This window comes from Clostridioides sp. LIBA-2809 (genome assembly GCF_056688965.1).
The window spans coordinates 4,174,502-4,232,172 of sequence record NZ_CP197004.1; the positions used below are offsets into that span (position 1 = coordinate 4,174,502).

A 57,671-nucleotide genomic window follows, 5' to 3' on the forward strand; every position below is an offset into this window, starting at 1 on the left:
TTTGTATACCTAAATACATCTTCTATATTGTTTACATCTACATCATAGCTTTCAGGCTCTCTAGTGTCCTTATGTTGGTCTACATGTACTAACTTACATCCTCTTGTAAATTCATCATTCATCATAGATTTTAACCAAAAATAAAATGCATGATTATGATTATCAAACACGTATATTGTTTTATTTCCCAGGACATATTCGACCATATTCTCCAATCCTATTGCTTTTATTTCCTCATTTTCGTCTATTTCATTAAAAACTACCTCATTACCCAGCTTTACATTATTCAATGTACCACTTATAAGTTTTGGTACATATATACTTTTATTTTCTCTCTTATCATATGAGAATACATTGTTCCCCACTGGTTTTTCTATATAAAATCCATTATATTCATAACTTTCCATAAGACTTAATTTCCTCCATTTTTATAATCTATAAAATCTAAAATGCACTTATTGCAAATCATATTATCTACTATAGAAGACATATTATATAGCTAAATATAACATCTTCTCTTAATATGTATTATACAATAAGTGCAAAATATATTACATTCCTATAACAAAGCCATCAGCTTCAATTGGAAGATAACTAACTCTTGTATTCAATTCCACTTTTCCAAAAAATACTACCCAATATGGTCTAAAAATACTTTCAATTTTAACTATTTCAATTTCTGGAATTCCTCCCATAAACCTATGAGTTAACCTCATAGCCATCTTGTTTGCTTTTGCTTTTACTCTTCTTTCATCTTTATCACTATACTGTACAATATTACAATCTACATTTTTTACTATTTCATGTACTGGCAACTCTTGCACTATACTACCAGCACCTGTAGAACCATTCACCAAGATTTTTAATTCATTTGTATCATTAGAATGTTTTTTTTTCATAAAAATAGATTTATTTTTATGAATTTTAAGTGTGACAACTTTAAACTCTATATAGTGAAGTCTAACTTCATGAGTATCTTTGTTCTTTAATATAAATTTGCTAATCAAAGAGTTTTTTCCATTTTTGGCTATATCTATAGCTTCATCTTTTGTAATTTTTATAGGTAAGGCTCTTATATCCATAAAATCATTCTCTTTCTTATTTTTTTCTTGTCATTTTTACAACTCTATATAGATAGTCAAAAAATATTATAACTACAACTGTCATAACTCCATATGGAATTATCTTTCCAACTATAATATCATTTCTAGTCACTATACCATAAAATATAAATCCTGTTATTAAAAAGTACAATAGTACTAGAAAACCATCTATTCCAAGCCATTTTATTTCTAAATCTTTTTTTACCTTAGACACTAATTTAGACATAGCAGTTTCTCCTTTTATAGATTATTTTGTGTATTTAAATTTTCACCTATTCTGTTTCCAATTATCCATGCAATAAATGAAAGAGGTATAGCCATTACAAGAGGTTCTAGCTCAAAACTTTGGACTGGGAATATTTTAAAATAACCAAAAGTAACTCCCCCTACAATCATTCCTAAAACTCCACCCATAGATGTCCTCCTTCCATTTCCAAGAAGTCCACCTACTATAGGTACAAATGCTGAACCCATCCAGATACTTCCTACAAATATACATGCATCATATACATTTTCAAATCTAAATGCTACACTAAGTCCCATAACTGCTGCTAAACATACACCTATTCTAGTAAACTTTACTAATTGTTTCTGAGATAACTCCTTTTTCGTAATTCTTCCATATATATCATTTGCCAAGGTAGCTCCTGCCGCTAAATAATAACTATCTAATGTTGATACTATAGAACCTAAGATTCCTATTATAAATATTACTCTTATTCCTTGTGGTAATGTCTCCAAAACTAAAGTTATGTACCCAGCAGCTGGTGCCATTTCTGGATAAGTGGCTCTTACTATAAGACCTGTCATAGTTAAAACCATATCAAAACATATCCATAAAGAAAAACAAGTTAATAAGGCCCTTCTACCAACTTTAGGGGAGTCTGCTGCTGAAAATCTTTGATAAAAAGTTGGGTCTGAATAAGCTCCAAAAGAATATACAATTAACATCAGTGCTTTCATCGCTGACATACCTTTGGTAGGATGCATAAGCTGAGGTGCATCTTTAAGTGCTTCTGTAAGACCTTGAAAACCTCCTATTTGTTCAAATTGACCTGGCATAACCATAGTTAGACCAAATACCATGCAAAAAAATAATACCATATCTGTAATGGCAACTCCCATAAGCCCACCAAGTACTGTAAGTACAACGACTACAACTACCATTATTAAACCAATCAATTCTTTATCTATTCCCCAAGCTACATTACCTATAGTTCCCATAGCTGTTATTTCTCCAAGCTGTGCACAATATATAAACATCAAGATTGCTCCAATTATAGCAACCTGTTTACCATAAAAACTTTCCAATAGGTCAGGAACTGTTATATTGGTTCTTATATGAATTCTCGGCCCAACCCATAATGCTAAAGGCATCCTTCCAATATGTGCAGCTATTGACCAAACTGCCCATGCAGATATTCCATATATAGCCGCATATTCTACACTACCTACCGTACCAACGCCCCCATACCATGAAGCAACCAAAGTACCTACTATCAATGACCATGGTAAGCTTCGATTTCCTAGGTAATAGCTCTCCATATCTTTTACATTTCTAGAAAAATAATAACCTATCCCTAATAATATAAATGCAAATATAACTATAATTCCATTTTCCCACAATGCTAACATATCTAATCTCCACGTTCTTATATTTTAAATTTTTACTTTAATATGTAAATATGAACAACTCTACCCATTTCCATAAAAATAGGTAGAGTTATATAATAATTATAAGTATTTAATCAATCTCGTTATTAAGCAATCTTGTTATTCAAATTGTTATTTTCTCTTTTATTTATCTTATTTAGAGCATAAGTGGCAAATATACCTATAACTGCACATACTACAGATAAAATGAATATATATGTATATCCTGTTTGTCCATATTTATCTAACCAATTACCTGCTATAGTGTAATAAAATGCGTCTGGAGAAAATCCTATAAATGAGGCAAATCCAACTACTGCTCCTGTAGTTTCTAAAGATATATTAGATTCTGAAACAGATGCAAAGTATATTCCTCTAAATCCAAACAAGATTACACTTAGTATTATCATATTTATTACAGCTATCCATATAAACCCTGCACCTTTAGGAATTACCAAGTAGGCAGCTGTACTTACTGTCATTAGTATAAATCCTACAAACATTACTCTTATAGATGAGCCAACTTTATCTGTTATGACACCAGCAACAGGAGATGCTCCCATTTTTATAACATAAGTTCTAATTATTGATAGAGCTGAAACTAAAGTCATTGGCATTACATAAACTTCTGATAAATATGGGCTTAAGTAAGTTAAACTTGAGAATACTAGGTAAGTTGAAAATATTATAAGACCAATTAACCAAGCCTTTGGCATTGTAACTACTTTTAATAGTGATTTAATGCTTAAGCCTTCATCTGATGCTCCAGTATCTTTTTTCTCTTCTACTAAGAAGAATAAAAGTATACCACATATTATAGATGCTGCAGAATATAACCATACTACATATTTGAATCCTATTGTTATTTCAGCAAATTTACCAAAGAAATAAAGACCTATAAAAGAAATTAATGTACCTGATACACCTGATAATCCTTCATAAAAACCAAATATTCTTCCTTGCTCTGATTCACTACCTTGCATTCTAACAACTTTAACAGATGCTGAGAAGAAAGTTAATATTGTTGTAAATCCCCACAATACAAATATTAAAAGAATCATATTATATGATGGGAATGTTGAGAAGTAAAACCCAAGTAACCCTGAAGCAATTAAAGAAAAAGTTATCAGCTTTCTAACTGAGAATCTATCTGCAAACCATCCTCCTATAAAATAAGATACCATTCCTACTAATCCATATAAACTCAATAAGTTCCCTATTTGTGTATGACTTAATGCTAAAGCTTGTTGCATTGGGTCATAAAATGATGATTTCATATATGGTAAACTATACATAGCTGTTGTTCCAAATGCCAATATGAATATTATCAAAAATCTTTTAACATTACTTTTGTTTTCCATTGATTTTCTCTCCTTAAAATTTTGTTATTTGTAATTTTATTCATATAATTTTATTTTAATTTTTCTATCGCTTGTTTAAAATCGTTTATTATATCATTTGAAGATTCTAATCCTACAGCTATTCTTATTAGATTTTCTCCATTCATTTGAACTAATGTATGCTCTTCTCCTAAACTTGTTGCTATTGTTGCAAGTTCTAAAGAGTTCATTAATCTTCTACTAGCTTGGTCTCTTGTCAAACCATTGATACCATCTTTTAGTTTAAATGAAACTACACCTCCACCTAAACCATTCATTTGAGTTTTACAAAGCTCATATTGAGGATGAGATTTTAGTGCTGGATATTTTACTAATTCCACGCTTTCTTCTTGTTCCAAGAACTCTGCTACTGCTAATCCATTCTCACAATGCTTTTTCATTCTCATATCTAACGTTTTCATACCTCTTAAAATCATCCATGCACTCATTGGTGGTAAAGATGCTCCTGTAAAACAACATAAACTTGGCCATCTAACTAAGTCTATTAATTCCTTCGAACCTGCTACTGATCCCCCTAAAGTATCCCCATGTCCATTTATAAATTTAGTAAGACTATGTATTACTAAATCTGCACCTAAATCTATCGGTCTTTGTATAATTGGTGTACCAAAAGTACTGTCAACTATTGCTAAGCTTTTATTTTCATGAGCAATTTCAGCTATTGTTTTTATATCTACCAAATCCAATGAAGGGTTTAAAGGACTTTCTATATAAACAATCTTAGTATTTGGCTTCATTGCATCTTTTATATTTTGCGGATTTACTGCATCTACAAATGTAACTTCAACTCCAAATTTAGATAATAATTCAGACATAAATAATTTAGTGTGCGAGAATATCCCATCTGAACTAACTATATGGTCTCCACTTTTTACTAATGCTAATATAGTAGATGTTATTGCCCCCATGCCTGATGTACTAGATATTGCACTTTCTGCATTTTCAAGCATAGCTAATTTATCCTCTAATTCTGTAAGTGTAGGATTACACTCTCTTGTATATACATATCCCCATGTCATACATAACTCTTCAAAATGTTCTACTGTCTTTGCTGCAAATGTTGCTGTTTGGCATATTGGTGTAGCTAATGCACCTGTCGTTGGGTCTGCACTATGTCCCCAATGTATTATTTTTGTCTCTAAATCTTGATTAATATTATTACTCATTTTAATTCCCTCCTGGTTTGACTTATTTATACAACGTTTTCCCTGCCAAATTTCACCAATTTAGCTTAATCTTAATACAAATTTTTTAAGTATACTTTTATATTTGTTATAATTCCTAAAAATCTTACACTTATTTTGTCTTTTTACAGTTCTAATTATAAACTCTATAGTAACTATAGAGTCAATATATTTTTGATATTTTTTTTACAATGTTTAAAATATTTAGCACAAAAATAGGTATACCTTAGAATAACTAATGTCACTCTAAGATATACCTATTTTTATGTTGTTCCTTAAATAATTACATAAATCATTAATTTTTTATGTAACACATAAATTTTTAAAGATTTATTATCTCTTTATAGATATACTATAGTTAAATATTTTAATATTACTTAATATCTTTAATCAGACATACTCTAAAAGTAAAATTATATAATATAAAAAATATTTTACAAAACCTTTAAGAATTTTTTATGCATTATAATTTAAAATAAGATTAGTTAGAGATATAAATATCTTTAGTTTATTTATACCTCTAATTTTTCATAAATTATCTCTCTATTATATTGATTTTTTTGCACGAATAAGTGTGCTTTTAGAGATTCCAGTCATCTTCACAACCTCTCTATATGGTTTAGAGTTTAATAATCCTAATGCATATTGTATCTGTTGATTACTGTATTTCTTTGGTCTACCATCTTTAAAATCCTTTTTCTTTCTAGCAAATTCCTTGCCTAATTGAGTACGCTCTATTATCATATTTCTTTCAAGCTCTGCAACTGCAAGCAATGTAGTTAGAAAAAATTTACCCATTGAAGTATTTTCTAAGAGTCCTATATTTAAAATATGAACACTTACTTCTTTAGCAAATAATCCTTCTATTAATTGTATTCCTTCTGATGTACTTCTAGCTAGCCTATCTAATTTAGTTGCAACAAGTAAGTCGCCCTTTTTCAGAGATGATATAACTTTTTCAAATTTAGGTCTATTTGTAGTAGTACCTGTATAAGTTTCTTTTATTATCTTAGCATCGTTATATTTGCTCAATATTTCCTGTTGTTGCTGATACAGACTATTGTTATCTGTTTGATTTTTTGTACTTACACGACAATATCCATATATAATAATAATCACTTCCTAACATAAAGATTTAGTACAGAAGTTGCCTAGAGGCTTGTATCTAATCATCTTTATCCATTTTACTAAAATGGTTTTTTAGTGTCAATACTGTTAACTTTTGACACCATAATAATTCCTTTATAATTTGTTTGACTATGTCAAAAATTACCAATATAATGAAATTAATGAGTTTACACAAATTGGAGGAAATAATATGAATAGTCTGTTAAAAGAAGCAATAGATGAATTAAAAAACATCAATTGTGGCGAAGTTTTTTTATTAAAAGAATTGTTCAAAGGCTATGAATGGAACAGGTTGGAGATGAATATCAGATTAAAATTAGGAAAACTCTTTTTATATGAAGTGGTAAGTAATCCCAATTTGAATGTAGAGGTTATTAATAAAAACTCTGCTTATCAGCAAATGTATAAAAAAAAATAGTGACTTAAATGTATATGATAATATAATCCTCTTGTTGATTCAAAAGTTAAAACTTTTAATACAAAACAATCGTGCTATTTTAAATATTTATCAATATGTCTAAATTTATATAATTAACACATATAAATAGTACTATTTAAATCACATTATTTAAGATAGATAAATCTTAACCCTACTCCAGTATAAATACTAAAATAGGGCTTAGAATTATCTATATTTTTATCCTATAAAATGCTTCGATTTTCCTCTTGATTGAACATATATATCTGGAGAGATACAATAGAAACGTGAATTTATGAAATTTCCAAAATCAGAAAACTTAAGCTTGAACTTAGGTATTCCAAAACTTTCAGGTGCTATCTCATCAACACCAAAATAAACAACAATTCCATCATCTGTAAGATAAAAAGCTTGGTCCTCAGGTATGACTAGTTCCACATTAGAATAATACATATCTCTATTTTCATTTATTTGAGATTTTATATAATCAGTTATTATATTTATATAATCAACCCCATCTCTAAAAACGTCATCAAGCAAAAGTTCTTTTCCAGTTGTCAAATCTATATTGTAATTATTCAATGTATTATATTTAGGTCCAGAGTTACTAGTAAACGCCATAAGACTTAATATCATACTTAGCACATAATTTTTATTAAAAGTAACTGCATAATTTGTAGATACCCAGTAGCTTTGCTTTGGAAGTGAATTTTGAGAAGCTGCATTATTATATTCTTGTTCTTCTTCCTGTAAACCATTTTTAAAATTGTTTACAGTCATTTTTACAGCATTGTTTATGTTATTTAAAATCGCTGGATTTACATAAGTAGATTGATTTCTAATATTGTATATTATAGGATATTTTACATCGTATGAAAAATACTTACTTCTTTCAAAGTCTTCATTAAATTGCACATATAATATGTTATATGTACAAGTATTTGTAGATTGATAATTTTCCATTAAAATCCTCCCCCTTTTATTAAAAAAATCAGATACAATATAATATGCTTAAAACAGTAATAATGTTAATAGTAAATGCAAAGAATAGAAAGTATCTAAAACAGCAAAAAATGACTGATTTTGTGGTATAATACATAGGATTGAGAGTTATTTTATAGGAGGAAAGATATGTTATTATTAGCAGATAAATGGAAAGAATATGAACTTATAGATATGGGAAATGGAGAAAAATTAGAACGTTGGGGTAATTATGTACTTAGAAGACCAGACCCACAAGTTGTATGGCCAATGGAATCTGAATGGGCTCTATGGAAAAATCCTCATGGACATTATCATAGAAGTAATAAAGGTGGAGGTCAATGGGAACATAAAAAAAGATACCCTGAACAATGGACTATAAATTATAAAAACTTAAAGTTTCACATTAAACCAACTGGATTCAAACATACTGGATTGTTCCCAGAGCAAGCAGCCAATTGGGATTGGATGATAGACAAAATAAAGAAAGCTAACAGACCTATAAAAGTGTTAAATCTGTTTGCATATACAGGAGGAGCTACAGTAGCTTGTGCATCTGCTGGTGCAGAAGTATGCCATGTTGATGCAGCAAAAGGTATGGTTAATTGGGCAAAAGAAAACATAGAGTTATCAGGTCTTAAAAATCAAACAGTAAGATTTATAGTAGATGATGTTGTAAAGTTTGTTGAGAGAGAAATAAGAAGGGGTAAAAAATATGATGCAATAATAATGGACCCACCTTCTTACGGAAGGGGACCTAAGGGAGAAGTATGGCAAATAGAAGAAAAACTATATAGTTTTGTAGACTTATGTATGGGAGTTTTATCAGATGACCCATTATTTTTCTTGATTAATTCTTATACAACAGGCTTTTCTCCAATAGTTCTTGAAAATGTACTTTCTACAACAATAGGCAAAAAAACAAATGCAGGAGATATATATGGAGGAGAGTTAGGAATACCAGCTTCTAGAGATGGTAAGATTCTTCCTTGTGGTATATTTGGAAGATGGGAGAAAAAATAATGATAAAAGTCATATATGAAGATAACCATTTATTAGTTGTAGAAAAACCAGTTAATATATTGTCTCAAGGAGATGATACTAATGATAAAGATATGGTAAATCTTTTAAAAGACTATATAAAAAAAAAGTATAACAAACCTGGAAATGTATATATCGGTTTAATACATAGATTGGATAGACCAGTAGGTGGAGTTATGGTTTTTGCAAAAACATCAAAAGCAGCATCAAGACTGTCTGAACAAGTAAGAAATAAGACTTTCAACAAAACTTACCTAGCTATTGTACATGGAAAAATGAAATCTTATGAAGATACATTAAAAGATTTTTTATATAAGAATAAAAAGACCAATATGGTAACTGTAGTGAAAAAAAATCATAAAGATGCTAAAGAAGCCGAGCTTGACTATAAGATATTAGACTTTAAAGAAAATCTAAGTTTAGTTCAAGTTAACCTGAAAACTGGTCGTTCTCATCAAATAAGGGTTCAGTTTGCAAGCAGAAAACATCCATTATATGGAGACCAAAGATATGGTAAAGAAGTAAATAAAGTTGGACAACAAATATCTCTTTGGTCTAATAAAATAGAAATCTATCATCCTACTACAAAAGAAAAAATGGAATTTACATGTCATCCACCTGATAAATATCCATGGAATATATTTTAAATCTCAAATGAGGTGATTGTATGAGTAAAAAGTTTTCAATAGGAGAAATGTCAAAACTTCATAAAATAAGTATACAGACACTAAGATACTATGACCAAATAGATTTATTTAAACCCGTTCATGTTGATCAAGAAAGCAATTACAGATATTACTCAATTGACCAATTTTCACAATTAGATATTATAAAATACTTAAAATATCTAGGTATGCCTCTAAAGGAAATTAAATCTAAACTTGATGAAAACAATGAAGAAATTCTAAAACTACTAACTAATAAAATTAACATAGTTGACGAAAAAATTAAAGAATTAGAACTTATAAAAAAGGTACTAAGTACTAAGAAAGAAACAATGGAAAAGGGTATGAAAGTAGATGATGTTAATAAAATAGTAAGAAAGCATATTCCACGAAGAAGTATCTTATCTATAGAATATGAAGAAGGATTAAGTAGTGAAGAAACTATGGAACTTTCGAGAAGACAAATAGCAAATATATTAGAAGATAATATATCTGTGTTTTATGGTGGTGTGAGTGGACTTGTATCTATAGATAGATTTTTAAAGGAAGATAAAGTCATTTATGACAATAGTTTTGTTACAGTTGAAAGAGATTTATTTGACACAAAATCACAAAAATATATAACAGAAATTTCAGCTGGCGACTTTATCTGTATGACATATAAGGGACCTTACAAAGAAAATTATACTGCTTTTAAGAAGCTGGTCGATTATGTTGAGTATAAAAGAATACCTATTGAAAATTATATATATGAAATACCTATAATAGACCCTTTGTCTACAAACAATGAAGAAGAGCTTCTAACTGAAATTCAGATACAAGTTAAAAAGAGAGAAATTGATTTAAGATGTTTAGTGTAATTGCCTTCTCTCAGTAAAATTTTTAAGAAAACAGGTGGGAAAATAGCTAATGCCAATTCCCACCTGTTTTTAGTATAAATTAATATTCTTTTCTTGCACCATCTTTCAAGAAGAGTTTTTCATAAAATTAATATATGTCTTAAATTAAGCCATCTCATCTCTAAGTGCATCAATAATATTTTCTTTTTTTATCTTATTAATAGTATACAGCATTGTAATGAATACGATAAAGAGAACGCCAAACACGCTGATTCCGATACTTACCCATGGAAACGTAAAGTTAATATCATCTGTGACCATTCCTTTATGAATTAGCCAAGAAGAAATTACTGCTATAGGGAGCCCGAAAAGTAGAGCCCTCATACCATAAAAAACACACTCAAAATTCATCATTTTTTGAAAATCACGCTCAGACATTCCAACAGAGCGAAGCATGGCAAGCTCTCTACGGCGTAACTTGATATTCGTAGAAATTGTATTGAACACATTAGCAACAGAAATAAGAGAAATCATAATGATGAAAGTATAGGCGAATACGTTAACAATGAAGATGTAATTGCGGTTCTCATCCATCATTCCATACATATTGTACAGATTATGCTCAACTGTAATCCCCTCGCTCTCGATAATCTTTTCCATTTCTTCAACTGACTTAGTTGGATTCTTTGATTGAAATCCCATGCTTTTAATTCCTGTAGAAGCATCGAGAGTCTCAAACTTATCTTTGGCTGAATAAGGAGCCAATACTCTAAAGCTTGCTTGTTTATGATTGGAGTTTCTTACACCTGGAGGAGAATCAGGTGGTACTATTTTTACAAATGTAATGTTTACATTTTGCTTTTCAACTTTCTTCAACTCACCATTGGTTTCAGGAATAAGATTAACATCCATGGAAGAATTTTTGAAAATATCAATAGTATGGTCATCCTCAACAACCATAGAAACAGCAATCATTTTTGCATTTTTCCCAGTATATTCTTTTGTGTTTAATCCAAGACCTTTGATAATATTCAGATAAGTACTATCATCAAGAAACTGCATATCTACTGGTAGATTAACTGTTTTATTCTTTGAATGTAAACCCTCATGGTGCAAATAGTTATCTGTAAGCTTATTTTCTTTAACAACACATGAATAGGTCATAATTTCTTGATACAAGCCTTCGTAAACACCATTGGCACTCTTCATCTTATCATAAAGCTTTAGCATTTCACTGTCTCTCATACCTTGTGTAGAAAAAATAATGTCATGGTCAGTAACCTCTGACTTCTGACTTGACATCTGTTTCAAATCCTCTACCAAAGCACTAGTTGATATGAATAGCACTATACTTAGAGCTAATGATAGAACTATACTGCGATAGCGTTTCTTATTTCTTTTAAAATTTTTCAGTGCAAGGGTTCCCTCCAAACCATAAATGCGTTGCGCAAGATTTGATGTCTTCACAGCTTTAGATTCGACTTTTACTTCGTTTGTCTGGCGTATACACTCCATTACTGGTGTACTTGCTGCTTTTCTAGCTGGAATATAGGCTGAGATTAAGATGGTAACCATGCTGACTACTACTGCAACGATGATTGCAGGGATAGACAACGTCAAGGTCAGAGGGACGTTAGTGTATAGAACATTTGCAAAGTTTTTGGCAATAACAGAAATTACAAGCTCAATACTGACTATACCAACTGCAACACCAATTGGTATCCCAATAGCACCAATACAAAGCCCCTCAAACAACACTGAATTCCGTAACTGCTTTGCTGTAGCTCCAACAGATGAAAGGATTCCAAACTGCTGTGTGCGTTCATTCAGTGACATATTAAACGAATTATAGATTAGAAAAATTGATCCAATCATTATGATAGCAAGTACAATTCCGCCAACTGAATATAAAAACACATTGAACAGATTGTTGTCAGAAGCTCCCATGAAACGCAACACATTATCATTTAAAATGTAAGCATTCTCTCCAGTGCTACTTGCATAGGAATGAACTTGGCGCGGATTTTTCAATGTTGCAAACAAACTAAAGCTATCCACTTTGAATTGCGCATCTGCTTTGGTTATCAAAGTATATCCTGGTGCAGAAGATTCCTCAAACACGGGTTTTCGACATATACCAACAACTTTATATGTTCTCTTGTCTTGTGATACAAAGGTTTCACTTCCAGCAGTGTATGGGTTCCCTTGACCAAGTCTATTATTTCCATTTATACGTTTACCTACATTCAAGGAAATAGTATCACCTACTGAGAATTTGACACCACCATCTGTTGCAACCTTACTCGAAACAATAATTTCCCCACTGTTTTTAGGTAATCTGCCAGATATCAAATCTATAGGCACAGTATCAAAAGTTTCTTCGTTAAATCCAGCTATAAAAAGATACGGTTTATCTGGGTTTCTATTGCCACTAAGCGTTGCATATCCAACATTTTCAAATACTGTAGTATTTGAAACTTTATCATTACCTTTCTGTTTCTGGACGAAAGATGAATCAACATCTAAAAAATCAATGTGCCAATCACCATATTTCGAAATAGCACCCTTTGTCATATAGTCTATCAAAGAAACTCCAAAAGTCGTGACTGCTGTAATCATGGCAGCAGATAGCACAACTCCTATAATCGTTACAAGAGTTCGTGTACGATTTTTTTTCAGTCCTTGCAGGGCAACTTTGTTGAAAATATTCATGGACGATTCACCTGTCTTTCATCACGCACTACTTTTCCATCTGCAATACATATAATTCTATCTGCCTGCAGAGCAATATTTTCATCATGTGTGACAATTATAAGTGTCTGGTGATATTTATTATGGCTTTCTTTCAGTAACTGTATAATGTCCTGTCCATTTTTACTGTCTAGACTTCCAGTAGGTTCATCAGCAAGCATAACTGCTGGTGCATTCATCAAAGCACGACCGATAGCTACACGTTGTTGCTGACCTCCAGAAAGCTGGTTTGGTAAATGCGTTTTTCGTTCTTTTAGTCCAAGTAACTCTAAAAGGTCATTTAGTCGTTCTTGGTTAACCCTTCGCTTGTCCATAAGTATAGGTAGGGTAATATTTTCCACTACATTTAGTGTTGGTATCAGATTGTGAAACTGATAAATCAATCCAACCTGTCGTCTGCGGAAAATAGCGAGTTTTTCATTACTCTGACCATATACATCCTGCCCCTCCAAATATATCTTTCCACTTGTTGGCACGTCTACACCTGCAATGGCGTGTAACAGCGTAGATTTACCAGACCCAGATGAGCCGATAATTGCTGTAAATTCTCCCTTTTGGATAGTAAGTGAAACATGGTCGAGTGCAGTGACCTGATTTTCACCCTTTCCGTAAATCTTGCATAGATTTTGAATTTTTAAAAACTCCATTATGTGAGTCTCCTTTCTTATGGTTTACCCATATAATAGAACTTTCAACTTACATCTCTGTGACTTTCAGGTGAGAGATTAGTCACTTTGGGAAACGAATAGCAAATATAGCACCACCCTGCGGATGATTTTTTGCAGTAATTGTCCCTCCTTGACGCATTATAATCATCTTACAGAGAGATAATCCAATCCCATATCCTACCATATTTGTATTTTTTCCACGATAGAACCTGTCAAACAAAAATGGTAAATCTTCTTTCTCAAAACCCATTCCGCTATCATGAATAGTAATCTCAGTAAACAATATGTTATCCTCACAAACAATCTCAATCTTACCATTATCACCTGCCTTTTCCATACAATTTTTAAGGATATTTTGAATTGCTTCTGAAAGCCAACTTGAATCTCCCTGAATACTCATCCCTTTAGGTACGTCTACTTGTAAAGCAATATTGTGCAGTTCCATTGGAATCATAAACGGTCTAAATGCAGTGTATATCAAGTCATTTACATCTATCTGTTCGCTTTTGAACTCTACAATACCCGCATCCAATCGGGATAATTTTAATAGAGAGGTAATCAACCAATCCACCTGTACAAGCAATTCTTCTGTCTCCCGTATCAAATCTTTTCTCTCATCTTCATCAGGATTAGTCTCTAATAACGACAGGATAATAGTTACCGATGTAAGAGGAGTGCGTAGCTGATGAGCTATATCAGCTAAAGAATCAGCTAGATGTTTTTTTTCTTTTTTTAGTGCGTCATTTTGCTCCCTAATACGCAATGTCATTTTGGTTATCTCACTTTGCAGAATAGAAAGTTCTCCTTCGTCTACCTCGGCAATATACAGATGGTCAGCATTATGAAGCACAATATCAATTTGTTCTGAAATATGTGCAATACTTTTGTATCGGGATTTAGTAAATATTAGAAATACTATTCCAAAAACGGCATCAGAAGCAATAACAAGTATTCCAGCTGCCGTATTGATTGAAAATCCCAGAGTTACAGTAACAACAGTTATTAATAAGAACAAAATAGTAAATTTACGAAACTCCCTATTCCGAAGCATACCCTCCCCCCAATCTATACCCTGTTCCACGAACAGTCAGAATTATTTGCGGACTTGAGGGGTCATTCTCTATCTTCTCTCTCAAGCGTTTGATATACACAGTCAATGTATTGTCATTGACAAATTCACCCGCTGCATCCCATAATTCGTCAAGCAGCCTACCCCTCGTAATAACACTTTTGGGATTGCTAATAAATACCAGCAATAAGCGGTATTCTAAAGCTGAAAGAAAGACTTCGTTGCCATTTTTTTTCACAATGCCACTTGCTGTATCAACAGAAAGCCCACAGATTTCAAAAGTTGACCCAAAACGCTCACTTTTTCTTAGTGCTGTTTTGATTCGTGCAATCAATTCACGTGGACGAAAAGGTTTTGTGATATAGTCGTCTGCACCCATGTTCAGCCCAGTAACAACACTTGATTCATCTCCAGAAGCTGTCAGAAAGATAACAGGAATATCTTTTGTTTCTTTAATTTCTGTGCAAATCGTAAATCCATTTCCGTCAGGCAAGGAAATATCAATTAGTGCCAAGTCAAATTTATTGCCAACAATCTCGCCAAGTGCTTCACTTCTTGTGGGAGCGTGGGTTACCATAAATCCTTCTGCATTTAGCAAAAGAATAAGGTTCTTGGCAATTGCCTTATCATCCTCAACCAAAAATATCCGTTTCATTTATTTCATCCCCCTTTATTTTACTGGTTTTATACTTTCTATCTGTTAGTTTTGCGAGTAAGCTAAAATAAACCATGTATTTCCTATTTTTTAGCCCCTTTAATCCGCTTAAAAGAATAATCATGCACTGCCATTCTATCTTTAGTTTTCCAAAGTTTAGCAGTATATTTTGTTGTTATATAATCATAAATAACCCTTCATTGCTTTATTATATTTCTTTTGACACAAAGATACAAGTTGAGTCATAAAACACGATATAGGTAAAAACATTTTCACATAATTAGTTTATAATCATACTCCATAATCTTCACTACATCCACAGTAGTATAGCTATTAATCTTAATATTTACTAATTTTTTCTATTAGTTCTAACGTAAGTGTACATTTTATAATTTATACTTGAAAAATTAATCTAGAAGTCTTATTATATAGTTATATATACCTCATATTATAAGGTATATGATAAAACAAAGTAGGTGAATTTATGGACTTGAATAAAGAAGTACTTAAGGGGCATATTGATACTTTAATATTATCAATACTAGACAAAGGAGATTCATATGGCTACGAAATAGCAAAAGTAGTTAGAGATGAAACAAGTTTTGAATTAAAGGAAAGTACTCTCTATGTATCTCTTAAAAGATTAGAATCCAAATGTCTAATAAAATCATATTGGGGAAATGACCAAGGTCTTGGAAGTAGAAGAAAGTATTACAATATAACTGATGAAGGAAAAGAAAATTTAGAAGTAAAAATTCAAGAGTGGAACTTTATACAAAGCGTTATGAACAAATTTCTAAAGAGGGGTGAATAGATTTATGAAAATAATAGAAGAGTATTTAGGAACACTATATAAAAATGATACTAGCAAAGAAATTCAAGACTTAAAAGAAGAATTGAGAGAGCATCTAATGAATTCTACAAACGAGTTTATTGAGAATGGATATGATATAGATGAAGCACAAAATAAAGCAATAGAAAGATTTGATGGTAATAATGAAGTGTCAGTAGAACTACGTTCAATATTCAAACAAAAAATAGAACCTAAAAAAGTTTTATTACGAAAATTATCAAATTTAAGGATTGTATTTTTAAATTTATTTGGATGGCTTTTTGCTGCTACTGCATTCACAATAAATAGAAGTTTTGGTCATATAACTCCACCATGGCTGATTATAGTTTTAATAATATCAATTATTGTATTAATAATTTTAAGTATCTTAATTAAGAAATTAAAAAAAGAAATAGAAAATGATTACAATACGTAACCTTATAACTATATTTTAATTTCTTATTTATTCCTAATAAATAAAGATTATGAAGGGAGCTTTTATATGGATAAAAAAATGTTATTAGAAAAATTTCTTGATACACCAGGAGTTTCCTATATCAATGAAAAAATGAATTTATTTAAAGACACTAAATGGATTTCATTTGGCACTTATATAATGACTGTCGATAGTTTTTGTTATAAAGAAGATTCAAAACACTATAATCCAATAATGGGTACATTTGATTATGAATCAGAAATTTTTATAGTTAATGCCTTATACAAAGATGTTGTCTATTCTATCAAGAACAAAAAACTTTATAGCAATGTATCTAAGGGAGATAAGATAGTTGTTACAATTAAATATTCTTATGATAAATATGAAAATCTTATACATGAAGAAATTCATGATTATCATCTTTATCCTTTATCTATTGATTAAAATAAAAGGCGAAAGCCTCTAGAGCTAACGCCTTTAAAATAGTTTAAAATAAATATAAACTATACAATTAACATATATGACTGTAAATAAACTTGTATAAAATATATAACTTATCTACAGTCTTTTTATTATACAAAATTTATAGCCTCTTATATAAGAATTTTATTCTACTCTGCTATATTATAAACTTTTAACTTGTCTTTATTTAAATGTTTCTTCTTAACCTCTACTAAGGCTTTTAATGTATCTAAAGATGTCATTATTTCAGTAGAAAATTCAATAGCTGTTCTTCTCATCTTAAATCCATCTCTTGTAGAGTCATTACCTTTAGTTGGTGTATTTATTACTATATCAACTTGCTTATTTCTTATAGCGTCTAATATGTTTGGTCTAGGCTCTTCAATTCTGTTTACTATATCGGCTTCTATTCCATTTTCTCTTAAGCTTTTAGCTGTTCCTTCTGTAGCAACAAAAGTATATCCTAACTCTTTCATATCTTTTGCTATCTCTATAAACTCATCTTTATCAAGATTATTAACAGTAGCAAGGACTACTCCTCTTTCATCAGACATATGTCTACCTGCTGCTAAGAATCCTTTGTATAAAGCTTCTTCTAAGTTTTCTCCTACACCTAGAACCTCTCCTGTAGACTTCATCTCAGGTCCTAGACTTACCTCAACCTTAGCTAATTTAGACATTGAGAATACTGGCACTTTTACTGATACTAGTTTTGGCTCTTTGTAAACTCCTGTACCATATCCTAAATCCTTTAATTTAGCCCCTAACATACATTTAGTCGCTAAGTCAACTATTGGTACTCCACTAACTTTACTTATATATGGAACTGTTCTACTAGCTCTAGGATTAACCTCAATTATATATAGTTCATTTTGGAATTCTATGAATTGTATATTAACCATACCAAGTACATTAAGCTCTAAAGCCATTTTTTTAGTGTATTCTACTATCTTTTCTTTTATATCATCAGATATATTTTGACTTGGATACATTGTTGTACTATCTCCTGAGTGAACTCCAGCTCTTTCTAAATGCTCCATTATACCAGGTATTAATATATCTTCTTTATCACATATAGCATCTACTTCTATTTCTCTACCAGTTAGATATTTATCTATAAGTACTGGATTCTTATGGTCTCTATCAAACGCATCATCCAAATACTGAATTAATTTTTCTTCGTTATAAGTTATTTCCATACCTTGACCACCAAGTACATAAGATGGTCTAACCAATACTGGGTAACCTAACTGCTTAGCAATTTCAACACCCTCATTAGTTGTCCATACACCTTTTCCTTTTGGTCTATTTATGTCTAGCTTTTCTAGTAAATCATCAAACTTTTCTCTATCTTCTGCTGCATCTATATCTCTAAAGTCTGTTCCCAATATAGTTATATTTTTTTCATGTAAAAACTTAGCCAATTTTATAGCTGTTTGTCCACCAAACTGTAGTATTACACCTTCTGGTTTTTCTTTCTCTATTATATTTAAAACTTCTTCTTCTGTTAATGGTTCAAAATATAACTTATCTGACGTATCAAAATCTGTACTTACTGTCTCAGGGTTATTGTTTACAATTATAGTCTCAATGCCCATTTTTCTTAAAGATTTTACACAGTGAACTGAGCAATAGTCAAATTCTATACCTTGACCTATTCTTATCGGTCCAGAACCCAATACAATTACCTTTCTCTTATCACTAACAACTACCTCATCATATTGCTCATAAGTTGAATAATAGTAAGGTGATAGAGCTTCGAATTCTCCCCCACATGTATCAACCATTTTATAAACTGGCTGTATATTATATAAACTTCTCAATTCGTATAATTTTTCTGGGCTTATTTTCATTAAGTCAGATATACCTTTATCAGAGAATCCCTTTTTCTTCAATTCATGTAAATACTCTTTGTCTAAGTTTTCTATTTTTAGAACTTTTAATTTTTCTTCTTGTTCTACTATCCATTTAAATTTATTTATAAACCACTTATCAACACCAGTTATTTCTGAAATCATTTCTACTTTATAGCCTCTTCTTATCATTTCAGCTAAATCAAACAGTCTCTCATCATCAGGTACTACTACTCTAGCCTTTAATTCTTCTAATGTTCTACCTTCTGATGGAGCATGAACCAATGAATATTTTCCTGTTTCAAGTGATCTTATCCCTTTAAGAATTGCAGCTTCAAAGTTACTTCCTATACTCATTATTTCACCAGTTGCCATCATCTTAGTTCCCAATTTTCTATTGGCATGTCTAAATTTATCAAATGGCCATTTTGGTATTTTTACTACTACATAATCTAATGTTGGCTCAAAACAAGCATAAGTTTTTTTAGTTACTGCATTTTCTATCTCATCTAAAGTGTATCCTAGAGCTATCTTAGCCGCTACTTTTGCTATTGGATAGCCTGTAGCTTTTGATGCTAGAGCTGATGATCTACTAACTCTTGGATTTATTTCTATTATCGCATATTCTAAACTATGCGGATTTAAAGCTATTTGAACATTACAACCACCTTGAACTTCTATTGCATTTATTATATCTATTGATGCTTTTCTAAGCAATTGATACTCTTCATCACTTAAAGTTTGACTTGGGGCAACAACTATACTATCTCCTGTATGAACTCCAACTGGGTCTACATTTTCCATATTACATACAGTTATACAGTTACCATTTCCATCTCTCATTACTTCATATTCTATTTCTTTCCAGCCTTTTATACTCTTTTCAAGAAGAACTTGACCTACTGGACTTAATTGTAAACCATGTGTAAGAGTTTCTCTTAATTCTTCCTCAGTATCGGCTATACCTCCACCAGTTCCACCTAATGTATATGCTGGTCTTACAACTACTGGATATCCTATTTTATTGGCAAACTCAAGACCTGCTTCTAAGTTTGTAACTATATCACTAACTATTACAGGTTGATTTATTTCTTTCATTACCTCTCTAAATAAATCTCTGTCCTCGCCCTTTTTTATAGAATTTATAGATGTTCCTATAACTTTTACATTGTATTTATCTAATATACCAGCATCATGTAATTCTACAGCCAAGTTTAGTCCTGTCTGACCACCCATACCTGCAAGCAAACTATCTGGTCTTTCTTTTTCTATTATTTTTTCTATAAATTCTATTGTTAGTGGTTCTATATATATTTTATCCGCAATCTCTTTATCAGTCATTATAGTAGCTGGATTACTATTAACTAATACAACTTCTATTCCCTCTTCTTTTAGTGCTTGGCAGGCCTGTGTTCCTGAATAGTCAAACTCTGCCGCTTGACCTATTATTATTGGTCCTGACCCTAATACTAAAGTTTTCTTTATACTATCTAATTTAGGCATAACTCTTTCTCCTTATCTAAACAATTTTTACAGCTCTTATCTTTATCATCTATATAATCAATTTTAATTACTTTATTTCATCTTAAATTTGAGTTTTATCATTATACATATCTATGTTAATTAAATCAATCTATTTTTTGATTTAAGTTATTCTTATTTTTTAGCTATATATCCTCGTATTATTATTTTACTAACTCTAAAAACTTATCGAAAATATAATCATTATCTTTTGGTCCTGGGCAAGCTTCAGGATGGTATTGGACACTGTATACATCTAGATTCTCATGTCTCATTCCTTCAACAGTATTATCATTTAAATTTATATGTGTAACTTTCATTTGTTCAGGAACTTCTGAAACATAATATCCATGATTTTGAGAAGTTATAAATACTTTTCCTTCTTCTAAATCTTTAACTGGGTGATTTCCACCTCTATGTCCAAATTTAAGCTTAGCAGTCTTTCCGCCAAGAGCTAAAGCTAAAAGTTGATGCCCTAGGCATATACCAACTATAGGCTTTTTACCAATAAGGGCTTTTATATTTTCTATAACATCTTCTAGGTCTTCTGGGTCTCCAGGTCCGTTTGATAAGAATATTAAATCAGGATTTATGCTTAATACATCTTCTGGAGATGTTGTAGCTGGAAATATTGTTACATCACATCCACGAGCTACAAATGATCTTAATATGTTTCTCTTAACTCCAAAATCCATAACAGCTACTTTTGGACCATTTCCTTTTATATGCTCTACTTCTTTTCTTGTAACTGTTCTAACTGCTTCTGTATTTGAGAATTTATCCAATTTATGTTTTACATCTTCTAATTTACTCTCTTCTAATGTAATTATACCTTTCATTGTTCCATTATTTCTAAGTATCTTAGTCAAAGCTCTTGTATCTATTCCTTCAAGTCCAATAACTTTATTTTGCTTTAAATATTGGTCTATATCAATTTCACATCTAAAATTACTTGGAGAATCACTTTTTTCTCTTACTATAAATCCCTTTACTTGCACTTTTTCAGATTCTGCTGATGATAAATTTATACCATAATTTCCTACAAGAGGATAAGTCATAGTAACTATTTGACCATAGTAAGAAGGGTCTGTTAAAACTTCACTATATCCTATCATAGAAGTATTAAACACTACTTCTCCTACACTTTCTTCTAAATATCCAAATGCCTTTCCTATAAAAATTGTCCCATCTTCTAATATTAACCTTGCTTTCATATTACAGTACCTCCTATAATTCTCTTTAGGCAAGCTAAAGAACATTAACTAAATATAAGCTTTTAAATATCTATATATATTTTTCACTTTTACATTCTAGTTTTATACTTATTTACAGTTATTTTTTATCTTTTTCTATTATACTACAAATTTCTTAAAAAAAAGAAGTTATCTCAAAAGTAAAAACTCATAGAAAAAATAACTTCTTCTTTATTAATTTAATAATTAAATTCTTAAACTATACAATCAACTCAATTTCTATTCAGCTATATTGTAAACTTTTAACTTATCTTTATTTAAATGTTTCTTCTTAACCTCTACTAAGGCTTTTAATGTATCTAAAGATGTCATTATTTCAGTAGAGAACTCAATCGCTGTTCTTCTTATCTTAAATCCATCTCTTGTAGAGTCATTACCTTTAGTTGGTGTATTTATTACTATATCAACTTGCTTATTTCTTATAGCATCTAATATATTTGGTCTAGATTCTTCTACTCTATTTACTGTATCAGCCTCTATTCCATTTTCTCTTAAGCTTTTAGCTGTTCCTTCTGTAGCAACAAAAGTATATCCTAACTCTTTCATATCTTTTGCTATCTCTATAAACTCATCTTTATCAAGATTATTAACAGTGGCAAGGACTACTCCTCTTTCATCAGACATATGTCTACCTGCTGCTAAGAATCCTTTGTATAAAGCTTCTTCTAAGTTTTCTCCTACACCTAGAACCTCTCCTGTAGACTTCATCTCAGGTCCTAGACTTACTTCAACCTTAGCTAATTTAGACATTGAGAATACTGGCACTTTTACTGATACTAATTTTGGCTCTTTGTAAACTCCTGTACCATATCCTAAATCCTTTAATTTAGCCCCTAACATACATTTAGTCGCTAAGTCAACTATTGGTACTCCACTAACTTTACTTATATATGGAACTGTTCTACTAGCTCTAGGATTAACCTCAATTATATATAGTTCATTTTGGAATTCTATAAATTGTATATTAACCATACCAAGTACATTAAGCTCTAAAGCTATTTTTTTAGTGTATTCTACTATCTTTTCTTTTATCTCATCAGATATATTTTGACTTGGATACATTGTTGTACTATCTCCTGAGTGAACTCCAGCTCTTTCCAAATGCTCCATTATACCAGGTATTAATATATCTTCTTTATCGCATATAGCGTCTACTTCTATTTCTCTACCAGTTAGATATTTATCTATAAGTACTGGATTCTTATGGTCTCTATCAAATGCATCCTGTAAGTATTGAGATAATTTTTCTTCATTATAAGTTATTTCCATACCTTGACCACCAAGTACATAAGATGGTCTAACCAATACTGGGTAACCTAATTCATTGGCAACTTCAATACCTTCACTAAGTGACCATACACCTTTTCCTTTTGGTCTATTTATGTCTAGCTTTTCTAGTAAATCATCAAACTTTTCTCTATCTTCTGCTGCATCTATATCATCAAAATCAGTCCCTAATATAGGTATATTTTTCTCATGTAAGAACTTAGCTAATTTTATAGCTGTTTGTCCACCAAACTGTAGTATTACACCTTCTGGTTTTTCTTTTTCAATTATACTTAGAACTTCTTCTTCTGTTAATGGTTCAAAATACAACTTGTCTGATGTATCAAAATCTGTACTTACTGTCTCAGGGTTATTGTTTATGATTATAGTTTCTATATCCATTTTTCTTAGAGATTTTACACAGTGAACTGAACAATAGTCAAACTCTATACCTTGACCTATTCTTATTGGTCCAGAACCCAATACTATTACCTTTTTCTTATCACTAACAACTACTTCATCATATTGCTCATAAGTTGAATAATAGTAAGGAGATATAGCATCTATCTCACCTGCACAAGTATCAACCATCTTATATGCTGGTTTTATATTATATAGACTTCTCAATTCATATAATTTTTCTGGGCTTATCTTCATCAAGTCAGATATCCCTTTATCAGAGAATCCTTTTTTCTTTAATTCAAGAAGATAATCTTTAGTTAAATCTTCAATTCTCATAACTTTTAGTTTTTCTTCTTGCTCTACTATCCACTTAAATTTATTTATAAACCATTTATCTATACCTGTAATTTGCTCTATCATTTCTAACTTATAGCCTCTTCTTATCATTTCAGCTAAGTCAAACAATCTCTCATCATCAGGTGCTACAACTCTTTTCTTTAATTCTTCAATACTTCTCTCTTCAGATGGCACATGCACTAATGAATATTTTCCTATTTCAAGCGATCTTATACCTTTAAGAATGGCAGCTTCAAAGTTACTTCCTATACTCATTATTTCACCAGTTGCCATCATCTTAGTTCCTAATTTTCTATTTGCTTTTTTAAATTTATCAAATGGCCATTTTGGTATTTTTGCTACTACATAATCTATAGTTGGCTCAAAACAAGCATAAGTTTTTTTAGTTACTGCATTTTCTATCTCATCTAAAGTATAACCTAGAGCTATTTTTGATGAAACTTTAGCTATTGGATATCCTGTAGCTTTTGATGCTAGAGCTGATGATCTACTAACTCTTGGGTTTATCTCAATAACTGCATATTCAAAACTGTGCGGATTTAATGCAAACTGAACATTACATCCACCTTGAACTTCTACTGCATTTAATATATCTAAAGATGCTTTTTTAAGCATTGCACATTCTTTATTACTTAAAGTTTGAGTTGGGGCAACAACTATACTATCTCCTGTATGAACTCCAACTGGGTCTATATTCTCCATATTACATACAACAATACAGTTTCCTTTTGAATCTCTTATTACTTCATATTCTATTTCTTTCCAGCCTTTTATACTTTTCTCAATTAATACTTGTTCAACTGGGCTTAATTGTAATCCATGTGAAAGTATCTCTCTTAATTCTTCTTCATTATCAGCTATACCTCCACCAGTTCCACCTAATGTGTATGCTGGTCTTACAACTACTGGATAACCTATTGTAAGTGCATAGTCAAGACCTGCTTGTAAATCTGTAACTATATCACTAACTATTACTGGCTGATTTATTTCTTTCATTACATCTCTAAATATATCTCTATCTTCACCTTTTTTGATAGATTCTACTGAAGTTCCTATTATCTTTACTCCGTATTTATCTAGTATGCCTTTTTCATAAAGTTCAACTGCTAAGTTTAATCCTGTTTGTCCACCCATACCTGCAAGTAAACTATCTGGTCTTTCTTTTTCTATTATTTTTTCTATAAATTCTATTGTTAATGGTTCTATATATATTTTATCTGCCACTTCTTTATCAGTCATTATAGTAGCTGGATTACTGTTTATTAATACAACCTCAATTCCTTCTTCTTTTAAAGATTGGCAAGCTTGTGTACCTGAATAGTCAAATTCCGCTGCTTGACCTATTATTATTGGTCCTGACCCTAATACTAAAGTTTTCTTTATACTATCTAATTTAGGCATAAATTTTTCTCCTTATCTAAATGGTTTTTACTATCTGTAAATAATACTAAATCTATATTAATGCTAAGAATTTGTTAAATATACAATCTAAATCTTCTCTTGTTGTGTATTCTGGAATGTACTGAACACTATATATTGGTAATTCTTTATGTCTTATTCCTTCTATAGTATTGTCATTTAAATTTATATGAGTTACTTCTGTATTTTCTGGCATTTCTGAAACATTATATCCATGATTTTGAGAAGTTATAAACACTTTTCCAGTTTCTAAACATTTAACTGGATGATTCCCTCCTCTATGTCCAAATGTAAGTTTTGAAGTCTTTCCTCCTAATGCCAATGCCAAAATTTGATGTCCTAAACCGATTCCTGTCAGTGGCTTTTTACCTACTAAATTTTTTATATTTTCAACTATATCATTTACATCTTCTGGATTCCCTGGTCCATTAGATAATAATATTAAGTCAGGATTTATATTTAAAATTTCTTCTGATGTAGTCATCGCTGGTACTATAGTTATATCACAGTTACAAGCTTTAAGAGACTCTAGTATGCTATTTTTAACACCAAAGTCTATAACTACAACTTTTGAACCAACACCTTTAATATTTTCAATTTCTTTTCTTGTAACATTTTTTACTGAATCCTTGTTACAATGCTCTGCTAACTTAGACTTAACATCTTGTAATGATGCATTTTCTAAAGTTATAATACCTCTCTTTGTTCCATTGTTTCTAATAATTTTAGTTAGTGCTCTTGTATCTATTCCTTCAAGTCCTATTACCTTATTTTGCTTTAGATATGTGTCTATATCCATTTCACATCTAAAATTATTTGGGTTATCACTTTTTTCTCTTACAATAAGTCCTTTTACTTGTACTTTATTTGATTCAACATCTTCTAAATTTATTCCATAGTTACCTATAAGTGGATAAGTCATAGTAACTATTTGTCCATAATAAGTTGCATCTGTTAATAGTTCTCCATATCCAGCCATTGAAGTGTTAAATACAACTTCTCCAACAGTTTCTTTTAGATATCCAAATGCTTTTCCTTCAAATACTGTTCCATCTTCTAAAATTAATTTCCCCTTCATATAAGCTACCTCCCAAATATTTTATCTAAGCATTTTCTATTTCTTTTACAATGTTAATCGCTGATTCTCTTGGATTTTCTGCTTTTGTTATAGGTCTTCCAACAACTAAATAATGAGCTCCTCTTTTTATTGCATCTGACGGAGTTACAACTCTTTTTTGGTCTCCAACCTCTGCTGATTTAGGTCTTATTCCTGGACAAACTGTTATAAAATTAGTTCCACATGCTTCTACTATCTTATCTACTTCCTGTGCTGAACAAACAACTCCATCTATTCCTGATTCTTTTGCCAGTTTAGCTCTCTTTATAGCTAACTCTTCTGTTGTCATATTGCATCCTATATCCTGTAAGTCTTGGTTGCTTAATGAAGTTAGAACTGTTACTCCAACTACTAAAGGTTTTTCTATGTTTAATCTTTCTGCTTCTTCTTTAGCAACTAGTGCACACTGTCTCATTCCTTCCATATCTGATACATGTATTGTCATTAGCCAAACATTATCTCTAACTGCAGCTCTTACTGCACTTTTCATAGTATTTGGAATATCATGAAATTTCAGGTCTAAAAATATCTTTTTTCCTTTTTCTTTAAGATAATCTATTGTTTTTCCTTTTGTAGCAACATACTGCTCTAGTCCTACTTTAAATATATCTACACTATCTTCTAATCTGTCTATTAATTCTTTAGCTTTATCAAATTCGTCAGTATCAATTGCAACTATCAATTTTTCTTTACCATTTATCATTTTTACATCTCCTTTTTAATAAAGCCTAAATCTTCATAAAAAAATCCTCACACCAAAAGAGGCACAAGGATTTTATCTATACATAACTCAATTCTCAGCTATGAGATATCTTTCCCAGTCTCTCTGGACTAGTTTAAAAGACTTTATTATATTTAAATTTTTATTTTATACTCATCAAAAACCTCTAGAAGATTTACTAGAGGTTATATATTAACACTATCTATAACCCTTTAGTCTCTCTGGACTAATTTAAGGAATTTAGCTGTAATATTTTTCTTTATTAATATAACTTTATGTATCTCTAAGATAATTTAAAGTTTTATCTTTTTTTATAATTAAACCACTAATTGCTTTTTATGTCAATAAGTCTTTGAATTATTCTTCATCTTTATCAAACAATTTTTTTTCAAAATATGACTCTGCATTATATATCGCAGCAGCTGGATTATGCCCAGTTACTCTATCCTTGACAATTAGAGTTGTTATCGGAGCTTCCATATATTTCATGGCTAATGTATCATGTCCAACACATAATCCAAGAATTACATTGAGGTCAACTTTAGCTTCATTTAAAAACAAAGCCTGTCCTATTGGATTACACATTATTTCATCTGCACACTTTGATATTGTTTGAGATGCTTCTAAGCCAACTGTACTCTTAGGCATTGCTCCATTTTTACATATAACCGAAAATACTTCAAATCCATGGTGTTCAAATATTTTTTGTACTGTTTGCATTTCTCTTTTTAATCCAATACAAAATGCTATACCTATTTTTTTATAATCACATTTCTTAGCAAACTCTATTATCTCTTTTAATCTAGTATATTGACAATACCCTTCTGTCTCAACTAGTCCAGCATTATAAGCTATTTTCCTATTTTCCTCTTCCTCATAAAGCTGTTTTGCTTTTTGTTGTAGTTCAACTTCTCTAGTAGGACATATCTTCATCAGCTTATCCATATTTCCATCAGAACAGCCCCTAAGATTACACTTTCCACACTTGTACATATCCAATATCCCCTTCCAAAATTTTATTCTTCTTGTGATTCTTCTTTCTCTGGAGTTACACTTTCTTCTGGTATTTCTTCTTCTGGTTTCACATGTTCAACTACGGTTATAAAATATGATTTTCCTATTTTATTTCTTATAGGAAGTTTTTCATATGAAACATCTATTTTATTTTTTATACAAGCTATATCAAAATGCCTTAATCCTGCACCTAAGCTAACTTTATTCATATCTTCACAATGTTTCTTAGGTTTTTTTTCAAATAAATGAAGACCTCGTTCATCCTTATGGAAATACCATGGCTGAGAATTTTTTACAGATGGAGCTCTTCTTGTAAATTCTAATACTTCTTTCCACTTTCTATTCCTATTTATTTTATTTATCATATCTTTTACTGGTTTTCTATCAGGTCTAGCATATCTTGTCCTAAATAAATCCTCATTTCTCGCTGGATATCCAAAAGCTATTATTATATAAGGATACTCTATTTCTTCTTCCTTATCTTCTTCTGTTTTTATTCCAGCTAAATAATCTAAATCGTCTTCTTCATCTTCTTCAGAGCTTTTGTTTCCAATATCCACAAATTCTAAAATATCTTCTCTCTTTAAGTTTCCTTCCAGCCAACAGGTAGCTACACCCAATGTTGTAAGACGTAAAACTACACCTTCTGTAGCAAAACCTATATTTTGTAAATAGTCTTCACCTTTATTTGATGTGACTACTATATAATGAGGTGCTTTTACTTTACATTCCTTACCCATTAAAAAATGTATTATATGACCTCTATCAACAACATGCGCCTTAATATTTAAATCTTCATTTAAATATTCTAAATTTTTACAACTTCTCTTTATTTCTTCCATTAATGGCCTTTTTATCTTATTACTGGAAAAATTTCTTACAGATTTTCTATAAAAAATGGCTTCATAAAGCTCCATTTATGCCCTCCTAACTGAAATCTTCTGTTCATAATATATAAACTACTATATTTAAACATATATAAGCTTTGCCAGAAAATTTTTTATTTCATTATTTATATTTATCTCATTATTATATTATAAGTTTTTTTCGGTATTCTTGTATAGCTTTTCACTAAAAAAGTATTTTTATTTCTACTTTAATACTAATATCAACAAAAAATATTCTTCCACTTAAGTTTGTACATCTAAACAATCTATTTTAATTAAAATAGATATTTTTTATTTCTCAGTTTACAGAGTATAAATATTTTAAATATGACCCAAAATCTAAGTAATGTTATAATACTTTATAAGTTATTCAATATTAAAAATATAGGAGGATGGATATGAATTTAAATAGAAATTTAGAAAAATATGCTGAATTGGCAATCAAAGTCGGAATTAACATACAGCCAGGTCAAACTTTACTTATAAAATCACCAATAGAATGTGCCAATTTTGCAAGAAATGCACTTAAAGAGGCATATAAATGTGGTGCTAAAAATGTATATATAGAATGGTCTGATGAAGAAAGTTCTCTCATTAAGTATTTGTATGCTCCAGATGAAGCGTTTCATGAGTTTCCAAAATGGACAGCAGAACAATATGTAGATATAGCAAAAGAAGGTGGAGCGTTTTTATCAGTATATGCTCAAAACCCTGACTTACTAAAAGATGTTGACCCTGAAAGAGTTGCAAATTTTCAAAAAGCATCTGGTAAAGCTTTAAAAGAATGGCGTTCTTATACTCTAACTGATAAGTGTAAGTGGAGCATAGTTTCTGTACCAACAAAAGCGTGGGCAAAAAAAGTATTTCCAAATTTATCAGAAGATAAAGCAATAGAAAAACTATGGGATACTATATTTAAGTGTTCAAGAGTAGATGGTCAAGACCCTATAAAGGCATGGGAAGAACATAATGAAAATCTTAAATCTAAAATGGAGTTTTTAAATAAAAATAATTTTAAAACTCTAAGATATAAATCTTCAAAAACTGATTTGACTCTAGATTTGCCAAAAGGCCATATTTGGTTAAGTGGAGCATCTAAAGACCCTAATGGAATAAGTTTTAATCCTAATATCCCAACTGAAGAAATTTTTGGAATGCCACATAAATTTAAAGTAAATGGAACTGTTTATAGTACTAAACCCCTTGTTTATGGTGGAAATATAATCGATAATTTCTTCTTAACTTTTAAAGATGGTAAAATAATAGATTTCTCTGCTGGAAAAGGATTAGATACTTTAAAGAACCTTATTGAAACAGATGAAGGGTCTCATTATTTAGGAGAAGTTGCTCTTGTTCCATACAATTCACCAATATCCAATACAGATATAATTTTTTATAATACTCTATACGATGAAAATGCTTCTTGCCACTTTGCAATTGGTTCTGCTTATAAAACTTGTCTAGAGGGTGGAAACAATTTAAAAGATGAAGAATTAGATGAATACGGTGTAAATGACAGCTTAACACATGTGGACTTTATGATTGGTTCTGCGGATATGGATATTATCGGAGAAACTTATGATGGAAAACAAATACAGATTTTTAAAAACGGCAACTGGGCTTTTTAATCTATATTTTTAACTAAAAAGGGCTGATGGAAGTTATACCAGACTTCCCAGCCCTTTTTAATGTTGATGATAAATATTTTTTTATATTAATTAATCTCATTTTTATAGATTAATTCCTATTGTTTCAAACATAAGTATCTAAAACTTATATTTATATTATATATAAAATATCCTATTTAGCACAACCTTTATTTTAATTTACATGCTAAAAATTTAACTTTGCTATTTCAACAGCAGATTTTGCATCCTTTGAATAATAGTCAGCACCCATTTCTTCAGCATATTCTTCTGTTAAAACTGCACCACCTACAAATACTTTTGCATTTATATCATTATCTCTTAATGCCTGAATTGTATCTTTCATACTTTGGACAGTTGTAGTCATAAGCGCACTTAAGCCTACTAACTTTATATCTCTTTTTTTAGCAACTTCTACTACCTCTTCAATTGGAACATCTTTCCCTAAGTCAATAACCTCATATCCATAATTTTCTAACATTATTTTTACTATATTTTTTCCAATATCATGAATATCACCTTTTACTGTAGCAACTATTATTTTTCCTTTAGATACATTATTACTACTTTTACTTAATAAAGTTTCCTTTATTGTATTTAATGAAGCTTTTACTGTTTCTGCTGATTGAATCAATTGTGGTAAAAATATATCTCCACTATCATATCTCTTTCCTACTTTATCAAGGGCAGGAATTAGAATCTCATCCAATATATAATTTTCATCCTTTTCCTTCAAAAGATTCAGCGTTACATTTTTTGCGTCATCTTTTAAGCCCCTTTCAACTAAAACATCTAGAGACAACTCTTTGTTAGCTTTAGTAGTAGAATCTGATTTTTTTGAGTTATTTATATTACTGTATTGATTTATATAGTTAATACATCCTTTATCTGTATTATTTAAGATTTTAAAAGAATTAATAGCCTCCATCATACTATATTCATTTGGGTTTATAATTGCTAAATCAAGTCCCGCCCCTAGAGCTAATGTTAGAAAAGAAGCATTAAGTGCCTTTCTATTTGGAAGTCCAAAGGAAATATTTGAAACACCTAATATAGTTTTTACTCCCAATGCCTTTACCATTGTTATAGCCTTTATAGTCTCTATTGCTTCTTCTTGTTGTGCTGACACAGTTAATGATAAACAATCTATAAATATATCTTTTGGCTTTATTCCATAAGAAACTGCTCTATCTACTATCCTTTTTGCTATTTCAAATCTTTCTTCGGCTTTTTTAGGTATCCCTTTCTCATCAAGTGTAAGTCCAACCACACATGAACCATACTTTTTGACTATTGGTAATATGCTTTCTAAAGACTCCTCTTTGCCATTTACAGAGTTTACTATTGTTCTACCATTATAATATCTAAGTCCTTGCTCAAGTGCCTCTACATTGGAAGAATCGACTTGTAAAGGAGTATCTACTACTGCCTGTATTTCTTTTATTAGTTTTGGCATTAATTTTTTTTCATCTATCTCTGGTAAGCCAACATTTACTCCTAATATTTGTGCTCCAGCGTTCACTTGTTCTAACCCTAAATTTATTGCATAATCTACGTTTTCATTTTTCAATGCTTCTTGTAGAGATTTTCTGCCTGTAGGATTCAATCTTTCTCCAACAACTATAGGTGATTCTACTTCTACAAATTTTGATGGTGAGCAAACAACACATTTATCAATCTTCTCTATACTTCCTTTAGTAACAGAATTTATATTATCAGATATTTCTTTTATAAAACTTGGGTTTGTACCACAACATCCGCCTATTATAGTAGCACCAACCTCAACGAATTTCTTGACACCTTCAAAAAACTCTTTTGCATCAACATCATATATAGCCTCTCCATCAACTATATTTGGTAAACCAGCATTTGCTTGAACCATCACAGGTATTGTAGCTCTTGATACTATTTTTTTAACTATCGGTAAAAGTTGTTTAGGCCCTAATGAACAATTAACTCCTATTGCATCAACACCCAATCCTTCTATAGTAGCCACCATACTCTCTGGCATACATCCAGTAAAACTTCTTCCACCTTCATCAAATGTCATAGTACAGAAAACAGGTAAATCAGAATTTTCTTTAGCTGCTAATACAGCTGCTTTAGCTTCATATAAGTCCATCATAGTCTCTATTACTATTACATCAACACCAGACTTAGCCCCCTGTAACACTTGTCTTTTAAATATTTCATATGCTCTATCAAAGCTTAAAGTTCCCATAGGCTCTAGCATTTCTCCTATAGGACCAATATCTAATGCTACATATCTTGGTTTAGTATTATCTACATTTTCTATAGCTTTTCTAGCCACTGAAACAGCATTATCAATAACTTCTTCTACTGTATACTTACTATCTAATTTTAGCTCATTACATCCAAAAGTATTTGTAAGAATTACGTTTGAGCCTGCCTCTAAATATGAGGTATGTATTTCTATAAGTTTTTCTGGATTTTGAATACCAAACACTTCTGGGTTTTCACCTAACCTTAAACCTTTTTGTTGAAGCATTGTTCCCATTGCGCCATCAAATATTAGTATATTATTCTTTAGATATTGTCTTATTTCCACAAGAATTCGCTCCTTTTCTATATGTACAGTTTCTATAGTTTTTACAATTTTCACACGATTTTTCTTTTTTAGATTCACCTATTTTTATATTAGAAATGCCTATGATAGCCACTACAGACTTTCTCGGTATCATAATTCCATTGGAGGTAATTGTTAGACCTATTTGTTTCTGAGCATTTAAAACATTTAATATGTCTATATTTTTCTCTATTGGTAAATCTCCATATCCTGGGCTATATCGCATAGTTATAAATTTATTTTGTTCTGAAAAAACCTTTTCTACATTATCTTGAACGATGTCACATACTTCTTCTATTGCTGTTGTTCCACATGAATCTATTATTAGTCCTTTTGTTAAATCTGAATAAGAATGTCTTTTTATTTCTTTTTCTATCTCTAATCCTAGGGTAGCTGCCATAATTACACATTCATTACATTCTTTTAAAAGTTCATATATGTCTTTACTTTTTAATGTTAAATTTGTTCCCTCTAACTCTACAACATTATCTTTATTTATTTTAATAGGATAAATCCTAGATAAATATCTAGGATTTATTTTATTTTTAGTTATATCTACACATTCATCAATAGTATCTTTAAGGTCTTTATCTATCTCTTGACCTCTGTATTGTAAGTATCTTAAAACTTCACTTTGATTTATGTTTATATTTCCTTTTTCAATAAAATTATTCTCCATATATATTTAAAGAAAATCCTTTATCCAAAACATCTTTTGCATATTCTTTTGCTCCAAATAAAGATAAATCTCTGTAGTTTCCACATTCTATTGCTGTAGCTGCTGGCATTTCATCTGATTCAACCACTTTTTTTAACGCTTCTTCTAAACCAACCTTAACTGTATTGGCATCTACGTCTCCCCACAGTATTAAATAAAATCCTGTTCTACATCCCATTGGAGATAAATCTATTACACCCTCTAGTGTGTCTCTTAAATAAGTTGCTAAAAGATGCTCTAAACCGTGCATAGCAGCAGTTCCAAAGCTTTCTACATTTGGTTGTAAAAATCTTAGGTCAAATTTACTTACTTTATCTCCCTTTACTCCATCAAGTACACTACACTTTCTTACAAAAGGGGCCTTTACTTTTGTATGATCTAACTTAAAACTTTCCACTTTTTCCATTATTTAATCCTCCATTATCATTTAAAATTTATTATATTAATTCTAAAAAAAACTCCCCCTATCCATTATTGATAAGAAGAGTATATTATTTCAAATCGTCTCATCGTTGTTAGCAGGACCACCTGATAAAAGGTTGGTATAGGATCACCGAGCTAACTCTCTCCCCTAACTCTTGATAAGTATCTTATTAAACTGACTTAAATTATATATTACTTTTTTATTTTTGTAAACACTTTATTGCTATATTATTTATACATATAAATATGCTTTTATTTTATAACTCAACTGATTGTATTAGTGGTAGTTGTACCTCAAATACAGTTTGATGTTTATCACTTAAAACGGTGATTTGTCCATCATGTAAGTTCACAATATTTTTTGTAATTGCAAGACCCAGTCCAGACCCTCCAGCATTTCTATTTCTTGATTTTTCAACTCTATAAAATCTATCAAATATGTTTGGTAAATCTAATACTGGAATTGGTTCTCCATAATTTATGACCTTTACAACTGCCATATCTCCTTTTTTCTCTGTAACTATGTCTACATAAAGTCCATCTTTTCCATACTTCATAGCATTAGTCATAAGATTCTCAAATACTCTTACCAATTTATTCGGGTCAGCTTTTACAATTAATTTTTCTTCATTAAAATTAGCTCTACTAACCATGAATTCCTGTTTAAAATAAATTTCAAATTGAGATACTATCTGACTTAATAATTCTACTAAATTTATTTCTATTTTATTTAATCTTATTGTGTTATTTTGCATTTTTGTCAACTCAAACAAATCATTTATAAGTACATTTAAACTTTTTGATTTTTCATATGCAATATTAATATAATACATCATCTGTACTTCATCTTTATACTTACCTTCTTCTATCAATCCTAAATAACCCATTATTGATGTCAAAGGGGTTCTTAAATCATGCGACACATTTGTTATTAAATCTGTTTTGGTTTGCTGAGCTTGTCTCTCTTCAACAGTTATGTTTCTAAGTTGATGAATAATACTATTAATTTTATGTGCTAGTTCATCAATATCATCAACTTCTTTATCCTTTAACCCTTCTAAGTCATACTCAATATCTATATTTTTTTGTAAATCGCCTTCATCCATTGAATTTACAGCATCTACAATGATTTCTAACTTCTGATTTTTTTTATTATTTTTTCTTATAAAATCGACAAGTTGTTTATTTCTCTTGTATGATATTAAAGAATAAATTGCTAATGATGAGAGTACAAATAAAAATGGATAAAATAATCCCTCACCTATAAACGCTCTTAAATCTCTTAAATTATATACAAGATAATTAATTGTAGATAAACCAGTATTAACATATAACACTTTTATTATATAAATGCTTGTTAGCATAATTATTAAGGTAATAATGCAACTTATCGTAAAATCTATTATAGGACGAAACATATGATTTAATAAGCTTTTATTTTTCAATTTTATATCCTACTCCCCATACAGTATGAATTATTTTTTCTCCATCTGTATATTTTTCAATTTTATCCCTTATTCTACTCATATGAACCATTACAGTATTGTTAGATTGATAATATTTCTCTTTCCATACTTTTTCAAATATTTCTTCTGTACTGTATACTCTTCCCTTATTATTTGCCAATAAGTACAGTATATCAAATTCTCTTGACGTTAAAGTTATGTCCTTTCCAGCTACTGTTACACTATGCTTTTCCTTATCTATTAATACCACTCCAACTTCTATGATATTTTTATTGTCATTATTAGCTCCACTAAAATAATATGCTCTTCTAATCAATGATTTCACTCTCACAGTAAGTTCAAGTGGATTAAATGGTTTTGTAAGATAATCATCTGCACCAGTCATTATTCCTTGTATTTTATCCATGTCTTCTGATTTTGCACTCAACATAAGTATTGGTATATTCAAACTTTCTCTAACTCTTCTGCAAACTTCTATCCCATCCATTTTTGGCATCATTATATCCAACACCATTAAATGAATATTTTCTTTTTTTAAAATATCTAGAGCTTCTTCTCCATCTTCAGCTTTAATTACATTATATCCACCATTTAAAAGATATATCTCTATAAGGTCTCTTATTTCTTTTTCATCATCAACAACAAGAATTGTATTCTCCACTTTTACACATCCCAACTTAACTTTTGTATATAGTTTTTATTCATATAAAATTATACTATACTTTAGTTAGTGTAATCCATTAAATTTACCCACTTCTTAACTTCCAATATTATACAATTAACTTTAAATATTTATATTATTTATTTTGCAAATATTCTTCTAAAGTTAAATCTTTTGAATAAATTTCCTCGGCAATATCCTTTCCAACATATCTAATATGCCATGGTTCATATGCTGTACCTGTTATATCTTCTTTACCCTTAGGATATCTTATTATAAATCCAAACTTATGAGCATTTTCTGCCAACCATATAGCTTCTTTTGTACTCCCAACAAACCATCTTTCTGGGTTTGTTAAGTCTATACAAAGTCCAGTTTGATGCTCACTATAACCAGGCTTTGCCACATATGCATCTGCTTTTTCCTGTCCCTGAGATTTTACCCTTTTTGTATAAGTCTCTTGCTGAGTACTGTAAGATCTATATGCTGAAGACCCTAAAAATTGTATTCCTTCTTCTTTAGCTTGCTTAACTAAATCTTCAACTGCTTTTGCAGGTACTCCTGCCATTTGTTTTTCCTCTTCTGTTGCTTCTTCAACAAAAGGTATATTTACTTTAGTAATATTTTCGGGAGCATAATCTTTGCCAATTCCATTTGTCTTGTTTACCAGTAATATATTTGCTATACTATTTGAGTGATTTTTATTTTGGGAATTTGATTCAACATCTTCTTCTGAAGCAAATTGGGCAGTTCCTGTTGGGTTTTTGTCTTTTATAAGAAATTTATCTTTAGATATAAATACACTTATAAATACTACTATAATAATGGCTAATATTAATTTAAATTTTTTCATGGTTACATCGTCTCCTTTTTGTATGTTTGTCTATAATGTTAATTTTAGAGTATAAATTTTAAGTATTTTATAAGTAAATCTTAAGTAAATCTTAAATTTAATATTTTTGAAAGGTGGTGCTAAAAATGTCTATACAAAAACTTCTTAGTAAAGCTCGCAAGGCTATACAAGACTTCGATATGATACAAGAAAATGATAAAATTGCTGTTGGGCTCTCTGGTGGAAAAGATAGTTTAACATTGCTTCATATACTTAAAAGTTATCAAAGATTTTCTCCTCAAAACTTTGAATTGATAGCTATAACATTAAATACTGGTGGTATTGATAATTCTCCACTAGATAAGTTGTGTCAGGAAATAGATGTGCCTTTTTATGAGTTTCAAACTGATATAAAGGAAATTGTATTTGATATAAGACAAGAAAAAAATCCTTGTGCATTATGTGCTAATTTAAGAAGAGGTGCCTTAAATGATAATGCTAAAAAGCTTGGATGTAACAAGGTAGCTCTTGGACATCATAAAGATGATGCAATTGAAACATTTTTAATGTCTATGTTTTATGAAGGCAGAGTAAATTGTTTTTCTCCAAAAACATATTTAGATAGACAAGATTTAACTGTCATAAGACCTATGATTTACATAGAAGAGTATATGACTAAAAAGATTTCAAAAGATTCTAACTATCCTATTATAACAAATCCATGCCCTGCAAATGGTCATACTAGAAGAGAATACATAAAAAATCTTATTGCTGATTTAAACAAAGAAATGCCAGATTTTAAAAGAAATGTATTTGGTGCTTTAAATAATTCAGAAAAATTATTTATATGGGATAAAGAAAAAATAAAAAACTTTAAATAGTAATTAATATTTTTACACACAAAAAAGCAAGATTGTATTAATTATAAATAATCAGTATATAAGCTACACAATCTTGCTGTATTTTTATTTTTTATCTTATATTGTTTTAATGTATATTTTAACAGTTATTAATAATATCTATATTATCTAATACACTAATTATAATAACTTGAATATTTTGTATCTTAACTCAATCTATTCTTACAGTTTCTACATATTCTAATAAATAAAATAATATTTCATATTAAATTAGAATGTTAAATTCTACTATCTCTGGTATATTAAGAAATCTAAATGGTAGCTTTGTACTTCCAAGTCCTGAGCTTACATATAAATGATTTCCATTTATCTCATAAAACCCTTTAGTATATTTTCTCCCATATGGAGGAGTAACTAGAGCTCCTTTAAAAGGTACTCTTATTTGACCACCATGGCTATGCCCAGATAAAACTAAATTCATCGCATCCTTACTGAGCATATCAACTAAATCTGGTTCATGTGCCAACAATAAATTAAAATTTTTCTTATCAGTTTTATTCTCCAGATATTTTATATTAGGATTTCCATTTAATATTTCATCAACACCTAATATGTTAATATATTTGTCCTCAGCTAATTTTATTTTTTTATTTTCATTTATCAAAAGATTGAAGTTGGAATTTTTCATAATCTGTCTATAATACCTAGGAAGTTTATACATATAATCATGATTGCCGAATACTGAAAATTTTCCCAACCTAGCATTCATACTTGATAAAATAGTTGTAATTTCATCTATATCTGGATTTTTATTGGAATAATCAATTAAATCACCAGTAAATACTATTATATCTGGATTTAAAGCATTAATCTTATTAGCTACTTTCTTAAGGTTCTTAGTTGAGTAAAAACTTCCTATTTGAGTATCTGTAATTTGAACTACTTTTATACTTTCAGATTTGGGCTTTACTGTATCATTTTTTACCAAATCTCCACTTTCACTTATACTATATTTTTTCACAATTAATAGACTCGGTTCTATCGCAACTGAGTATATAAAAATCAAAATAACTATCAGTATAAAAATTTTTAAAAAAGACTTAACTTTTAAATTCAAAGCATCTACCTACTTATTTACTTTCTTAAACTATTTGCATTACAGATTCAACTTTGTCCATTTTTCTGTCATGCATTTTTGGCTTATTAGCTAAAAACCATTTATATGTCGCTGTAAGCCCTTCTTTTAATAATACATTTGGTATATAAAGCCCATGTTCAATAAGCTTATTTATATCAAGATTGAAGTCTATATTTCTAAATGGGAAATAGGTTCTTTCTCTAAACTCCACTTTTTCCATATCTACATACTTTATAATAGGTTCTTTACCAATAACTTCTCCACATGTATGTATAAGTTCATCCCAAGAAATTAACTGTGGATTTGTTACGTTATAAGCCTCTCTTACATGAGGATTTTTCATTATACTTTCTAATACCTTTACCAAATCACCAATATATATAAATTGATTACTCACTTGTTTTCCTTTTGGCACTGGTATTTTTTCATTTTTTTCTATTTTTTCGAAGAAATAATATTCTCTATATAAATTATTATTTTCGCCATATATATAAGTTGGTCTAATAATTATATATGGTATAGAGCTACTTATAACAAAATCCTCTGCTTCTTTTTTATTTAGACCATATTTTCCCCAGTTTTCATTTTCACCCTTCTCATTTTCTTCTTTAACATTTCTCCCACTATCTTTGTATACTGCTCCTGCTGACAATACTATATATTTCTTTAGGCTATCTATGCTTAAAAAATCAATAAGATTACTTACATCGTCTTTTGTATATGCCGTCATATCATATATGTAATCATACTTTCTTCCCCTGATAATGTTTTCCATATCTTTGCGAACTTTTCTATCACAAATTAGATGTTCTTTAAAACCTGTATAATCTATTTCCTTTTTACCATTTGTAAGTATATCAATTTGATACCCACATTTAATTAAACGCTTAGCAAGTGCAGAACCTATGAAGTCGCTTCCACCCATAATTAAAATAGATTTCATTTTAAGTGCATCCTCCTCTTTTTTAAATGACTTCCTTAATTATAATATCATATTTTTAAATATGCTACAGTATTTTGTATTATTTTTGTTTATAAAAGATGTTTATAGCAAAATATCTTTTATAGAATCTACACTTTCTACAATATAAGTAGGTTCACTTTCACTAATCTCTTCAAACGAACCATATCCATACAACACTCCAATAGAATCTATGCCTATTTTTTTTGCACCAATTACATCATATTTTCTATCTCCAACCATGATAACTTTATCTTTATCTTCCACATTACATAAATCTAATACATATTGTATAACTTCATTTTTATTTACTCTTGTCCCATCAAGATTACTACCTGCTATATATTTGAAATATCTATCTATCTCAAAATATTTAAGTATAGTTTCTGCAAAAACTGTTGGTTTAGAAGTAGCTACTAATAATATTTTACCCTTTTTATATAACATTTCTAATATTTCTTTTACATTCTTGTAAATTTTATTTTCAAATATTCCTTTATCTGAAAAATATTCTCTATATTTTTCAACAGCTTTTTTAGCTTTTTCATCCTCAAATTTATAATATTCTTTAAAAGTATCATATAAGGGTGGTCCTATAAATTGTTCCAAGTTATCTAAATCTTCTTTTATACCAAAACTATCCAAAGAATATTGAATAGACTTTGTTATTCCTTCTTTAGGGTCTGTAAGCGTTCCATCCAAATCAAACAATACTATTTCATAGTTTTTTTTCATATTTAAATCCTCCATATTTATAAAAAGTAATATCTTATATTTTATATTTATATATTTTAAAAAGCTATAGTAATAGAATTTTCTAATACTATAGCTTAAATAACAATTAAATCTTACATATTTAGTTTTAAAATAAATTTGAATAGCTCTATTTAACTGTTATAGCTGAAACTGGACATCCTTCTTCTGCTTCTTTACATAAATCTTGTAAATCTGCTGGTATTTCTCCTTCAATTGCAACTGAATGTCCTTCATCACTCATACTAAAAACGTCTGGACATGTTCCTATACACGCTCCACAAGCTACACATACATCCTTATCAACAAATGCTTTCATACTAAAATACCTCCCCTAAAATTATCATTTTTTAATTATTGTTTCCTTAAGATATTTATCCAATATATGCCAATTTAAACATATATTTATTATTTTATCACTATTGCTTAGTTTATTATAGTATCTTCATATCCATGTCTATAAACTTCGCTACTTTTCATCCATGATTTTACAGTATATTGTAAACTTAACTTTCTATTTAAAGTGAGTTCATTATCATTATAATCTCTTATAATATCGTTGCTCTTTTCCATTGTAAATATAGTAAAATCGCCTTCTCCACCAACCTTTATTCTACCTTTACTTCCATGTAAATCGAAAATCTTTGTTGGATATTCAGTTACTTTTTCTATACATTTTTCTAAAGATATTCCAAGTTCCATAATTTTATTTATAACATTTAAAAGAGAATAATTTATGTCTTTCATATTTTTTATATGCATATCAGTGCTTATTAAATCTGGTTCTAATCCTTGATTTACTGCTTTTTTAAAAACTTTAAAATCAAACTGGTCTAATCCATGACACACGTCAAATAATACGCCTCGATTCTTTGCATTTATTACTGACTCTCTCAATGTGCCAAATTCATTAAATATTCCATGTGTGCTATTTCCATATACAGGTGTAACCACATCTCCTTTTCCCAAAATATTCATTACTTCATCTATATATGATGGATGCTCACCTATATATACCACTAATGGTAAATTTAATTTTTTAGCAACTTGCTTTGATTTTTTAACTATATCTATCCCATTTTCATTAGATTGAAACCTACTTGCTTTTACTTTTATCCCTTTTATCTTTTCCATATTTCTTTCTACAATAGACTCAACATTATCAAAATTTATAACATCTAAAGAGGTTGATTCGTTTAATATATTTAGTCCCTCATTTGTTACGTTTAGAAATGAATACACTTCAGTTTTACACTCATCCATATACTTTTTCTTAAAATCATAGTAATTTAAAGGACCTGCTGTACCTGCATCAAATATGACTGTTGAACCTTTTTCAATTCCAATTGAATCAGAGTCCATACCTGTAGGTAATTTTCTCTTATAACAATGGGTGTGAACATCTATAAATCCAGGAGAAATATACATATTATCAGCATTTATTATCTCAAATTCTTTATTTGTAAGTAATTTCTCTTTTCTTATCTTTTCTTTGAGATTCAATCCAATAGCATATATTTTCCCATGCAAAACCAAGATATCTTTTTTTTCAAACTTGATACCATCTTTTGGAGATATTATTGTCCCATTTCTTATAAGTAAATTTTTCATTTATTCCACATCCTAATTACAGTATAATTTCTCTAATAGTTTTTCTTACATAAAGAAAATAAGTCTAAAAATAAAAATAATTTAGACTTATTCATTATATTATACTATATTCATTATGTTAAATTAAATAAAAACTTCAATTTACTTTAAGAAACAATTAAGTATTTGTTGTTCAGCTTCTTCTTCAGTAAGACCTAATGTCATCATCTTTAGTATTTGGTCTCCTGCAATTTTTCCAATAGCCGCCTCGTGTACTAAGAGAGCATCTGGATGATTTGCAGCAATCTCAGGTATGGCACTAATTTGAGAATTTCCCATGATTATTGAATCACATTGAACATGTGCAGAACAAAGAGAATCCCCAATAACACAAGGATTGAATTTTTGTTTAGAATTATCTTGTCCAACTGTACGAGAAATTACTTGAGCAGAGGAATTTTCTCCCTCTAATACAACCTTCATATTAGACTCAGCAACTTGATTTCCATGAGTCAATAATTTTTCAAATACTACTATTTTAGCTCCTTTACCTAGGTTTGCATCCATTTCCCTTTTAGTCGAATCTACACCCTTAATTTGAATTGTTTCCATCTCACAATATGAATCTTCATCCATATTAACAATAGTAACTGGATTTAAAATTTTCTTTCCTTCTCCATCACCTTCACCATAATGTTTTTCTACATATTTTAAGCGAGCTCCTTTACGTAAGAAAAATCTATGTATTCCATTATGTTCACTATCATCGCAACCACAATTATGTATTCCACATCCAGCAATTATAACAACATCTGCATTTTCTCCAATTTCAAAATCATTATAAACCATATCCTGTACACCAGCTTCTGTTACTATTACTGGTATATGGACATTTTCGCCTTTTGTATTTGGCTTTACTATAATATCAATTCCAGGTTTATCCTTTTTAGGAACTATAGTTACATTTTCAGTTGAGTGTCTCTCTATTCCTTGCCCATTTTTACGTATATTGTATGCTCCTAATGGAGTTCCACGAAGTTCAGCAACTTTTTCTAAAAGATTTAAATCTGTTTTATTCATTTAATTTGCCTTCCTTTCTAATTAATTCATATCTTTCATTAATTCACAACTTGAATTAACTTGGCACATGATTTCAGGTAATATAGCATCTTTTGTTCCATGACTTTTTACTGAACCATCTTGTAAAACGATTATTTCATCAGCTAACTCTAATATTCTTTCTTGGTGAGAAATTATGATTATAGTCTGGTCAGACTCTTCGTGGATTTTCTTAAAACTTTCATTAAGCTTTCCAAAACTCCAAAGGTCTATCCCTGCTTCAGGTTCATCAAATATAGAAACCTTTAAATCTCTAGCAAAAAGAGTTGCTATCTCAATTCTTTTCATTTCTCCTCCAGAGAGAGAGTTATCAACTTCACGGTTTAAATAGTCTTTTGAACACAATCCAACATCCGTAAGATATTGACAACATACATCTGTAGACAATGGTTTTCCATGAGCAAGTGTAAGTAGATTTTCAACTGTCATACCTTTTATTCTTGGTGGTTGTTGAAATGCATATCCTATCCCCTTCTTTGCTCTTTCTGTAATACTAAGATTTGTTATATCTTCTCCATCTAAAATTATCTGACCACTAGTGGCTTTTTCAATTCCCATGATAAGTTTAGCAATTGTAGATTTTCCTCCACCATTTGGCCCTGTGATAACAATAAGTTTTCCTCTCTCAAATGAAAGGCTAACATCATTTATTATTCCTAGTTCCTCATTGTTAGACTCAACATTAAAGGAAAGATTTTTTATTTCAAGCATAATACCCCTCTTTTCTGTAAAATATTACATTGATATCCATTCTTTTATTATATCAGTAATTTTTATATACCAGCAACTCCAAAGAGACAAAATATGTATTAAATAATAAAACAGACTTATTAAAAAACAAAAAAGATGAGTCTTATACTGACTCATCTTAAAAAGTTCTTATTATAAAGTTATATGTATTTGAAAAATTAACCTTCTATATACTCTAGTATTATTTTTTGATTATCTTTTAACATAATCTCTTCTTTTTTAGATTCTATTCCATTCTTTTTTATCTTTACCTCAGCTACAAAAGCATCATTACCTTCAACCATTTCTAATAACTCATAAGCTTTTTTACGTCCTATTTTAGTTGCTATATCTTTTAACACTGCCATTTTCTTAAACATTTTATCACCTCTACTCAAAATTTACAATTGATTTTTAATTATATAAACCTAGTCTTAGACTAACTTATAATAATTATTGTCTCTAATTATATCAGATATCGAGTAAATTTAATACTTTGTAAAATTATTTATCCTCTCTAACCAAATAATCATTTCCATCTTGGTCTTTAAATGAAAACATCCTTCCATAAGGCATTTCCATTAGTTCACCAACCTCAACTTCATTATTAGCCATTTGTTCATAAGTTCCATTAATATCTCTTGTACTTAAAATTATTGACGGATGAGATAAATCTATCTCTTTATTTTGTTTCATCATTAGATTTTTATCATACAGTACAAATGTCGTAAACTCATTTTTGCTTGGTGCTATTTCTAACCATTTCACATTTGGGCCCATTTCCTTTTCATAAGTTACTACAAAGTTTAATTTTTCTGTCCAAAACAATTTTGCATCCTCTTGATTGTTTACATAGAGGCTTATCTTTCCTATTTTATTTATCATAACAATACCCACCTTTATTATTAAATAAATATCTAATATTTTTTATATTTAATAATATACCCATATATATTATTTTCTATAGATATATATTTCTAATATTTATCCCATATTATATAATTCTAAACTATAATGTAATTTATTTATCCCATATTATTATAGACTTTATTTATATGATTTAATCATTCTGTATCATACTTATAATTATGAAAATATGTACACTAAAAATCACTCTTAAATAGTGTTTTATATCTAAAAGTGATTTTATATATCCTATGCAATTTTATGTTTTAGCCATTTTGTTCCTCTTAATCTTAAACAGTATAACGTTCCTCTAACAAGCCAATCTGTGTACATACCTATCCAAATACCAAGTACTCCAAATTCTAACACAACTCCCAATACATAACCTGTAAAAATTCTAAAAATCCACATGCCTATTATAGCTGTCATCATTGTATATCTTGTATCTCCAGCCCCTTTTAACCCTGCTGACAATACAAATGATATAGGCCATATTACCATAGCTAAACAATCACTTCGAATCAGTTGTGTTGATACAGCAATTACACTAGTATTTTGAGTATACATACTTGAAATCCAAGGTGCAATTGGTATAAATATAGCTCCTACTACAAATAAACAAATTGTTGCAAATTTAGTTAGGTATAAGAGAGTACTTTTAGCCCCTTTAATATCTCCACGCCCTATATACTGACCTACCAATGTCGTTGCAGATAAGGCCAAAGCATTTCCTATTACATTTATGATAGATGCAATTGACATTCCTATTGCATTGGATGCAATTGCTGAGGTACCCATAGTAACTATAAACACTTGAACAATTAATTTCCCTGCGTTAAAAAGTAATTGTTCAACGCCTGCTGGTATTCCTATATTAAATATAGATTTTTGAGTTTCAATATCAATCTTAAATGGAAATATTTTACCTATAGATATAAATTCATTTCCTTTAAATAAAGCTCTTATAATAACTATACATCCAATTATTCTAGCTATAGCAATAGACATAGCTGCACCTGTTATACCATAAGATGGTGTTTGTAGATTTATACCTAGAGGGTTTAAATCAATGCCATATATAAGTATATATCCTAATGTTACATTTACTATATTCATAAACATAGTAACATACATAGGTTTCTTTACATCTCCACATCCTCTTAAAATACCATTTGCTATTTGTTGTGTTGCAATAAATGGATACGTAAATAATGTAAATTCTATGTATAATTTTGCATTTGATTTTACCAATTCTTCTGCTGAACCATAAAATAAATTAATTACACCCGTTCTAAAAACCCACATTAATATTGTTATTGTAAATGATAGTATTACTCCAGATACTAGAGCTTGCTTGATAGTTTCATTCACTTTTTCACTATCCCTTTTACCTATCTGTTGAGCTACAACAACAGTTGCACCAACAGATAGTGCAGCAAATACAGATATAAATATATTATTTATTGAGTCAACCATTCCAACTGCAGATACAGCCTCTTCTCCAATATGACCTGCCATCATCGTATTAAATACCCCTAGAAGCATGACAAATGTCTGCTCTATCATTATAGGAATTGCTAATTTTATAACATTTTTCCTTATAAACATACTTCTCCCTCTTTTCCCCATTTATGTAAATTTAAATTTTAGTTAACTTATCAAACTTTAAGTTGGTTTTTAAAGTTAAAATTATATTATTGACATCATAATATACTATGTCCAAATAATATTATTCTTGTTTAATATCATTTGAACACAGTACATCTTTATAATTATTTTATGTTTATTATTTTTTATGGATACTAGAATTTAAATATTTATATATTTAAATTAGACAATTAGTATAATTAACTATTATAAAAGATAGCTATATTTCGTTAATATTGTATCATTATTGTGTAATAATCACAATAAATACATGTCACACATTTATCCATATTTATCCATGTTTTGATTACTCCAATTTATATAAAAGATAAGCTAAAATATAAAATCTTACAATATAAATGTAACAAAACTGACTCAATTTAATATTGTATTTTATAGACTATTTTTAGGATGTGATACTTTGGTTAATTTGAATGCAAATAATTTAAATGTAAATATGGTTTATCCTGTTTCTGCTACAGCTCCTATACGTTTTAGAAGATACACTGTTTCATACTCAGAAAATATGAGCAATATTTATTTAACTATAGCAACCTACTTCGATACACTTGGTTTAGGAACAGTAAGTATTGATAAAGTTTATGGTCAATGGGCTTGGGTTGTTGGTGACATATATGATTTAAATCTATTCGTTTTTGTTGGAAACTACCCTTATGAAATTGCTAGAAATAGATATGATGCTTTTGTTAATATTCTTCCAATTGCAATTACTTCTATTGCAATTGGAGATAGAATATTCTTCATTTCTAACTCTTGTTTATTAAACTCAAAAATTACAGTTAGATTTATATCCAGTCATCCTACACTTAATAGAACTGTTGATTATGGCAGTATTAGAAATTTTATTTTGTAACATTACAACATGATGTACTATTTGAAACAATATCATAAACTAAATCATATTATTAAATTATAGTAACATTATTAATCAGTACATCATGTTTATCTGTTACAATTTTATCACATTTTATTATTTAAGATAATTTTTAGTACTTAATATTTCTATTTACTTATTTTTTCTGTTCTAAATCCTATCTCTTTGTTTGCTAATTTATAGCCTTCTTGTATCATTTCTTCTCTTGTCAACGCATTCCCTAATAAATTATCAATACTAAGTTGTTTTCTATCACTAAAATACTTATCCAATAATGATTCTTCTATATCTTCTTGAGTTGCTAAATGTCCCTCATGCATTATATATTTTACATCAAAACCTTCTTTATTCAGTACCTTACCTAGCAAAATGCTTCTATGACATCGTATAGGCTCTTGCATTGCTCCTAATAAAACTATTTTATATCCCATCTGACATCCCTTTTTTAATCTTTCTATCCCTTTTAAAAAAATCTCTTCCTCAATTACCTTTTCAAAATCTGCATAACCTTCTTCTGTATATACATCTTTGTTAGTCCTTTTTGCTCCAAACTCCTTACCCATGTATATATATACAAATCCAGATTCTCTAAGAGATTCGTTAAATGCCTCTTTATTATATTGAATATTATATTTAGAATATGGAGTTTCTCTAATATCAACTACACAGTTTATATTGTACTTTTTTATCATATCAATAAGTTTACTAAAGGGATAATTTGAATGTCCTATCGCAAATATTTCCATATAATCACCTACTATTCTTAAAAATCAATATTCGAAATACAATTGATTATCCTACATATAAACCTTCTATGTTACAAATGTATTTAACAACTTCTATATTTTCATTTTGACAAGTATATACATTACTAAATAAATCGTTTATTTCTAATGCTATTTCTAAATAAAGCATATATATAGATATATATTCTTTCTCTTAGTGCCAGCTTCATAAGAATATCAATTATATAATAATTATACCCTTATTTCTCCAAAATCAAATAAAATATCATTTATTTGTTCTAAATACTTGCACTCTTTTTTACTTATAACTTTCTGTATGTATTTTTTATTTTCCTGCTTAAAATGCTTATCTTTAGATTTATCTAAACCCCAAAATAAACCAAAAAATAATCTCAAAAATGAAGGTGTCTCAAAATGAACTGTTTAGTTAATGAGGCACTCTTTTTTGTATTAAATCAAATATATTTTTATCATTTCAACAACGAAAAAGAGGCTTATCTCTATTCTGAGACAGCCCCATTTAATAGCTTTATCTTGATTAATTTTAATCTCTTATAAAACTCGTTTCACTGGTATCTGAACTTCTGTTAGCCAATCATCCTCATTCTCTTTATTCCATATGCCATCTATATAAGACTCTCTAGGATTTCCAATTACTTCATATTTGTTGTCCTCTATCCATTTAAATGCATCTGCATAAGTCTTTCCTAATGTTGAATATGAACCATTGTGTAATATACAAACTGCATTTTCAACTTCATCTAGTTCTTTAAACTTTAATATATCTGTATCTTTCTTTAAATCATTTATAGCTTGACACATCTCAACATCCATATCAGACTCTCTATATTCACCATCATGATATATATTGAAACAATAATCAGGAGCCGCACATGTACACCCTGTATTTCTCATTTCTTCAGCCATTACGTTTGGAAATAGATTGAAAAGTTCATCATACCCCTTTAATACCTTTCTCATAGAGGCAATTTTAACTTTTGGTAAAGACTTAATAATTACATCATTCATATTGACTTCTCCTTTCAAATTCACAAGGTAATTACGCAGTTTAATGAGTTTATATTCTTCACTTTTGATTACATCCAACATTTCTTTTTCTTTATTCATTAAAATATTTTCAACCTCTTCAGGATTTTCCACAGCTTCTTTTATCTCAGCTAATGATAAGCCCATTTGTTTTAAAGTTATTATCTGATGTAATTTAGGTAATTGCTCTGTTGTATAGTACCTATATTTTGTAAACTCATCTACATATTCTGGCTTTAATAAGCCTATATCTTCATAATACCTTAATGTCTTTGTAGTTATTTTATTTATTTTAGAAAACATTCCTATAGAAAACATCTCATCACCTGCGCATTAGATTTGATTAATTTAAGTTTAGACCTTCCCCTTAGGTTAAAGTCAATACAAAATAAATTATAATTGTATTAATTCTTCAATTCTATCTCCACTTAATACCAATGTATCTCCTGTTTTTATAACAGTTGAACCTTTAGGTACTAAAACCTGTTCCTTTCGTTTTATCATAACTATTAATATATCCTCTGGTATATTAGAATCCATTATACTCTTATTTGCCCACTTACTACTATCATCAACATTTACTTCTATAAGTTTAGAGCTAATCTCTCCATCATAATCATTAAATGTTTTTAATACTGGTGTGTTATCATCAACCAAATCGAGCTTTTTAGCTACAGTTGGTATTAATGTTCCTTGTATTCCTACTGAAAGTAACGCTATAAAAAATATTATATGGAATATGTCATTCTCTATGATTACACCCTGAGTAACTGCATAAATCGCAAAAACTACTGAAGCAGCACCTCTAAGACCTACCCATGATATGAATAATTTTTCTTTATTTGAAAATTTAAATTTTGCTAGAACTATAAATGTTGCTAATGGTCTTGCAATAACTATCATAAATATAGATATTGCCATTGCTATACCAAATACATTTGGTAGCTTGGAAGGGAAAGATAACAATCCTAACATAAAGAATAACATTATTTGCATAATCCATGAGATTCCGTCAAAGAAATGAACCAAACTTTTTTTATGAGGTATCTTACTGTTTCCTAGAATAATACCTGAAATATACACACTTAAATATCCATTTCCTCCAAGATACTCACTAAATGCATAAGAAAGAATTGCAATAGCTGTTATAAATATAGTATAAAATCCTTCTATCTCGAAGTTTGAATTTCTTAAGATATAAACAGACAGTCTTGCTAGTACAAATCCTATAGCTAAACCAAAAAATATTTGCTTTATTACCATTGGCACAATAAGTTCTACTCCAGAATTATTCATCAATGTCAAAAGAATTAGTGTCAACATATACGCTATTGGGTCATTGCTTCCACTTTCGACTTCCAATAAGGAGGCAAGAGAACCTTTTAAATTTAGTTTTCGAGAACGCAACACGGCAAACACAGATGCAGCATCTGTTGAAGCTGCAATTGCTCCAATTAATAAGCCTTCAAGTAAACTAGTTCCTACTACCATATGACAAAATATACCTGTTACTCCTGCTGTAATTATTACACCCAGTGATGACATCAGTATAGAAGGTATTGCAACAGGCTTAGCCATATTCCAGTTTGTTCCAAATCCTCCAAAGAACATTATAAATATTAGTCCTATAGAACATAATTGTTTTGTTAATTCATAGTTGTCAAAATAAATTCCTACCATACCATCAGACCCAAATAACATCCCTAATAAGATAAAAATTAATAATATTGGTACTCCAAATTTATATAAGACCTTGCTAGAGGTTATACAAATCAATAGCACTAAACCACTTATAATCATCAATTCTGTCATAGCATCAACTCCATTTCATATAAATTTTGTAGATTAAAATATATCTACAATTTTATTATTTATTCAAATATAACATGACATAAGTTTTATAAGTTATGGTGCATAAAGTACAATTAAAATTTAATAATACACTAAAACATGAGTATTCTACTCAAATTTATATATTTATTTTAATTATATTCATTTAATATTCAAAATTTGAATTATTTTTTATTAATATTTCATTTTTCAGTTGATTATTTAATATATTTCATGCTCTTATAGTAGTTTTATATATACTATGAAATATATAATATTTAGATAAGTAATAAGAAACTAACATACAATGTTAGATACTTTAGATATGAAATCTTCAAAATTTCATACATTGAAATATTTCTTTATATATATTATTTTATATTTGTTACAAATTATTGTCAAATTATTTTTCTTAAAAATAGAAAAATTGCATAATTTTTTTCAAATTATGCAACCCATAATATTTATTCCCAAAATTCTTTTATCCCTTCTATTATCTCACTATAAGGCAATAAAGTAGCTTCTACTATTGATTTATTTGTTTTTTCTAGATAATATTTAATCATATGATATCCACAAGCATATCCTGCACAGTAAGGTAAGCCAACTGGAAAGTATCCTTGCATTTTAGCTATATCATCACCATAAAGATAGGATGTTATGTTTTGAAATCCAGTCTCTTTTAAAGCATCTTTAATTATTGGTTTTATACATGTGTTTAACGTCTGGATGTCTGTTTTACTAACCCAAGGTCCTACCATATCCTCGCCAAACATCCATGTCGCAAAATTTTCTGCAAGCCCCTCATTAATCATCATCTCTTCTAATGTTATACTATTACTCCAATCTATAAACTGGAATCTAATATTATGATTACATTCATGTGCTAGTGCTACTTGTAATCTATTAGTTGTGTATTCATTAGGAACCAATGATATGAACATATATCCAGGTATTCCACCATCGCCCCAATATCCATCACTTAAAATTGTATAAGGACTATTTGGATTAGCCAATAAGATTGAATATTTATAGTCCTTAATATTCAAATCGTATCCTTCTCTTATAAATGAGTTTATAGACTCTTCTATGGTTTCTTTGCAAGTGTTCCAAAGTTTATCATCAGATAGTGCATTTATATTATTTTTTTGATTTTCATCAATATCCTTAGGTGATAAAATCCCCATCATTTCACTTGCCATAATTACATCATATCCACCTTCTTGTCTAGCAACCATTGGAACATTTATGCACTTCCACTTAAGTTCAAAAGGCTTCATAAGTTCATATCTGTATATATCTTCTTTCTTGTTTAATGGTGCATTCATTATCTTCTTGTATATCTTATCTGAGCGAACTTCTATAATGTTCATCTTTATCATCTCCTTCAAAATAGAGTATATAGAATTACGTCGCGTCAATGTCAATATACATTTTATATAATCTAGCTTTCTTCAATTATAGTTTCGTCTATAGTTTTGTCAGAATCATCACCAAACAAGTAATAAGATACTCTATTAACAAATCCATTCTGTTGCCAGTAAATTACATCATCTAATAAAAATGGATTATCAGTAATTATACTATCTACATTTAAATTAATCATTTTTTTCATTAATTTGCTGTTATTGATAGTCCACACAAAAACTTGCTTTCCTTTTTGGTGTATATTATCCACAACGTTTTCAGTTATAAATGTAGACTCTATTCCATATATATCAACATAATCCCAGTTGTAAAAATTTCCATATGCAACCGCAGTTAAATAACATGTTATTATATCTGGATTTAATCTTTTGACATTTTTTAATACATCTTTATTCATAGATGCTACAACACATTGGTTCTCTAACCTGTTTGATTTAATTAATTCTAAAACCTTTTTTTCTACATTAGTTTTTTCATGACCATTAAGTTTTATTTCTATTAAAAGTTTTATTTTCCCTTTCGAATACTTCATAGCCTCATCAAGAGTTGGTATTTTTTCACCTGCAAAACCTGAACTAAAGTGACTACCTGCATCATAGTTCTTAATTTCATCATAATTTACTTCCCAAACATTTCTATTTACACCAGTCACTCTCTCAAAGTTAGAATCATGAAATAAAATCAATTCCCCATCCTTAGTTTCTTGTACATCAATTTCGGCATACTCAGCTTGAGTTATAAAAGTCTCTTTAAAAGCAGCTAGTGTATTTTCCGGAGCAATTAATGAAGAAACTCTATGAGCAGTTGCTGTTGTATTATAAAAAAATGAAGAGTTAAATAAAATATCATTATTTAAAGAATACGCTATAGATTCAATATGTAGGATAAATAAAATTATGGATATTTTTAGAGTTATTCTTAATAGTTGAATTACTGAGTTTTTTTGTTTCTCAGATTTTTTTTCATAAATTCTAATATCATTATATTCATAATAAAATGTAGAAATAAAACCTGTACTAATTATAAATATAGCTATTGATGAAATAAATGTAGCATAGTCATTGAACAATATACACCTATTAATAAATATATCTTTCAAAAAATTTGCATCAGTATAATTTTTTGTCCATATCCCTATCAATATAACAATAATATGATATATTATATATCCTATAATACTGACTATTAAAGATATTCCTAATGAATAAAAAATCAACTTTATAGCTTTTCCTTTTGTAAGGTTATTACTTATATTTCTTGCCTCTTTAAAAGCATCTGTATTTAGAGTTATTTCATGTATACTAAAAATCCATCTAATAACTGATATATATAATATTAAAATTAAAAACATATAAATTATATTTAAAACTATATTAGAATTTATATACTCTAATATGTATTCTGGAAGCTTTATTTTTCCAATAAACCCTGAGGTTAAGGCTATGTTTGTAAGTGGAACTATCAGTAGCACAAATACAAATAACAATATATTTTTAGGATACAATATTTTCATAGATTTTTTTAAAGACAATTTAATAAGTTTATACAATGTAATTTTTTCAGAAATTCTTGATTTATCAAAACAAATAATTACTGAAGTAAATTCAAAAAACATATAAAATGTTAATATCACAATTGAAAGTATGGCTAATAATATTGATAAAGGATTAGTTAATATTTTTCCTATATTATCAGTGCTTAAATAAACTATATTTGCACTTTTCATAGAGCTACTTAATACAAATTTAATTGATGGCAATATAATTATCAAAGCCAATCCCTTATGAAACAGTTCAAATGTAATTAATGTGGTCCAGTTATATTTTATTAATTTTACAAAAGTATCTAAGATATTCTTATTCATGATGTCCCCTTAATCTTTTTATTGTATTTTATCCTGTAAACCTCATAAATATATACTATTTTTTTAAATTAATAATTTTATTTAAGCTAATACAAAGAATTATATTTCCCCAAATATATTATTATAACTGCAGTTTTATTTAAGTTAATTTCATATGTAATATTGGAAATGGATTGCCTTGCCCATCTATTTCAGACCTATCAAATTCTTTAAATCCTAAATGAAGATAAAATCCCACTGCTTTTTTATTTTGTTCATTTACATCAACATATTTTATATTATATTTATCTATAGCATATGTTATTAACTTTTTACCAATACCATGACCTCTATATTCATCTTTTATAAATAGCATCTCAATTTTGTCTTTATCTATTCCCATAAAGGCTTTTATTATATTTTTTTCTTTAACACAGACTATATTTTCTACTTCTTTAAGCCCAGTTTTAACTAATGGTCTTAAAGATTCAATATCTTTCTCTATTAAAAAATCATGAGTGGCTCTTACTGATGATTCCCAGACTTTCAACATTTCCTCATATTCGTTTGAATTTATTTGTCTCATTTCAAAAATTATTTCAGAGTTCATAAAAACTTCCTTTCTGTTCTATGTGATTTTTAATTGTTCCTGATTATTTATATAAAATTTAGAAAGGGCTATGAAAGTTAATATCATAGCCCTAATTAAATTTAAATATAATCCATTATATTTTTATAATTATATACTAAAGTCTAACAAATTTACTACAAGAATTCATATTAGCTATACTAATGGAGCTTCTATCTGAGTAGTAAAAAGGAATTTATGGCAGTGACCATCATTAACAGTAGTATTTCCACATACCAAATGAACATGTTTGTTAGTTCCTGGTATCTTAATAGCTGGACCTGTTGTAACACATATCTTATGGAAATGGTCAAGGAAATCCACATTATCATTTATTTTATGAACATGATTTGTACCACCATTTATTGGTATAACTTCACCAGTAACTCCTGCTGCACGATGGTTATGTCTATCGTCGCATTCTTCTGCTAACTTAACACTTTGTGAGTATTCATGAACATGTGTCATTTCTTCATAATCATTATAGCACTTATTACATTCATTATATTTATAATCATCATATACATAATCTCTTTCACATTTATAATTTTGATAACTCATTTTTATATCTCTCCTTGTTATATTATATATTTAGAAATTCCTCTAAAGAATCTCTAATATATAGTATGAATCAGAGTCAAAAAAGTTCATATTTTGTAAAATTATGTATTAATTTAATTATTCATTCCAATGTTTAGGATGTACTAGTGAAGCTGGTAATTTTGTATTAGAATCTCCTTTTGCAGTATTAACTTGCAATTGTGTTAAAAATATACTATTTTTAAGATTAGCTCCTCTAATATTGCAATCTCTTAAATCTGCTCCTATTAAATTTGCTCCACTTAAATCTGCGTCTTTTAAATTTGCTGCTATCATGAATCTTCCTTTTAAATCTGCTCCTATTAGATTTGTTTTTCTAAGGTCTGCTCCTATTAAATCTATACTTTTACTTAATTTTTTCTTGTTTTTAGGATTAGAAGTTTTAAGAAAAGATTTGACTTTTTCCATTACAGACTCACTAGCTTGTGCTAATAATGAATTTACCTTTACTCTATGTGATGTGATATCTAAATCAATTAGCTGTTCTGGATTCATATTAGTTATCTTTTCAGTTTCTTCAATTATTGAGTCAATTTTTACTTTTATTGCATCTGCTATATCTAATATAGATGCTTCTTTAAGATACCATAGCATTTCATGTAACTGTCTCATAATTAAAAATACTTCAGACATTTGACTTGCTAATTCTGATGATTGCATCCAGTCTCTACCTTTATATGTTACTTGTGCTACTTTCTGACCTGAACCAAAACAATCATATGCAGTACAGCCTTTAAAACCTCGCTTTATAAGATTGCTATGTACAGAACATTTAAAATCTGATTGCAAATTAATACATGGATTTCCTGATTCCTTATCAACAGGAAATCCATCTGAAGCAGAAAAATAAAGAGCTAGACAACAAAGTCCAAAACACTTTTCACAATCAATTTTTAACTCATCAAATAATTTATTATTATATATTTTTTTATGTATATTTATCATATCTATTCTCCTTCTCAGTATGGTTTTTAATAAACTGCTATTTTACACTTCAACCTCTTATGTAACATTTCTTATTCTTAATTATAATTTAATATGTTTCTTATTCCAATAGTATATACATTGGTTTCTTGATATTTGTAACAACACTTTTTATACTAGAACTTATTTTAACTATAACATTATACTAATAAGTTTTCATCCAATCATAATATAGCTCATGAGCTATAAATATTTTTAGAAGTTGAAAATTTCAATGTTTTTAGAATCCATGATATAATAGCCATAGATACAACCTATAAAATTAAAAATATGCAAATTAACTATACAAAGCTAAGTATCTCATTTAACTTTACAATTCTAGTATAAATAAGCCTAACAACTATATTACTATTTTAAGTAAATACGATTAACTTATTTGCAGAGGAGAGAATATTTATGGAACTATTGCTACATAAAGAGAAAAAGTATAATTTTTTTGTTTCAGATACTTTCACAAGTAACATGCTAGTACCAGTTATTAAAAACCTTTTATATAAAGCAGAAAATGAATGGGATGATTATGACGAGATATATCATTG

The 57,671-nt window shown here is 29.3% G+C and carries 55 protein-coding genes (2 of these 55 running past the window's edge); 11 read left to right on the forward strand and 44 right to left on the reverse strand.

The window, feature by feature from the left end:
• The 7 genes from ACTG44_RS19660 to ACTG44_RS19690 all read right to left on the reverse strand — a co-directional run.
• Nucleotides 1–407, reverse strand: the 5' portion of a protein-coding gene (locus ACTG44_RS19660; protein WP_479921072.1) for a peptide arginase family protein. Its footprint begins 304 nt before the window's first position; only the first 407 of its 711 coding nucleotides appear in the window; its start codon is at nucleotides 405–407; its stop codon lies beyond the left edge, outside the window.
• A 144-nt stretch (nucleotides 408–551) separates the two neighbouring features.
• Entirely contained in the window at nucleotides 552–1,082 is a 531-nt protein-coding gene (locus ACTG44_RS19665; protein WP_479921073.1) for a hypothetical protein, read from the reverse strand.
• Nucleotides 1,083–1,098: 16 nt separating this feature from the next.
• Nucleotides 1,099–1,329, reverse strand: coding sequence for a hypothetical protein (locus tag ACTG44_RS19670; RefSeq protein WP_021386481.1), 231 nt, complete (start codon nucleotides 1,327–1,329; stop codon nucleotides 1,099–1,101).
• Nucleotides 1,330–1,343: 14 nt separating this feature from the next.
• A complete protein-coding gene (locus ACTG44_RS19675) occupies nucleotides 1,344–2,738 on the reverse strand; it encodes a sodium:solute symporter family protein (RefSeq protein ID WP_479921074.1) in 1,395 nt (464 codons plus the stop codon).
• Between the two features lie 125 nt (nucleotides 2,739–2,863).
• Nucleotides 2,864–4,117 carry an MFS transporter gene (locus ACTG44_RS19680; RefSeq protein ID WP_021386483.1) on the reverse strand — a complete coding sequence of 418 codons (1,254 nt, stop codon included), beginning with the start codon at nucleotides 4,115–4,117 and terminating at the stop codon, nucleotides 2,864–2,866.
• A 50-nt stretch (nucleotides 4,118–4,167) separates the two neighbouring features.
• Complete coding sequence (locus tag ACTG44_RS19685; RefSeq protein WP_021386505.1) at nucleotides 4,168–5,322, reverse strand: trans-sulfuration enzyme family protein; 1,155 nt, start codon at nucleotides 5,320–5,322, stop codon at nucleotides 4,168–4,170.
• Nucleotides 5,323–5,886: 564 nt separating this feature from the next.
• Entirely contained in the window at nucleotides 5,887–6,456 is a 570-nt protein-coding gene (locus ACTG44_RS19690; RefSeq protein ID WP_074178786.1) for a recombinase family protein, read from the reverse strand.
• Nucleotides 6,457–6,658: 202 nt separating this feature from the next.
• On the opposite strand from ACTG44_RS19690, the gene ACTG44_RS19695 reads away from it, so the two are divergent.
• On the forward strand, nucleotides 6,659–6,886 hold the full coding sequence (locus tag ACTG44_RS19695) for a single-stranded DNA-binding protein (protein WP_021386506.1): 228 nt from the start codon (nucleotides 6,659–6,661) through the stop codon (nucleotides 6,884–6,886).
• A 219-nt stretch (nucleotides 6,887–7,105) separates the two neighbouring features.
• On the opposite strand, the gene ACTG44_RS19700 is transcribed toward ACTG44_RS19695, so the two are convergent.
• Nucleotides 7,106–7,849, reverse strand: a complete 744-nt coding sequence (locus ACTG44_RS19700) for a DUF3298 and DUF4163 domain-containing protein (RefSeq protein WP_021386514.1) — start codon at nucleotides 7,847–7,849, stop codon at nucleotides 7,106–7,108.
• 168 nt (nucleotides 7,850–8,017) lie between these two features.
• Between ACTG44_RS19700 and ACTG44_RS19705 the strand changes: the two genes are divergently transcribed.
• From ACTG44_RS19705 to ACTG44_RS19715, 3 genes are read left to right on the forward strand one after another with little or no spacing between them, the layout of a single operon-like run.
• Complete coding sequence (locus ACTG44_RS19705; RefSeq protein WP_021386509.1) at nucleotides 8,018–8,890, forward strand: class I SAM-dependent methyltransferase; 873 nt, start codon at nucleotides 8,018–8,020, stop codon at nucleotides 8,888–8,890.
• Nucleotides 8,890–9,555 carry an RluA family pseudouridine synthase gene (locus ACTG44_RS19710; protein ID WP_021386503.1) on the forward strand — a complete coding sequence of 222 codons (666 nt, stop codon included), beginning with the start codon at nucleotides 8,890–8,892 and terminating at the stop codon, nucleotides 9,553–9,555. The genes ACTG44_RS19705 and ACTG44_RS19710 overlap by 1 nt, the downstream gene beginning before the upstream one ends.
• A 20-nt stretch (nucleotides 9,556–9,575) precedes the next feature.
• A complete protein-coding gene (locus ACTG44_RS19715; RefSeq protein WP_021386502.1) occupies nucleotides 9,576–10,433 on the forward strand; it encodes a MerR family transcriptional regulator in 858 nt (285 codons plus the stop codon).
• Between the two features lie 144 nt (nucleotides 10,434–10,577).
• Here the strand turns inward: ACTG44_RS19715 and ACTG44_RS19720 are convergent, their stop codons facing one another.
• From ACTG44_RS19720 to ACTG44_RS19735, 4 genes are all read right to left on the reverse strand, one after another.
• Nucleotides 10,578–13,124, reverse strand: a complete 2,547-nt coding sequence (locus tag ACTG44_RS19720; RefSeq protein ID WP_479921075.1) for an ABC transporter permease — start codon at nucleotides 13,122–13,124, stop codon at nucleotides 10,578–10,580.
• Nucleotides 13,121–13,810, reverse strand: a complete 690-nt coding sequence (locus ACTG44_RS19725; protein ID WP_021386515.1) for an ABC transporter ATP-binding protein — start codon at nucleotides 13,808–13,810, stop codon at nucleotides 13,121–13,123. Before ACTG44_RS19725 ends, ACTG44_RS19720 begins: the two co-directional genes overlap by 4 nt.
• A gap of 82 nt (nucleotides 13,811–13,892) precedes the next feature.
• Complete coding sequence (locus ACTG44_RS19730; protein WP_021386510.1) at nucleotides 13,893–14,882, reverse strand: sensor histidine kinase; 990 nt, start codon at nucleotides 14,880–14,882, stop codon at nucleotides 13,893–13,895.
• Nucleotides 14,869–15,555 carry a response regulator transcription factor gene (locus tag ACTG44_RS19735; protein ID WP_021386518.1) on the reverse strand — a complete coding sequence of 229 codons (687 nt, stop codon included), beginning with the start codon at nucleotides 15,553–15,555 and terminating at the stop codon, nucleotides 14,869–14,871. Before ACTG44_RS19735 ends, ACTG44_RS19730 begins: the two co-directional genes overlap by 14 nt.
• Nucleotides 15,556–16,039: 484 nt before the next feature.
• Between ACTG44_RS19735 and ACTG44_RS19740 the strand changes: the two genes are divergently transcribed.
• The 3 genes from ACTG44_RS19740 to ACTG44_RS19750 all read left to right on the forward strand — a co-directional run bounded on the left by ACTG44_RS19740 (nucleotide 16,040) and on the right by ACTG44_RS19750 (nucleotide 17,267).
• Nucleotides 16,040–16,369, forward strand: coding sequence for a PadR family transcriptional regulator (locus ACTG44_RS19740; RefSeq protein ID WP_021386501.1), 330 nt, complete (start codon nucleotides 16,040–16,042; stop codon nucleotides 16,367–16,369).
• A gap of 4 nt (nucleotides 16,370–16,373) precedes the next feature.
• On the forward strand, nucleotides 16,374–16,823 hold the full coding sequence (locus ACTG44_RS19745; RefSeq protein WP_021386516.1) for a permease prefix domain 1-containing protein: 450 nt from the start codon (nucleotides 16,374–16,376) through the stop codon (nucleotides 16,821–16,823).
• A 66-nt stretch (nucleotides 16,824–16,889) separates the two neighbouring features.
• Nucleotides 16,890–17,267 (forward strand): hypothetical protein, encoded by a 378-nt coding sequence (locus ACTG44_RS19750; protein ID WP_021386512.1) that lies wholly within the window; start codon nucleotides 16,890–16,892, stop codon nucleotides 17,265–17,267.
• A 167-nt stretch (nucleotides 17,268–17,434) separates the two neighbouring features.
• Here ACTG44_RS19750 and carB (ACTG44_RS19755) read toward each other — a convergent pair whose 3' ends face one another.
• From carB (ACTG44_RS19755) to ACTG44_RS19785, 7 genes are all read right to left on the reverse strand, one after another.
• Nucleotides 17,435–20,641, reverse strand: coding sequence for a carbamoyl-phosphate synthase large subunit (gene carB / locus ACTG44_RS19755; protein WP_479921076.1), 3,207 nt, complete (start codon nucleotides 20,639–20,641; stop codon nucleotides 17,435–17,437).
• Nucleotides 20,642–20,823: 182 nt separating this feature from the next.
• Nucleotides 20,824–21,873, reverse strand: a complete 1,050-nt coding sequence (carA, locus tag ACTG44_RS19760; protein ID WP_479921077.1) for a glutamine-hydrolyzing carbamoyl-phosphate synthase small subunit — start codon at nucleotides 21,871–21,873, stop codon at nucleotides 20,824–20,826.
• Between the two features lie 258 nt (nucleotides 21,874–22,131).
• Entirely contained in the window at nucleotides 22,132–25,338 is a 3,207-nt protein-coding gene (gene carB, locus ACTG44_RS19765; RefSeq protein ID WP_479921078.1) for a carbamoyl-phosphate synthase large subunit, read from the reverse strand.
• Nucleotides 25,339–25,390: 52 nt separating this feature from the next.
• On the reverse strand, nucleotides 25,391–26,434 hold the full coding sequence (gene carA, locus ACTG44_RS19770) for a glutamine-hydrolyzing carbamoyl-phosphate synthase small subunit (RefSeq protein WP_021386549.1): 1,044 nt from the start codon (nucleotides 26,432–26,434) through the stop codon (nucleotides 25,391–25,393).
• 25 nt (nucleotides 26,435–26,459) lie between these two features.
• Entirely contained in the window at nucleotides 26,460–27,176 is a 717-nt protein-coding gene (gene pyrF, locus ACTG44_RS19775; RefSeq protein WP_479917794.1) for an orotidine-5'-phosphate decarboxylase, read from the reverse strand.
• Between the two features lie 375 nt (nucleotides 27,177–27,551).
• A complete protein-coding gene (locus ACTG44_RS19780) occupies nucleotides 27,552–28,187 on the reverse strand; it encodes a DUF1847 domain-containing protein (RefSeq protein WP_479917795.1) in 636 nt (211 codons plus the stop codon).
• Nucleotides 28,188–28,210: 23 nt separating this feature from the next.
• Nucleotides 28,211–29,125, reverse strand: coding sequence for a nitroreductase family protein (locus ACTG44_RS19785; RefSeq protein ID WP_479919607.1), 915 nt, complete (start codon nucleotides 29,123–29,125; stop codon nucleotides 28,211–28,213).
• Between the two features lie 368 nt (nucleotides 29,126–29,493).
• On the opposite strand from ACTG44_RS19785, the gene ACTG44_RS19790 reads away from it, so the two are divergent.
• Nucleotides 29,494–30,723 carry an aminopeptidase gene (locus ACTG44_RS19790; RefSeq protein WP_479919608.1) on the forward strand — a complete coding sequence of 410 codons (1,230 nt, stop codon included), beginning with the start codon at nucleotides 29,494–29,496 and terminating at the stop codon, nucleotides 30,721–30,723.
• Between the two features lie 205 nt (nucleotides 30,724–30,928).
• Here ACTG44_RS19790 and ACTG44_RS19795 read toward each other — a convergent pair whose 3' ends face one another.
• The 6 genes from ACTG44_RS19795 to ACTG44_RS19820 form a co-directional block, all read right to left on the reverse strand.
• Nucleotides 30,929–33,310 (reverse strand): homocysteine S-methyltransferase family protein, encoded by a 2,382-nt coding sequence (locus tag ACTG44_RS19795; RefSeq protein ID WP_021386551.1) that lies wholly within the window; start codon nucleotides 33,308–33,310, stop codon nucleotides 30,929–30,931.
• The gene (locus ACTG44_RS19800; protein ID WP_021386524.1) at nucleotides 33,282–34,007 is read right to left on the reverse strand and encodes a vitamin B12 dependent-methionine synthase activation domain-containing protein; all 726 of its coding nucleotides are present in this window, start codon (nucleotides 34,005–34,007) and stop codon (nucleotides 33,282–33,284) included. Before ACTG44_RS19800 ends, ACTG44_RS19795 begins: the two co-directional genes overlap by 29 nt.
• On the reverse strand, nucleotides 33,997–34,452 hold the full coding sequence (locus ACTG44_RS19805) for an S-ribosylhomocysteine lyase (RefSeq protein WP_021386558.1): 456 nt from the start codon (nucleotides 34,450–34,452) through the stop codon (nucleotides 33,997–33,999). Before ACTG44_RS19805 ends, ACTG44_RS19800 begins: the two co-directional genes overlap by 11 nt.
• Before the next feature lie 274 nt (nucleotides 34,453–34,726).
• A complete protein-coding gene (locus tag ACTG44_RS19810) occupies nucleotides 34,727–35,833 on the reverse strand; it encodes a sensor histidine kinase (RefSeq protein WP_479921079.1) in 1,107 nt (368 codons plus the stop codon).
• A 70-nt stretch (nucleotides 35,834–35,903) separates the two neighbouring features.
• Nucleotides 35,904–36,596, reverse strand: coding sequence for a response regulator transcription factor (locus ACTG44_RS19815; RefSeq protein ID WP_479917802.1), 693 nt, complete (start codon nucleotides 36,594–36,596; stop codon nucleotides 35,904–35,906).
• A 136-nt stretch (nucleotides 36,597–36,732) separates the two neighbouring features.
• Nucleotides 36,733–37,449 (reverse strand): M15 family metallopeptidase, encoded by a 717-nt coding sequence (locus tag ACTG44_RS19820; RefSeq protein ID WP_479917803.1) that lies wholly within the window; start codon nucleotides 37,447–37,449, stop codon nucleotides 36,733–36,735.
• A gap of 125 nt (nucleotides 37,450–37,574) precedes the next feature.
• Here ACTG44_RS19820 and ACTG44_RS19825 point away from each other — a divergent pair, with 125 nt between their 5' ends.
• A complete protein-coding gene (locus tag ACTG44_RS19825; RefSeq protein ID WP_479917804.1) occupies nucleotides 37,575–38,309 on the forward strand; it encodes a tRNA 2-thiocytidine biosynthesis TtcA family protein in 735 nt (244 codons plus the stop codon).
• A gap of 244 nt (nucleotides 38,310–38,553) precedes the next feature.
• On the opposite strand, the gene ACTG44_RS19830 is transcribed toward ACTG44_RS19825, so the two are convergent.
• The 10 genes from ACTG44_RS19830 to ACTG44_RS19875 form a co-directional block, all read right to left on the reverse strand.
• A complete protein-coding gene (locus tag ACTG44_RS19830) occupies nucleotides 38,554–39,309 on the reverse strand; it encodes a metallophosphoesterase (RefSeq protein ID WP_021386541.1) in 756 nt (251 codons plus the stop codon).
• Nucleotides 39,310–39,430: 121 nt separating this feature from the next.
• Nucleotides 39,431–40,369, reverse strand: a complete 939-nt coding sequence (locus ACTG44_RS19835) for an SDR family oxidoreductase (protein ID WP_479921080.1) — start codon at nucleotides 40,367–40,369, stop codon at nucleotides 39,431–39,433.
• A gap of 102 nt (nucleotides 40,370–40,471) precedes the next feature.
• On the reverse strand, nucleotides 40,472–41,122 hold the full coding sequence (locus ACTG44_RS19840; RefSeq protein ID WP_021386553.1) for an HAD family hydrolase: 651 nt from the start codon (nucleotides 41,120–41,122) through the stop codon (nucleotides 40,472–40,474).
• A gap of 148 nt (nucleotides 41,123–41,270) precedes the next feature.
• Nucleotides 41,271–41,459 carry a ferredoxin gene (locus tag ACTG44_RS19845; protein ID WP_003422320.1) on the reverse strand — a complete coding sequence of 63 codons (189 nt, stop codon included), beginning with the start codon at nucleotides 41,457–41,459 and terminating at the stop codon, nucleotides 41,271–41,273.
• Between the two features lie 107 nt (nucleotides 41,460–41,566).
• The gene (locus ACTG44_RS19850) at nucleotides 41,567–42,751 is read right to left on the reverse strand and encodes an amidohydrolase family protein (protein ID WP_479921081.1); all 1,185 of its coding nucleotides are present in this window, start codon (nucleotides 42,749–42,751) and stop codon (nucleotides 41,567–41,569) included.
• A gap of 141 nt (nucleotides 42,752–42,892) precedes the next feature.
• On the reverse strand, nucleotides 42,893–43,810 hold the full coding sequence (locus ACTG44_RS19855) for a SufB/SufD family protein (RefSeq protein ID WP_021386538.1): 918 nt from the start codon (nucleotides 43,808–43,810) through the stop codon (nucleotides 42,893–42,895).
• A 21-nt stretch (nucleotides 43,811–43,831) separates the two neighbouring features.
• Complete coding sequence (locus ACTG44_RS19860; protein ID WP_021386545.1) at nucleotides 43,832–44,560, reverse strand: ABC transporter ATP-binding protein; 729 nt, start codon at nucleotides 44,558–44,560, stop codon at nucleotides 43,832–43,834.
• A 197-nt stretch (nucleotides 44,561–44,757) separates the two neighbouring features.
• Nucleotides 44,758–44,958 (reverse strand): hypothetical protein, encoded by a 201-nt coding sequence (locus ACTG44_RS19865; RefSeq protein WP_003420681.1) that lies wholly within the window; start codon nucleotides 44,956–44,958, stop codon nucleotides 44,758–44,760.
• A 124-nt stretch (nucleotides 44,959–45,082) separates the two neighbouring features.
• Nucleotides 45,083–45,463, reverse strand: coding sequence for a VOC family protein (locus ACTG44_RS19870; RefSeq protein WP_021386535.1), 381 nt, complete (start codon nucleotides 45,461–45,463; stop codon nucleotides 45,083–45,085).
• A 270-nt stretch (nucleotides 45,464–45,733) separates the two neighbouring features.
• Nucleotides 45,734–47,092, reverse strand: a complete 1,359-nt coding sequence (locus ACTG44_RS19875; RefSeq protein WP_021386539.1) for an MATE family efflux transporter — start codon at nucleotides 47,090–47,092, stop codon at nucleotides 45,734–45,736.
• 460 nt (nucleotides 47,093–47,552) lie between these two features.
• Here ACTG44_RS19875 and ACTG44_RS19880 point away from each other — a divergent pair, with 460 nt between their 5' ends.
• Complete coding sequence (locus tag ACTG44_RS19880) at nucleotides 47,553–48,005, forward strand: staygreen family protein (RefSeq protein WP_021386525.1); 453 nt, start codon at nucleotides 47,553–47,555, stop codon at nucleotides 48,003–48,005.
• 149 nt (nucleotides 48,006–48,154) lie between these two features.
• Here ACTG44_RS19880 and ACTG44_RS19885 read toward each other — a convergent pair whose 3' ends face one another.
• From ACTG44_RS19885 to ACTG44_RS19925, 9 genes are all read right to left on the reverse strand, one after another.
• The gene (locus tag ACTG44_RS19885) at nucleotides 48,155–48,772 is read right to left on the reverse strand and encodes a DUF488 domain-containing protein (protein ID WP_021386531.1); all 618 of its coding nucleotides are present in this window, start codon (nucleotides 48,770–48,772) and stop codon (nucleotides 48,155–48,157) included.
• A gap of 46 nt (nucleotides 48,773–48,818) precedes the next feature.
• Complete coding sequence (locus ACTG44_RS19890) at nucleotides 48,819–48,941, reverse strand: hypothetical protein (protein WP_021386543.1); 123 nt, start codon at nucleotides 48,939–48,941, stop codon at nucleotides 48,819–48,821.
• Nucleotides 48,942–49,324: 383 nt separating this feature from the next.
• The gene (locus ACTG44_RS19895) at nucleotides 49,325–50,122 is read right to left on the reverse strand and encodes a MerR family transcriptional regulator (protein WP_479921082.1); all 798 of its coding nucleotides are present in this window, start codon (nucleotides 50,120–50,122) and stop codon (nucleotides 49,325–49,327) included.
• A 90-nt stretch (nucleotides 50,123–50,212) separates the two neighbouring features.
• Nucleotides 50,213–51,631, reverse strand: a complete 1,419-nt coding sequence (locus ACTG44_RS19900; protein ID WP_021386544.1) for a potassium/proton antiporter — start codon at nucleotides 51,629–51,631, stop codon at nucleotides 50,213–50,215.
• A gap of 482 nt (nucleotides 51,632–52,113) precedes the next feature.
• A complete protein-coding gene (locus ACTG44_RS19905) occupies nucleotides 52,114–53,022 on the reverse strand; it encodes a DUF2268 domain-containing putative Zn-dependent protease (RefSeq protein WP_479921083.1) in 909 nt (302 codons plus the stop codon).
• A 71-nt stretch (nucleotides 53,023–53,093) separates the two neighbouring features.
• Entirely contained in the window at nucleotides 53,094–54,941 is a 1,848-nt protein-coding gene (locus ACTG44_RS19910; RefSeq protein WP_021386527.1) for a glycerophosphodiester phosphodiesterase, read from the reverse strand.
• A gap of 139 nt (nucleotides 54,942–55,080) precedes the next feature.
• Nucleotides 55,081–55,530: an acetyltransferase gene (locus tag ACTG44_RS19915; protein ID WP_479921084.1), complete on the reverse strand. Its 450-nt coding sequence runs from the start codon at nucleotides 55,528–55,530 to the stop codon at nucleotides 55,081–55,083.
• 174 nt (nucleotides 55,531–55,704) lie between these two features.
• Entirely contained in the window at nucleotides 55,705–56,109 is a 405-nt protein-coding gene (locus ACTG44_RS19920) for a YmaF family protein (protein ID WP_021386546.1), read from the reverse strand.
• A 117-nt stretch (nucleotides 56,110–56,226) separates the two neighbouring features.
• Complete coding sequence (locus tag ACTG44_RS19925) at nucleotides 56,227–57,093, reverse strand: pentapeptide repeat-containing protein (protein ID WP_479921085.1); 867 nt, start codon at nucleotides 57,091–57,093, stop codon at nucleotides 56,227–56,229.
• 435 nt (nucleotides 57,094–57,528) lie between these two features.
• Between ACTG44_RS19925 and ACTG44_RS19930 the strand changes: the two genes are divergently transcribed.
• Nucleotides 57,529–57,671 carry the 5' portion of a hypothetical protein gene (locus ACTG44_RS19930; protein WP_479921086.1) on the forward strand. Its footprint extends 415 nt past the window's final position, so the window shows 143 of its 558 coding nt (coding positions 1–143); its start codon is at nucleotides 57,529–57,531; its stop codon lies beyond the right edge, outside the window.

Bases quoted from the DNA above. Each gene is read 5' to 3' on its own strand.
- ACTG44_RS19665 (WP_479921073.1), bottom strand. From the start codon at position 1,082: ATGGATATAAGAGCCTTACCTATAAAAATTACAAAAGATGAAGCTATA.
- ACTG44_RS19670 (WP_021386481.1), bottom strand. From the start codon at position 1,329: ATGTCTAAATTAGTGTCTAAGGTAAAAAAAGATTTAGAAATAAAATGG.
- ACTG44_RS19675 (WP_479921074.1), bottom strand. From the start codon at position 2,738: ATGTTAGCATTGTGGGAAAATGGAATTATAGTTATATTTGCATTTATA.
- ACTG44_RS19680 (WP_021386483.1), bottom strand. From the start codon at position 4,117: ATGGAAAACAAAAGTAATGTTAAAAGATTTTTGATAATATTCATATTG.
- ACTG44_RS19685 (WP_021386505.1), bottom strand. From the start codon at position 5,322: ATGAGTAATAATATTAATCAAGATTTAGAGACAAAAATAATACATTGG.
- ACTG44_RS19695 (WP_021386506.1), top strand. From the start codon at position 6,659: ATGAATAGTCTGTTAAAAGAAGCAATAGATGAATTAAAAAACATCAAT.
- ACTG44_RS19700 (WP_021386514.1), bottom strand. From the start codon at position 7,849: ATGGAAAATTATCAATCTACAAATACTTGTACATATAACATATTATAT.
- ACTG44_RS19705 (WP_021386509.1), top strand. From the start codon at position 8,018: ATGTTATTATTAGCAGATAAATGGAAAGAATATGAACTTATAGATATG.
- ACTG44_RS19710 (WP_021386503.1), top strand. From the start codon at position 8,890: ATGATAAAAGTCATATATGAAGATAACCATTTATTAGTTGTAGAAAAA.
- ACTG44_RS19715 (WP_021386502.1), top strand. From the start codon at position 9,576: ATGAGTAAAAAGTTTTCAATAGGAGAAATGTCAAAACTTCATAAAATA.
- ACTG44_RS19720 (WP_479921075.1), bottom strand. From the start codon at position 13,124: ATGAATATTTTCAACAAAGTTGCCCTGCAAGGACTGAAAAAAAATCGT.
- ACTG44_RS19725 (WP_021386515.1), bottom strand. From the start codon at position 13,810: ATGGAGTTTTTAAAAATTCAAAATCTATGCAAGATTTACGGAAAGGGT.
- ACTG44_RS19730 (WP_021386510.1), bottom strand. From the start codon at position 14,882: ATGCTTCGGAATAGGGAGTTTCGTAAATTTACTATTTTGTTCTTATTA.
- ACTG44_RS19735 (WP_021386518.1), bottom strand. From the start codon at position 15,555: ATGAAACGGATATTTTTGGTTGAGGATGATAAGGCAATTGCCAAGAAC.
- ACTG44_RS19740 (WP_021386501.1), top strand. From the start codon at position 16,040: ATGGACTTGAATAAAGAAGTACTTAAGGGGCATATTGATACTTTAATA.
- ACTG44_RS19745 (WP_021386516.1), top strand. From the start codon at position 16,374: ATGAAAATAATAGAAGAGTATTTAGGAACACTATATAAAAATGATACT.
- ACTG44_RS19750 (WP_021386512.1), top strand. From the start codon at position 16,890: ATGGATAAAAAAATGTTATTAGAAAAATTTCTTGATACACCAGGAGTT.
- carB (WP_479921076.1), bottom strand. From the start codon at position 20,641: ATGCCTAAATTAGATAGTATAAAGAAAACTTTAGTATTAGGGTCAGGA.
- carA (WP_479921077.1), bottom strand. From the start codon at position 21,873: ATGAAAGCAAGGTTAATATTAGAAGATGGGACAATTTTTATAGGAAAG.
- carB (WP_479921078.1), bottom strand. From the start codon at position 25,338: ATGCCTAAATTAGATAGTATAAAGAAAACTTTAGTATTAGGGTCAGGA.
- carA (WP_021386549.1), bottom strand. From the start codon at position 26,434: ATGAAGGGGAAATTAATTTTAGAAGATGGAACAGTATTTGAAGGAAAA.
- pyrF (WP_479917794.1), bottom strand. From the start codon at position 27,176: ATGATAAATGGTAAAGAAAAATTGATAGTTGCAATTGATACTGACGAA.
- ACTG44_RS19780 (WP_479917795.1), bottom strand. From the start codon at position 28,187: ATGTACAAGTGTGGAAAGTGTAATCTTAGGGGCTGTTCTGATGGAAAT.
- ACTG44_RS19785 (WP_479919607.1), bottom strand. From the start codon at position 29,125: ATGGAGCTTTATGAAGCCATTTTTTATAGAAAATCTGTAAGAAATTTT.
- ACTG44_RS19790 (WP_479919608.1), top strand. From the start codon at position 29,494: ATGAATTTAAATAGAAATTTAGAAAAATATGCTGAATTGGCAATCAAA.
- ACTG44_RS19800 (WP_021386524.1), bottom strand. From the start codon at position 34,007: ATGGAGAATAATTTTATTGAAAAAGGAAATATAAACATAAATCAAAGT.
- ACTG44_RS19805 (WP_021386558.1), bottom strand. From the start codon at position 34,452: ATGGAAAAAGTGGAAAGTTTTAAGTTAGATCATACAAAAGTAAAGGCC.
- ACTG44_RS19810 (WP_479921079.1), bottom strand. From the start codon at position 35,833: ATGCTAACAAGCATTTATATAATAAAAGTGTTATATGTTAATACTGGT.
- ACTG44_RS19820 (WP_479917803.1), bottom strand. From the start codon at position 37,449: ATGAAAAAATTTAAATTAATATTAGCCATTATTATAGTAGTATTTATA.
- ACTG44_RS19825 (WP_479917804.1), top strand. From the start codon at position 37,575: ATGTCTATACAAAAACTTCTTAGTAAAGCTCGCAAGGCTATACAAGAC.
- ACTG44_RS19835 (WP_479921080.1), bottom strand. From the start codon at position 40,369: ATGAAATCTATTTTAATTATGGGTGGAAGCGACTTCATAGGTTCTGCA.
- ACTG44_RS19840 (WP_021386553.1), bottom strand. From the start codon at position 41,122: ATGAAAAAAAACTATGAAATAGTATTGTTTGATTTGGATGGAACGCTT.
- ACTG44_RS19845 (WP_003422320.1), bottom strand. From the start codon at position 41,459: ATGAAAGCATTTGTTGATAAGGATGTATGTGTAGCTTGTGGAGCGTGT.
- ACTG44_RS19850 (WP_479921081.1), bottom strand. From the start codon at position 42,751: ATGAAAAATTTACTTATAAGAAATGGGACAATAATATCTCCAAAAGAT.
- ACTG44_RS19855 (WP_021386538.1), bottom strand. From the start codon at position 43,810: ATGAATAAAACAGATTTAAATCTTTTAGAAAAAGTTGCTGAACTTCGT.
- ACTG44_RS19860 (WP_021386545.1), bottom strand. From the start codon at position 44,560: ATGCTTGAAATAAAAAATCTTTCCTTTAATGTTGAGTCTAACAATGAG.
- ACTG44_RS19865 (WP_003420681.1), bottom strand. From the start codon at position 44,958: ATGTTTAAGAAAATGGCAGTGTTAAAAGATATAGCAACTAAAATAGGA.
- ACTG44_RS19870 (WP_021386535.1), bottom strand. From the start codon at position 45,463: ATGATAAATAAAATAGGAAAGATAAGCCTCTATGTAAACAATCAAGAG.
- ACTG44_RS19875 (WP_021386539.1), bottom strand. From the start codon at position 47,092: ATGTTTATAAGGAAAAATGTTATAAAATTAGCAATTCCTATAATGATA.
- ACTG44_RS19885 (WP_021386531.1), bottom strand. From the start codon at position 48,772: ATGGAAATATTTGCGATAGGACATTCAAATTATCCCTTTAGTAAACTT.
- ACTG44_RS19890 (WP_021386543.1), bottom strand. From the start codon at position 48,941: ATGCTTTATTTAGAAATAGCATTAGAAATAAACGATTTATTTAGTAAT.
- ACTG44_RS19895 (WP_479921082.1), bottom strand. From the start codon at position 50,122: ATGTTTTCTAAAATAAATAAAATAACTACAAAGACATTAAGGTATTAT.
- ACTG44_RS19900 (WP_021386544.1), bottom strand. From the start codon at position 51,631: ATGACAGAATTGATGATTATAAGTGGTTTAGTGCTATTGATTTGTATA.
- ACTG44_RS19905 (WP_479921083.1), bottom strand. From the start codon at position 53,022: ATGAACATTATAGAAGTTCGCTCAGATAAGATATACAAGAAGATAATG.
- ACTG44_RS19910 (WP_021386527.1), bottom strand. From the start codon at position 54,941: ATGAATAAGAATATCTTAGATACTTTTGTAAAATTAATAAAATATAAC.
- ACTG44_RS19915 (WP_479921084.1), bottom strand. From the start codon at position 55,530: ATGAACTCTGAAATAATTTTTGAAATGAGACAAATAAATTCAAACGAA.
- ACTG44_RS19920 (WP_021386546.1), bottom strand. From the start codon at position 56,109: ATGAGTTATCAAAATTATAAATGTGAAAGAGATTATGTATATGATGAT.
- ACTG44_RS19925 (WP_479921085.1), bottom strand. From the start codon at position 57,093: ATGATAAATATACATAAAAAAATATATAATAATAAATTATTTGATGAG.